This window comes from Alloalcanivorax balearicus MACL04 (genome assembly GCF_025532145.1).
GTDB lineage: Bacteria > Pseudomonadota > Gammaproteobacteria > Pseudomonadales > Alcanivoracaceae > Alloalcanivorax > Alloalcanivorax balearicus.
Genome location: NZ_ARXS01000018.1, coordinates 55,365 through 104,798 on the forward strand (window position 1 = coordinate 55,365; position 49,434 = coordinate 104,798).

The 49,434-nt window shown below is 62.7% G+C and carries 43 protein-coding genes (1 of these 43 cut by a window edge); 32 read left to right on the forward strand and 11 right to left on the reverse strand.

The window, feature by feature from the left end:
* Positions 1-590 carry the 3' portion of a cyclic nucleotide-binding domain-containing protein gene (locus MA04_RS14960; RefSeq protein ID WP_163121145.1) on the forward strand. The gene continues 73 nt to the left of window position 1, outside the view, so only the last 590 of its 663 coding nucleotides appear in the window; its start codon lies off the left edge, out of view; its stop codon occupies positions 588-590.
* Positions 591-661: 71 nt separating this feature from the next.
* Here the strand turns inward: MA04_RS14960 and MA04_RS14965 are convergent, their stop codons facing one another.
* The gene (locus MA04_RS14965; protein WP_022994439.1) at positions 662-1,120 is read right to left on the reverse strand and encodes a universal stress protein; all 459 of its coding nucleotides are present in this window, start codon (positions 1,118-1,120) and stop codon (positions 662-664) included.
* Between the two features lie 307 nt (positions 1,121-1,427).
* On the opposite strand from MA04_RS14965, the gene topA reads away from it, so the two are divergent.
* The 12 genes from topA (at position 1,428) to MA04_RS15025 (ending at position 13,850) form a co-directional block, all read left to right on the forward strand.
* Positions 1,428-4,154 (forward strand): type I DNA topoisomerase, encoded by a 2,727-nt coding sequence (gene topA, locus MA04_RS14970; protein WP_163121143.1) that lies wholly within the window; start codon positions 1,428-1,430, stop codon positions 4,152-4,154.
* Between the two features lie 100 nt (positions 4,155-4,254).
* Positions 4,255-4,782: a hypothetical protein gene (locus MA04_RS14975; protein WP_163121141.1), complete on the forward strand. Its 528-nt coding sequence runs from the start codon at positions 4,255-4,257 to the stop codon at positions 4,780-4,782.
* 12 nt (positions 4,783-4,794) lie between these two features.
* Complete coding sequence (locus MA04_RS14980) at positions 4,795-5,820, forward strand: CNNM domain-containing protein (protein ID WP_262461283.1); 1,026 nt, start codon at positions 4,795-4,797, stop codon at positions 5,818-5,820.
* Between the two features lie 71 nt (positions 5,821-5,891).
* Positions 5,892-6,518, forward strand: coding sequence for a TetR/AcrR family transcriptional regulator (locus MA04_RS14985; protein WP_163121137.1), 627 nt, complete (start codon positions 5,892-5,894; stop codon positions 6,516-6,518).
* Positions 6,519-6,698: 180 nt separating this feature from the next.
* Positions 6,699-7,175, forward strand: a complete 477-nt coding sequence (locus MA04_RS14990; RefSeq protein ID WP_262461286.1) for a L,D-transpeptidase — start codon at positions 6,699-6,701, stop codon at positions 7,173-7,175.
* A 4-nt stretch (positions 7,176-7,179) separates the two neighbouring features.
* Complete coding sequence (gene nagZ / locus MA04_RS14995) at positions 7,180-8,202, forward strand: beta-N-acetylhexosaminidase (protein WP_262461288.1); 1,023 nt, start codon at positions 7,180-7,182, stop codon at positions 8,200-8,202.
* On the forward strand, positions 8,199-9,359 hold the full coding sequence (locus tag MA04_RS15000; RefSeq protein ID WP_262461290.1) for a mechanosensitive ion channel family protein: 1,161 nt from the start codon (positions 8,199-8,201) through the stop codon (positions 9,357-9,359). The genes nagZ and MA04_RS15000 overlap by 4 nt, the downstream gene beginning before the upstream one ends.
* Positions 9,343-9,906: a hypoxanthine-guanine phosphoribosyltransferase gene (locus MA04_RS15005; protein WP_262461292.1), complete on the forward strand. Its 564-nt coding sequence runs from the start codon at positions 9,343-9,345 to the stop codon at positions 9,904-9,906. The genes MA04_RS15000 and MA04_RS15005 overlap by 17 nt, the downstream gene beginning before the upstream one ends.
* Positions 9,907-9,915: 9 nt before the next feature.
* Entirely contained in the window at positions 9,916-10,650 is a 735-nt protein-coding gene (locus MA04_RS15010; protein WP_262461294.1) for an S-methyl-5'-thioinosine phosphorylase, read from the forward strand.
* Between the two features lie 158 nt (positions 10,651-10,808).
* Positions 10,809-11,516 (forward strand): hypothetical protein, encoded by a 708-nt coding sequence (locus MA04_RS15015; protein WP_262461296.1) that lies wholly within the window; start codon positions 10,809-10,811, stop codon positions 11,514-11,516.
* A 53-nt stretch (positions 11,517-11,569) separates the two neighbouring features.
* On the forward strand, positions 11,570-12,574 hold the full coding sequence (locus tag MA04_RS15020) for a DUF72 domain-containing protein (protein ID WP_262461298.1): 1,005 nt from the start codon (positions 11,570-11,572) through the stop codon (positions 12,572-12,574).
* A gap of 91 nt (positions 12,575-12,665) precedes the next feature.
* The gene (locus MA04_RS15025; RefSeq protein ID WP_262461300.1) at positions 12,666-13,850 is read left to right on the forward strand and encodes a hypothetical protein; all 1,185 of its coding nucleotides are present in this window, start codon (positions 12,666-12,668) and stop codon (positions 13,848-13,850) included.
* 21 nt (positions 13,851-13,871) lie between these two features.
* Here the strand turns inward: MA04_RS15025 and MA04_RS15030 are convergent, their stop codons facing one another.
* The 7 genes from MA04_RS15030 to MA04_RS15060 all read right to left on the reverse strand — a co-directional run bounded on the left by MA04_RS15030 (position 13,872) and on the right by MA04_RS15060 (position 22,607).
* Positions 13,872-14,690 carry a DMP19 family protein gene (locus tag MA04_RS15030; RefSeq protein ID WP_262461302.1) on the reverse strand — a complete coding sequence of 273 codons (819 nt, stop codon included), beginning with the start codon at positions 14,688-14,690 and terminating at the stop codon, positions 13,872-13,874.
* A 14-nt stretch (positions 14,691-14,704) separates the two neighbouring features.
* A complete protein-coding gene (locus MA04_RS15035; RefSeq protein ID WP_262461304.1) occupies positions 14,705-15,757 on the reverse strand; it encodes a YwqG family protein in 1,053 nt (350 codons plus the stop codon).
* Entirely contained in the window at positions 15,757-18,231 is a 2,475-nt protein-coding gene (locus MA04_RS15040) for a DUF1963 domain-containing protein (RefSeq protein ID WP_262461305.1), read from the reverse strand. The genes MA04_RS15035 and MA04_RS15040 overlap by 1 nt, the downstream gene beginning before the upstream one ends.
* 42 nt (positions 18,232-18,273) lie before the next feature.
* A complete protein-coding gene (locus MA04_RS15045; protein ID WP_262461306.1) occupies positions 18,274-19,371 on the reverse strand; it encodes a dihydrolipoamide acetyltransferase family protein in 1,098 nt (365 codons plus the stop codon).
* 175 nt (positions 19,372-19,546) lie between these two features.
* On the reverse strand, positions 19,547-20,554 hold the full coding sequence (locus tag MA04_RS15050) for an alpha-ketoacid dehydrogenase subunit beta (RefSeq protein ID WP_262461308.1): 1,008 nt from the start codon (positions 20,552-20,554) through the stop codon (positions 19,547-19,549).
* Positions 20,547-21,560, reverse strand: coding sequence for a pyruvate dehydrogenase (acetyl-transferring) E1 component subunit alpha (pdhA, locus tag MA04_RS15055; RefSeq protein ID WP_262461310.1), 1,014 nt, complete (start codon positions 21,558-21,560; stop codon positions 20,547-20,549). Before pdhA ends, MA04_RS15050 begins: the two co-directional genes overlap by 8 nt.
* A 9-nt stretch (positions 21,561-21,569) precedes the next feature.
* Complete coding sequence (locus tag MA04_RS15060) at positions 21,570-22,607, reverse strand: Leu/Phe/Val dehydrogenase (RefSeq protein WP_262461311.1); 1,038 nt, start codon at positions 22,605-22,607, stop codon at positions 21,570-21,572.
* Positions 22,608-22,970: 363 nt separating this feature from the next.
* Here MA04_RS15060 and MA04_RS15065 point away from each other — a divergent pair, with 363 nt between their 5' ends.
* The gene (locus tag MA04_RS15065) at positions 22,971-24,188 is read left to right on the forward strand and encodes a BaiN/RdsA family NAD(P)/FAD-dependent oxidoreductase (protein WP_262461313.1); all 1,218 of its coding nucleotides are present in this window, start codon (positions 22,971-22,973) and stop codon (positions 24,186-24,188) included.
* A 149-nt stretch (positions 24,189-24,337) separates the two neighbouring features.
* Entirely contained in the window at positions 24,338-25,096 is a 759-nt protein-coding gene (locus tag MA04_RS15070; protein WP_262461314.1) for a transporter, read from the forward strand.
* Between the two features lie 216 nt (positions 25,097-25,312).
* Here the strand turns inward: MA04_RS15070 and mfd are convergent, their stop codons facing one another.
* On the reverse strand, positions 25,313-28,780 hold the full coding sequence (gene mfd, locus MA04_RS15075) for a transcription-repair coupling factor (RefSeq protein WP_262461315.1): 3,468 nt from the start codon (positions 28,778-28,780) through the stop codon (positions 25,313-25,315).
* 226 nt (positions 28,781-29,006) lie between these two features.
* Here mfd and MA04_RS15080 point away from each other — a divergent pair, with 226 nt between their 5' ends.
* The 10 genes from MA04_RS15080 (at position 29,007) to nqrM (ending at position 39,233) form a co-directional block, all read left to right on the forward strand.
* Complete coding sequence (locus tag MA04_RS15080; protein WP_163121101.1) at positions 29,007-29,882, forward strand: acyl-CoA thioesterase; 876 nt, start codon at positions 29,007-29,009, stop codon at positions 29,880-29,882.
* Between the two features lie 93 nt (positions 29,883-29,975).
* Entirely contained in the window at positions 29,976-31,427 is a 1,452-nt protein-coding gene (locus MA04_RS15085; RefSeq protein WP_163121099.1) for a glyceraldehyde-3-phosphate dehydrogenase, read from the forward strand.
* A 318-nt stretch (positions 31,428-31,745) separates the two neighbouring features.
* Positions 31,746-33,092: a Na(+)-translocating NADH-quinone reductase subunit A gene (locus MA04_RS15090; RefSeq protein ID WP_163121097.1), complete on the forward strand. Its 1,347-nt coding sequence runs from the start codon at positions 31,746-31,748 to the stop codon at positions 33,090-33,092.
* A gap of 1 nt (position 33,093) precedes the next feature.
* Complete coding sequence (locus MA04_RS15095; RefSeq protein ID WP_163121095.1) at positions 33,094-34,347, forward strand: NADH:ubiquinone reductase (Na(+)-transporting) subunit B; 1,254 nt, start codon at positions 33,094-33,096, stop codon at positions 34,345-34,347.
* Positions 34,347-35,165, forward strand: coding sequence for a Na(+)-translocating NADH-quinone reductase subunit C (locus MA04_RS15100; RefSeq protein WP_262461319.1), 819 nt, complete (start codon positions 34,347-34,349; stop codon positions 35,163-35,165). Before MA04_RS15095 ends, MA04_RS15100 begins: the two co-directional genes overlap by 1 nt.
* Complete coding sequence (locus tag MA04_RS15105) at positions 35,165-35,830, forward strand: NADH:ubiquinone reductase (Na(+)-transporting) subunit D (protein WP_014994190.1); 666 nt, start codon at positions 35,165-35,167, stop codon at positions 35,828-35,830. Before MA04_RS15100 ends, MA04_RS15105 begins: the two co-directional genes overlap by 1 nt.
* Before the next feature lie 13 nt (positions 35,831-35,843).
* The gene (nqrE, locus tag MA04_RS15110; RefSeq protein WP_022994462.1) at positions 35,844-36,464 is read left to right on the forward strand and encodes an NADH:ubiquinone reductase (Na(+)-transporting) subunit E; all 621 of its coding nucleotides are present in this window, start codon (positions 35,844-35,846) and stop codon (positions 36,462-36,464) included.
* A 21-nt stretch (positions 36,465-36,485) separates the two neighbouring features.
* Complete coding sequence (gene nqrF, locus MA04_RS15115; RefSeq protein WP_163121091.1) at positions 36,486-37,715, forward strand: NADH:ubiquinone reductase (Na(+)-transporting) subunit F; 1,230 nt, start codon at positions 36,486-36,488, stop codon at positions 37,713-37,715.
* Positions 37,716-37,966: 251 nt separating this feature from the next.
* Entirely contained in the window at positions 37,967-38,995 is a 1,029-nt protein-coding gene (locus MA04_RS15120; protein WP_262461322.1) for an FAD:protein FMN transferase, read from the forward strand.
* 1 nt (position 38,996) lies between these two features.
* Positions 38,997-39,233, forward strand: coding sequence for a (Na+)-NQR maturation NqrM (gene nqrM / locus MA04_RS15125; RefSeq protein ID WP_262461323.1), 237 nt, complete (start codon positions 38,997-38,999; stop codon positions 39,231-39,233).
* A 191-nt stretch (positions 39,234-39,424) separates the two neighbouring features.
* On the opposite strand, the gene MA04_RS15130 is transcribed toward nqrM, so the two are convergent.
* On the reverse strand, positions 39,425-40,522 hold the full coding sequence (locus tag MA04_RS15130) for a GNAT family N-acetyltransferase/peptidase C39 family protein (protein WP_262461324.1): 1,098 nt from the start codon (positions 40,520-40,522) through the stop codon (positions 39,425-39,427).
* Between the two features lie 131 nt (positions 40,523-40,653).
* Between MA04_RS15130 and MA04_RS15135 the strand changes: the two genes are divergently transcribed.
* A complete protein-coding gene (locus MA04_RS15135) occupies positions 40,654-41,796 on the forward strand; it encodes a patatin-like phospholipase family protein (protein ID WP_163121083.1) in 1,143 nt (380 codons plus the stop codon).
* Here MA04_RS15135 and MA04_RS15140 read toward each other — a convergent pair.
* Positions 41,783-42,583 (reverse strand): glycerophosphodiester phosphodiesterase, encoded by an 801-nt coding sequence (locus MA04_RS15140; RefSeq protein ID WP_163121081.1) that lies wholly within the window; start codon positions 42,581-42,583, stop codon positions 41,783-41,785. The genes MA04_RS15135 and MA04_RS15140 overlap by 14 nt on opposite strands.
* Here MA04_RS15140 and MA04_RS15145 point away from each other — a divergent pair.
* From MA04_RS15145 to MA04_RS15170, 6 genes are all read left to right on the forward strand, one after another.
* A complete protein-coding gene (locus MA04_RS15145; protein ID WP_262461326.1) occupies positions 42,582-42,725 on the forward strand; it encodes a hypothetical protein in 144 nt (47 codons plus the stop codon). The genes MA04_RS15140 and MA04_RS15145 overlap by 2 nt on opposite strands.
* A 36-nt stretch (positions 42,726-42,761) precedes the next feature.
* Positions 42,762-43,928: a sulfotransferase family protein gene (locus MA04_RS15150; RefSeq protein ID WP_262461328.1), complete on the forward strand. Its 1,167-nt coding sequence runs from the start codon at positions 42,762-42,764 to the stop codon at positions 43,926-43,928.
* Between the two features lie 118 nt (positions 43,929-44,046).
* Positions 44,047-45,222 carry a glycosyltransferase gene (locus tag MA04_RS15155; RefSeq protein ID WP_262461329.1) on the forward strand — a complete coding sequence of 392 codons (1,176 nt, stop codon included), beginning with the start codon at positions 44,047-44,049 and terminating at the stop codon, positions 45,220-45,222.
* Positions 45,222-45,926 carry a polysaccharide deacetylase family protein gene (locus MA04_RS15160; RefSeq protein ID WP_163121077.1) on the forward strand — a complete coding sequence of 235 codons (705 nt, stop codon included), beginning with the start codon at positions 45,222-45,224 and terminating at the stop codon, positions 45,924-45,926. Before MA04_RS15155 ends, MA04_RS15160 begins: the two co-directional genes overlap by 1 nt.
* Positions 45,927-46,497: 571 nt before the next feature.
* Complete coding sequence (locus MA04_RS15165) at positions 46,498-47,628, forward strand: CehA/McbA family metallohydrolase (RefSeq protein ID WP_262461331.1); 1,131 nt, start codon at positions 46,498-46,500, stop codon at positions 47,626-47,628.
* A gap of 7 nt (positions 47,629-47,635) precedes the next feature.
* Entirely contained in the window at positions 47,636-49,177 is a 1,542-nt protein-coding gene (locus MA04_RS15170) for a sialidase family protein (protein WP_262461333.1), read from the forward strand.
* Positions 49,178-49,434: the final 257 nt, after the last annotated feature.

Genomic DNA, 49,434 nt, shown 5'->3' on the forward strand with positions numbered 1-49,434 from the left:
ATGAAGTATCCCGTGACGATGCCGACCAGCGAGCCTTGTTGCTGGCCGGGACCCGGATTCTTGAAGCCGCGCCGGGCGAGGTGGTGATTCGGGCCGGTGCCGAGGCCAGCGGGCTCTATTTTCTGCTGCGTGGAGAGCTGTGGGTGCTTGGCGAGGGCACACCGCCGCCAGTGGTGTACCGGGTGTCTCCGGGGGAGGTGTTTGGCGCTTTGTCCCTGCTGCAGGCGACGCCGCGCAGCGCCACCTTGAAGGTGGCGGAAAAAGTGGCGGAGGGAGACCGGGCGAAACCGGCGGTGCTGGCGCGCTTGTCGTTCGCCGATTTCGATGAGCCGCGGGTGGCGTTATTCAGTCTTGCAACCCGCCTGGCGCTGTTTCACATGCTGGTGCATCAGATTCGCTGGGCGGTGGAGGTGCAGCGCCTGGCGGCGCCGGACGCGGAACTGGAGGCGGCCCTGCGCAAGATCCCGGTTTATCAGGGCGAGAAGGAAACCGCACAGGAACTGGCGGCGCTGCGTGAACAGGCGCGGGAGCTGGCGGCACTGTTATGCCGCTGGAACGACCATCCCCGTGCCGGGCCGGCAATGACGTGACGGATTAACCCGGCCAGGCTGGTGGCCAGGCTATCGCATGATTCGCGGGCTGGTGAGGCTGGCCGGAGCCGTCAGTCCGCTTTCTTGTCCTTGCGCTGGACTTTCACCGCCAGCACATCGCAATGGGCTCCGGGCACCAGGCCGCGGGCAGTGGAGCCCAGCAGCAGAGCCAGGCCGCTACGGGTGTGGCTGCCCACCACGATCAGATCCACGCCCAGCGCATCGGCCTTGTCGACGATGGTCTTTTCGATGGAACCCAGCTCCACGTGGATGCGATCCTCGCCGATCTGGTACTGACGGGCGTATTCCAGGGCGGTTTCGCGGGCCTGCTTGACCAGACCGCTTTGCAGGTCGGTGACGTCCATGGGCACGTCCGCCCCATAGGCCAGGGCCAGCGGCTCGATCACATGAATCAGGTGCAACTCGCCGGTGGCGTTACCTTCCAGCACCCCGGCGGCACGGCACAGGATGTCGGCGGACTCGTCACTGCAATCGATGGCGACAAGAATTCTTTGATACGGAGCAGTCACGGCGATCTCCCTCGAACGCTTTTCACCGAGTATAGCCCGCTCCCGGGAAGCGGTCGATTGATGCTGATCAAGGCCCGCCCGGCGGGTGATCCGGCCCGGGCGGGAGCGGTTCGCCGAAAGCCATGGACAGCCCCCCTGGGAGGCGCAAAAAAAGGATTGTACCACCCCGAAGCTTGACCGGACGTTAGCGCCGCTGTCTAAATAGGCGCCCCTGAGGGCCCCCGAAACGGGGCCTGGACATCGTATCCGGCCGGGGAAGGCCGGATCGACCGACTTCTCGGTAATTCAGTTGTGGGTGACGAACGTAATGGGTAAGTCCCTGGTAATTGTGGAGTCGCCGGCCAAGGCGAAAACCATTAACCGCTATTTGGGCGATGACTTCATCGTCAAGTCCAGTGTGGGCCACGTGCGCGATCTGCCGGTCAGCGGCGGTGGCAAGAAGTCCACGCCCCAGGAACGGGCCAAGGAGGCGGCCTATACCCGTTCGCTGCCAAAGGAAGAGCGCGAGGCCTATAAAAAGAAGAAAGCGCAGTCTCAGCTGATCAACCGCATGGGGGTGGACCCGGAGCACGGTTGGAAGGCGCACTACGAGATCCTGCCCGGCAAGGAAAAGGTCATTGACGAACTCAAGCGCCTGGCCGTCAACGCCGAGCGCATCTATCTGGCCACTGACTTGGACCGCGAAGGGGAGGCCATTGCCTGGCACCTGCGTGAGGTGATCGGCGGCGACGATGAGCGTTTCGACCGGGTGGTGTTCAACGAGATCACCAAGAAGGCGATCCAGGCCGCGTTCCAGGAACCGGGCAAGCTGGATATGAGCCGGGTGGAAGCCCAGCAGGCACGCCGTTTCCTCGATCGGGTGGTGGGGTTCATGATCTCACCGCTGCTGTGGGAAAAGATCGCCCGCGGCCTGTCCGCCGGCCGGGTTCAGTCGGTGGCGGTGGAACTGGTGGTGGAGCGCGAACGGGAAATCCGTGCGTTCACCCCGGAGGAATTCTGGGAGCTGCACGCCGACACTCACGACAGCAAGCAGAAAGCGGATGAGCTGCGTCTGCAGGTGGCTCGCCACCAGGGCGAAAACTTCCGCCCGAACAACGGCGAGGATGCGGAGCGCCACCGCGAGGCCCTGCGCCGCGCTGGCCAGCTGACCATTTCCCAGCGCGAGGAGCGGCCGACCCGCTCCAAACCCTCGGCGCCGTTTATTACCTCCACTCTGCAGCAGGCGGCGAGTACCCGTCTGGGTTTCGGGGTGAAGAAAACCATGATGATGGCCCAGCGTCTCTACGAAGCCGGCCATATCACCTACATGCGTACCGATTCCACCAACCTGAGCGCGGACGCGGTGACGGCGTGCCGGGCCTGGATCGACGACAAGCTGGGCGAGAAATATCTGCCGGCGAAACCGCTGTCCTATTCCAGCAAGGAAGGCGCCCAGGAGGCCCACGAAGCGATCCGGCCTTCCGATGTCAATCGCACCTCCGAGTCGCTCAAGGACATGGAACGCGACGCCCAGCGCCTCTACGAATTGATCCGCCGCCAGTTCATCGCCTGCCAGATGCCGCCGGCGGAATACCTGAGCACCACGCTGACCGCCGAGGCGGACGGCTACGAACTCAAGGCCAAGGGCCGCATCATGAAGTTCGACGGCTGGACCCGGATCCTGCCGCCAGCGGCGCGCAAGGGGCAGGAAGACACGGTACTGCCGGACCTCAAGCAGGGCGACGTGCTGGTCATCGATCAGGTGGATGCGACCCAGCATTTCACCAAGCCGCCGGCCCGTTACACCGAGGCCAGTCTGGTCAAGGAACTGGAAAAACGCGGCATTGGCCGGCCTTCCACCTACGCCTCGATCATTTCCACGATCCAGGATCGCGGTTATGTGCGGCAGGAAAGCCGCCGTTTTTACGCGGAGAAAATGGGCGACATCGTCACCGATCGCCTGGTGGAAAGTTTCCCCAATCTGATGGATTACAACTTCACCGCGCGAATGGAGGAAACCCTCGACGAGATCGCCGAGGGCAAACGTCACTGGCGCGATGTGCTCAACGATTTTTACCAGGATTTCCAGGCCAAGCTGGATGCCGCCCAAGGCGAAGGCAGCGGCAAGCAGGCCAAGGGCGGCATGCGCGCCAATCTGCCCACGGACACCGACATCGCCTGTCCCACCTGTGGCCGTCCGATGCAGATCCGTACCGGCTCCACCGGGGTCTTCCTGGGGTGCTCCGGTTACAGCCTGCCGCCCAAGGAACGCTGCACCGCCACGCTCAATCTGCTTCCCGGCGAGGAGGCGGTGCGGGCCGACGATGACGAGGCGGAAACCCAGGAACTGCGCCGCAAAAAGCGCTGCCCGAAATGCGGCACGGCGATGGAATCCTTCCTCATCGACGAGAAACGCAAGCTGCACGTCTGCGGTAACAACCCGGATTGCGACGGCTATGTAGTAGAGCAGGGCGAGTTCCGTATCAAGGGCTACGACGGTCCGACCCTGGAGTGTGAAAAGTGCGGCAGTGAGATGCAGCTGCGCACCGGCCGGTTCGGCAAATTCTTCAAATGCACCAATGATGACTGTGGCAACACCCGCAAGCTGCTGAAGAACGGCGAACCGGCACCACCCCGCGCCGATCCGATCCCCATGCCGCATCTCAAGTGCGAGAAAGTGGACGATCACTACCTGCTGCGCGACGGTGCTTCCGGCCTGTTCCTGGCCGCCAGCAAGTTCCCCAAGAACCGGGAAACGCGGGCGCCGCTGGTGGAGGAAATCCAGTCCGTGGCGGAGCAACTGGATCCCAAACACCGTTATCTCGCGCAAGCGCCCGGCGAGGACGCCGAGGGCCGCAAGGCGATACTGCGCTACAGCCGCAAGGCGAAGGAGCAGTATGTGATGACCGAGGAAGAGGGCAAGCCCACCGGCTGGTATGCCTTCTATCGGGACGGCAAGTGGGAAGTGGAAGAGAAGAAAGCCGCACCGAAGAAGAAGGCGGCGGCGAAGAAGAAAACCGCCGCCAGGAAGAAGGCCGCCGCTCGCAGATCATGAAACAGCGCGGCCCTCTTCGCCAGCAAGCTGGCTTCCCACAGCGGCTTCGTCGTTCTCTTTGTGGGAAGCTGGCTTTAGCAGCGAATAGCCGGAGATAACCATGTCCCGAATGGTGCGGGAAAACGAAATCAGCGGCCTGCGTGAGCGGCTGTTCTTCGCCCGCGACTTGCTCAAGACACTGCGGGCCGAGGCCGGCAGTCCGATGGGGCACCGTCTGGCGCTGCGCGGTGCGGTGGTGTTTCATCTCTATTCGGTGCTGGTGGGCATGGCGCGGCAGTCCGCCAAGTCTTACCAGGTGCCCGGTTACGACGACCTGATCAGTCTCGCCGCCCTGGAGCGGGCCTTCGCCGATAGCGACGTCCACGCCCCGGAAATGCAACTGCTGATCCAGGCCCGGCAGGATCGCTCCGATCCGGTATGCTGGCTGGATCTGGAGCTGCGTGCCGCGGTGGGTGCCGCCGGTCTGGCCCGCCGGGCCACACCTCCCGGTGAAACCAATGCCCTGGCTTTACGCGCCGAGGATCCTTATGCGCCCTTGGCCGATGGTGATCTGGAGCGTTTGCAAAAGGCGGCCGACCGGGTGGAGGAACTGCTCGGTTTGTTCGGTACTTATATGGACGAATGGTAAGCGGGGAGCGCCATGCTGTTACTGATCATCTTCGCCGCCGTCGCTTTGGGGTTCTCGTTCCTCTGCTCGATTCTGGAAGCCGCTCTGCTGTCCATTACGCCCAGCTATATCGCCGGTCTCAAGGACGACAACCCCAAGCTGTTTGAACGCCTGCGGCACCTCAAGGACGATATTGACGACCCGCTGGCGGCCATTCTCACGCTCAATACCATCGCCCATACCGCCGGCGCCACCGGGGTCGGCGCCCAGGTGGCGGTGCTGTTCGGGGAAACCTGGCTGGGCGTGGCCTCGGCGGTCATGACCCTGGCCATCCTGATCGTCTCCGAGATTATTCCGAAGACCATCGGCGCCAAATTCTGGCGCGCCCTGGCGCCGCTGCTGCCGCCGGTGCTCAATGTCATGATCTGGGTGCTCAAGCCGTTCGTGTGGTTATCGAAAATGATCACCCGGCGGATCGGCGACGGCGAGCCGGATACCGACATCAGGGCGGAGTTGAAGGCGATGGCGTCCATCGGCCACGAACAGCAGGCGTTGGATGAGGGCGAGCGCCGGGTCATCGCCAATATTCTCAGCCTCCATGAAATCAGGGTCGACAAGGTGATGACCCCGCGCACGGTGGTGGAATCGCTGCGCCCGGAACAGACCGTGGCGGAAGTGCGCCATCACCTGGTGTCGACGCCTTTTTCCCGCTATCCGGTGCTGAATGACAAGGATGAAGCACTCGGCTATGTGCACAAAAGCGATCTGCTGGAAGTGGAGGACGAGCGCACCGTGGGTGAGCTGGCCCGTGCCATGGCCTTGTTCCGCACCGACACCAATATCGAGGCGGTGTTCGGTGAGATGCTGCGTGACCGGCAACACCTGGGTCTGGTCTACGATGACCTGGGAACCTGGGTGGGCCTGGTCACCATGGAAGACATCATTGAAACCATCCTCGGCCAGGAAATCATGGATGAAACCGACAATGTGGCCAATCTGCGCCACTATGCCCGCCAGCGCTGGAGCCGCAAACTCAAACGCAAGGGCGCCCCGGAATAGCGCCTCTGCTTGACGCTGATCGCCGCCAAACGTATGTTTCAAACGTTTGCTTCGATCCCGGCAGGTTCCCCATGTCCCAATCCGATACCGTTCGCCGCATCCTTGATACGGCGGAAGTGCTGTTTGCCCAGAAGGGGTTCGCGGAAACCAGCCTGCGCGCCATCACCGGCAAGGCCGGTGTCAATCTGGCGGCGGTGAACTACCATTTCGGCTCCAAGGAAGCACTGATTCAGGCGGTGTTCGAGCGTTATCTGACGCCGTTCTGCCAGGCGCTGTCAGTCAAATTGCGGGAACTGGAGCTGGACGATGACCCGCTCAGTCTGGAACGGCTGTTGACCGTGGCGTCGCGACTGGCGCTGGGCTCCGGCACCGAGGAGCCGCGCCGCGCCATGATCTTCTTCCGCCTCGCCGGCCAGGCCTACAGCCAGCCCCAGGATCACCTGCGGGCCTATCTGCGCAAGCACTACGGCGATGTCTTCAACCAGTTCACCACCTTGCTGCGCCGCACCGCGCCGGATGTGCCCCCGGTGGAACTGTTCTGGCGTGTGCACTTCAGCCTGGGAGCAGTGATCTTCACGCTCTCCGGCATGGAGTCCCTGCAGACAATCAGCAAGAAGGACTTCAATCGCTCGGTGTCCGCCAGCGACATCGCCCAGCACCTGCTGCCCTTCGTGGTGGGCGGGATAAAAGGCAGCTGAAAAGACAGTTGATAGTTGACAGTTGATAGTTGACAGTTAAAACCGAAAAGATAAAGCAGCCTGATCTCTAGCCGCTGTGGGGGCTTGCAAGCAAGCTCCCACAGCGGCTGAAGATCACCGGTTTTTGTTTTTCGTCTTTCGCTGTCCACTATCAACTGTCAACTTTCCCTTGTTGGTCCTATGCACATCACTATTTCCCTCTCTGCTCAAACCCTGACCCTGGATGTGGATGGCGCCGGCCAGCGTCGTTATTCGGTCTCCACCGCCGCGGTTGGTGCCGATGAGCGCAACGGCAGTAACGGCACGCCCCGCGGAGAACATCTGGTGCGTGCCCGTATTGGCGAGGGGCTTCCCGCTGGCGCGGTGTTTCGCGGGCGCCGCTTCACCGGCGAAATTCTGACGCCGGAACAGGCCGCGGCGGAACCGGAACGGGACTGGATACTCAGCCGGATCCTCTGGCTCGGTGGTCTGGAGGCGGGTAAAAACCAGGGCGGTGACGTGGATAGTTTCCGGCGCTTTATTTATATTCATGGCACGCCGGACCACGAGCCCATGGGGCAGCCCGCCTCCCTCGGTTGTATCCGCATGCGTAACGCCGACGTCATCGATTTGTTCGACCGCGTGCCATTGGGGTGCGCGGTCTCCATCACCGAGTAATCACATGAATCAGGCCAATAACACCCAGCCTCTGCTGATGCTGGATCTGGAAGGCGTCGCGCTCACCAGTGAGGAGCGCGATTTACTCGTTCATCCCGCCGTCGGCGGGGTGATTTTATTCAGCCGTAATTATCAGGACCCGCTACAAGTACGCGATCTGGTGGCATCCATGCGGGCGCTGCGGCCGGAATTGCTGATCGCCGTGGATCAGGAAGGCGGGCGAGTGCAGCGCCTGCGCGAGGGTTTTACCCGGCTGCCGCCAATGGCCAGTCTCGGCCGTTTGTACCGGCAAAATGCCGAGGAGGGCCGTCAGGCGGCGGAGCTGTTGGGCGAATTGATGGCCGACGAAGTGCGCGCCGTGGATATCGACATCAGCTTCGCTCCGGTGCTGGATCTGGACTATCAGCGCAATTCAATGATCGGCGATCGTTGCTTCAGCAATGATGTGGACACCCTGATCACCCTGGCGGACGCCTTCCTGGACGGTATGCAGAGGTCGGGTATGTGTGCCACCGGCAAGCATTTCCCCGGTCACGGTCATGTACAGGCGGACTCTCACCTGGAATTACCGGAAGACCCGCGCACGCTGTCCGAGATGAGCGCCGATCTGGCGCCGTTCCGGGCCCTGGCGCCACGCCTGGACGGCATCATGCCGGGCCATGTGCGCTATCCGGCCATGGATGCCCAGCCCGCCGGATTTTCCCACTATTGGTTGCAGCAGGTGCTGCGCGAGGAGCTGGGCTTCCGCGGCGTGATCTTCTCTGATGATCTGACCATGGCTGGTGCCGCCGCCGCCGGTGATTACGCACAGCGGGCGGAGGTGGCACTGAACGCCGGTTGCGACATGGTGCTGGTGTGCAACGATCGAGCCGGTGCCCTGGCGGTGCTGTCCTGGTTGGAGCAGCAATCGCTGCCGAAAGTGGTACCGGCCAGTGCCCTGCGGGCGCGCCCGCGCCGGCCAATGAATCCGGTCCGCCGCCAACGGGCCTGTGACCTTGCCGAACAATTGTCAGGAGAAAGCGCATGAATTGGGAGGCCCTGCTGAACTGGAACCTGTTGCTCCAGTGGCCCGGCCCGGATACACAGACGATCATCTGGCTGACGCAGGTGTTCGTGGTGGTATTTTGCACCGTATCGCTGAACTTCATGATGATGCGGGTGCTGGACATCCTCACCGTGCTGGGCAAGAAAACCGCCAGCACATGGGACGATGTGCTGATCGAGGCCTTGCGCCTGCCGTTACGGCTGGTGACCTGGGTCGTTGGCTTGTCGGTGGCGGCGGAGATGCTTTATGACGTTTCCGAAAGCGCTTTGTTCGAGCATGTGGGCATGGTCCGCCGGGTGGCGTTCATCGCCATCATCGCCATGTTTTTCAATCGCCTGATCTCCGGCGTCGAGCACAACCTGACCGATCCCGGACGGATGAAGAAACCCATGGACACCACCACCGCGGCGGCGGTGTCCAAGCTGCTGCGGGTGTCGGTGATCATCACCTCGGTGCTGATCATCTTGCAGGCGCTGGGCTACAGCGTATCCGGGGTGCTCGCCTTCGGCGGTATCGGCGGCATGGCGGTGGCCTTCGCCGCCAAGGATCTGCTCGCCAACTTTTTCGGCGGCATGATGATTTACATGGACAAGCCCTTCAAAGTGGGGGAGTGGGTACGCTCGCCGGACCGGACCATCGAAGGGACGGTGGAACACATCGGTTGGCGGCTGACCCGCATCCGCACCTTCGATCAGCGGCCGCTGTATATTCCCAACTCGTTGTTCACCACCATCGTGCTGGAGAACCCGGCGCGCATGTTCAACCGGCGGATCAACGAGAAGATCGGTATCCGCTATCAGGACTGGCGGAAAATGCCGGCGATTGTCGCCGAGGTCCGGCAAATGCTGATCGATCACGATGACATCGAAACCGACGCCCGTACTCTGATCGTCAATTTCGATACCTATGGCGCTTCGCACATCGAATTCTTTATCTACACCTTCACCAAAACCACCAACTGGGTGCGCTTCCATGAGATCAAGCAGGATGTGCTGATGAAGATCATGGAGATTGTCGAGCAGCATGGCGCCGAGTTCGCCTTCCCGACCCGTACCCTGCATATGGTCAGCGATGACGATCAACAGGACACCCCGTCGGCGCCGGCTGCCGAGGAGGCACAACATGCCCATCGCGGATGAGGTAAAGCAGGAGTTGATGCAGGTGCGCCGCGATGCGCGCCAGCTCTACTCCCAGGATCAGGTGGAAGCGGCCATCGCCAAACTGGCGATTCAGCTGACCGGGGACTACAGCGAGCGTTTCCCGTTGTTGGTCACCATCATGAACGGCGGCATGATTTTCGCCGGGCATTTGCTCACGCGCCTGGATTTTCCGCTGGAAATGGACTATCTGCACGCCTCCCGTTATCTGGGAGACACCCAGGGCGGGGAAGTGGAATGGATCGTCACTCCGGGCGCCAGTCTGTCCGGCCGCGATGTGATCATCCTCGACGATATTCTCGATGTCGGCTCCACGTTGTTGGCGATCGTCGATGCCTGTTACGCCCAGGGGGCCAATAATGTGAAAACCTGCGTGCTGGTGGACAAGGTGCATGACCGCAAGGCGCGGCCGGGTCTGAAAGCCGATTACACCGCCCTGGACGCCGAGGATTTTTACCTGTTCGGCATGGGCATGGACTACAAAGGCTATTGGCGTAACGCCCCCGGCATCTTCGCCGTGGAAGAATAAGGAACAGTGATGCTGGCATTCATTGGCGGTACCGGCCTTACGCGCATGAACAACCTGCGCATCACCGGCAGCCAGACCCTGAGCACCCGTTTCGGTGAACCTTCGGCGCCGGTGGTGGAAGGGCAGCTCAACGGTCGTCAGGTGCTGTTCCTGGCCCGTCACGGGGATCCCCATGTGCTGCTGCCGCACCAGGTCAACTATAGGGCCAATATGGTGGCGCTGAAGGAAGCCGGCGCCAGCGCCATCATCGCCGTCAATGCAGTGGGCGGAATCACTGGCCAAGCGCCCACCGGTGCACTGGTACTGGCGGATCAGATCATCGATTACACCTACGGCCGTGACATGACGCTGTTCGATGATCCGGACGAGCCGCTGGTGCACGTGGATTTCAGCTGGCCCTTTGATGCCGCCCTGCGCGCCGCGCTCAAGGAACGGCTCGCCGTCAGCGGCCTGGCCTGGACGGACGGCGGTTGCTACGGCGCCACCCAGGGGCCGAGGTTGGAAACCGCGGCGGAGATTCTGCGTATGGAGCGCGACGGCTGTGACGTGGTCGGCATGACCGGCATGCCGGAAGCCGTTCTGGCCCGGGAACTGGATATTCCCTATGCCATGCTGTCCCTGGTGGTGAACCCCGGTGCCGGCAAATCCGACCGGGAGATCACCATGGCCGAGATCGAAGCAGTGATCCACGATGGCATGGCTGGCGTATGCCGGGTGCTGGCGGATCTGGCCGGGCATTGGTAAGGAGCGGCCGCCGTCCTGCCAGCATCATCCTTGGCTGCTACGAAGCCGCTGTGGGAGCTTGCCTGCAAGCGAATATCGCAAACACCTGAGCCTATCCCATTCGCTTGCAGGCAAGCTCCCACAGTAGGTCCACGGATCGTGATGTCCGAGTTTCTAACATGCATTACTGGAACCAGAGCAATTTCGAGGGACTGAAGTCGATCGGCGAGCAGTACGCTGATCGGAGCGGGTTCGCCGCCTTCAGCCGTTATTGTCTGCTTGCCGAAAAAGGGCTCAGAAAACCGGCGCTGGCGGCCGCCCGGGAGTTCATCATCGGGATGGAAGCTCTGCCGGTGACACAACAGCGTGCTTGCGCCGAGGAACTGACCGCATTGTCGTACCGACATGCCGAGGTGCACCGGTTGCTGCCGCACCCACTGCGAATGTCCTTGAAAGTCATATTGCAGCAATGGACGGACGCCGAACCGGACAATCCGGTACCGTGGAAATGGCTGGGCTATCTGGTAAAGGACCTGGAGGCATCGCGCCGGGCCCATGATCTGGATCCCGGGGATGAAATCAGCCTCGGCGCGCTTTTTGGCGAACAACTCAACCAAGTGGATTTCCAGACCCACCATCTCTGTGAATCCTGCTTCCTCGGCGAAGAAAGCGAGGCCGAGCAGGCCCTGGACCGGGCCGAGTCCTTGTTGGCGTATCTTGAGGACAAGGACAAGCGCGCCGCCTGTCAAAAGGAAGTGGATTATTTCCGCGATTTGCTCGCGGCCTGGCGCGATTACGCAGCCGTTGAGTGTGAGGAAACGTTTCCGCAATGGTGTGAGAAACAGGGCAGTTCGTTCCGTTTCTGGTCGATTTTTTATTATCGGTAAGCCGCGGGACGGGGCTCGCCGGCAGGCGTTATATCCGGAGGAATGAGGGCGTCATGCAAAGTGCACTTTTCTCAGATGACGGTGGCACCGCTTCCGAAGTACGGCCGGCCACGCCGGAGCCATCGCTGATCCCGCTGGCGGCGGATTTGCCGGAGACGCTCCGAATGGGCACCTCGTCCTGGCACTATCCGGGCTGGGCCGGGCTGGTCTGGGACAAGCTCTACAGCGAAGAGCAGCTGTCCCGTCGTGGGCTGGACGCCTACGCCAGACATCCGTTATTTCGTGCCGTTGGCCTGGACCGCGGCTTTTATCGGCCGCTGACCGTGGACCAGTACATCGATCACGCGGACCAGGTGCCCGACGATTTCCGCTTCGTGGTCAAGGCACCGAGCCGGGTGACCGATCCTCTGTTGCGTGGCGCCGGCGGCAAGGGGCAGAAGATCAACCCTGATTTTCTGGATTCGGCGGCCGCCCGAGCCGAATTCATCGAACCGGCCGGCATCGGGCTCGGTTCGAAGCTGGGGGCGCTGGTGTTTCAAATCAGTCCGTTGCCTTCTCACTGGCTCAATGAAATGGAACGGCTGATCGAAGGGCTGCATACGCTGTTGCGGAACACCTCCGAGCTCAAGGCCCGTTGCCCGGATGCGGTAGTGGCGGTGGAGGTGCGCGATCGGCAATGGCTCACCCCGGCGTTTGTTGACGCTCTGAAAGACACCGGGACCACTTATTGCCTCGGACTCCACGGCAAGATGCCGCCCATTGCCGAACAACTGCCCATCCTGCGCGCGCTCTGGCCGGGACCCCTGGTGTGCCGCTGGAACCTCAATTTGAAGCACGGCGCCTACGGTTATGAGAAAGCGCGGGATCAGTACTCGCCATTCGACCGGCTGGTGGACCCGGACCCGGAGACCCGCAACGCTCTGGCAAAGGTGATCGCCGGCACCGTGGGCGCGGGCCAACCGGCTTACGTGACGCTCAGTAATAAAGCAGAAGGCTGTTCGCCATTGTCAGTGGCGGCGCTGGCGGAGGCGGTACAAGCCCGGATCGGGCCGGCTTGATGCAATGGTGACAGGGCCGGTGTCGGGGAATTCGCCTACGGTTCTGCTAAGGTTCCGTGCGAAGGACGTTTACAAAGGGATGTGACCCAAAATGAGTGGATCGGATATCGAAGCCCTGTGCCGGGCGTTTATAGCGGATGAAGATGAGGCGTTGGAGCAGAAGCGGCAGGGTCTTTTCTGGCCGCGAAATCATCATTTATTGAGACCTCATGCCGCCAAACTGCCGGCGGCTCTGACGCTGGACCAAAGAACCCGTTTCTATTTTCATTATCTGCGCGTGGCCGGGGGTATCCCGGCGGTCTCCAACAAGGAACTGCCGTTATTGCATGAGGCTTACCGGCAAGTGCTGCCGCTGCAGGATCAGGGCCACCCGATCAATAGCAGCACTCGGCATATCAACCTGTTGGTATTCGGCTTCGATGACAACGGGCCCTTGCCGATGGGCGCAACGTCCTCGGCGAAGGAGCTCAAAGCCCGCCTGAAGCTGGTGACCCAGCTTGGCAAGTACACCACGTTACCCAATCAGCGGGAAAAAAAATCGAAGTTTCTTCCTTTTGCCAATGAGGGCGAGCGAATTCTGCAAGTGTTGCGTCATTTACGCTATCGCCATGACCGCCGTTACGGCGATGATCTTTACAATACCGTGAATCTGCGATTCTGGGCCATGGTGTTGACCGCATTGCTGAGTCCGGAAGTGCGTGCTGATCTGGTCGGCGACATGCTCGATGGCAATATGGCGTTTCCCAACCGGGAGACTCATATGGACATATTGCACAAAACGGTTCAGGCAGTGCTGGAGTATTGCACGCCGGAGGAAGAGGACTTTCGCCGATTGGCCGGGCGGCTTGCCGACCTGTACCGGACCCGCCGGGAAGCCACCGAGAGCGCGACGCTGGCACGCTCTTTGAATTTGCCGTTTGATCCCGACGAGGACTGGCAGGTCAGCATACGGCTTGCACAGGAAGGCACCGACGGTTTGAGCTGGCGACCACCGAATCTGGCATTGACCCTGATGCCGGAGCCGGACCTGGATTGGGATATTCGTATTATCGACGCCAAAGGCCGTCATTTCAGTGAGCGGTGCAAAGGGATACTGCGCAATGACATGGACATGGACGGGCTCGGCGCGGGAAACCTGGCGCGCTTTCCGGATTGGTTGCGGGCGTTACGGGAGCGGCACGGCATTGCTTACGATATCACTCAGGCGGATGTCCGTGCGGGCCGCAAGCGCTCCGCCGGCCGCCTGATCCAGGGTTGGTTGAAAGGGGACGGATGAAGGCGGCCTCCGGCGGAACGCTCAGTACGGGATTTCCGCCACTTTGGTGCCGGAAGTACCGTCAAACATCATCGCTTTACCATCGGCTTCCACCATGAAATGGTGCCCGCGATCCGTGAGGAAATGCCAGGCCAGCACGGTGTGTCCCTGATATTCGTGTGAGGGGTCTCCAGCGGTAACCTGCTCCAGTGCCTGGCCCGCTTCGGCGCACAGGGCTCTTATCCGTTTCATGTAGTCCGGTTCGTTGTTGAGAGCCTGGGCTATACGTTCGGCCCGATTGGGAATCGCTTCGGCGCGGCGGGTGATTTCCCGTTCCAGATCCGGGTCGGATAACGCCAGCAGTTTGGGGTGAGCCTTGAGCCAGTCCGCGTTCAACCGGGACAGATTTTCAGTCTCCTGCGCCGCGTAAAAAGGATCGGAAAGCGCTTCGAATCGATCGCGGATCGGATTGTCACCGAAATAATCACTCTCGAAGAATGTCTGCAGTTGATCTGGCCCCAACTCGGCCACCAGAGCAACACCTTGTTCGAACAGGGATTGGTGTCGCCGCGCTCCCATGGCGTCCAGTCCGCCGCGAACCCGCTCGACAATGTCGTCGGCCCAGCCGCTGTTGTAAACGAATTGCGAAAAACCGCCGTTGTTGATCTGGGCCAGATAATAATCGACGTAATAGCTGACCAGCGCCTCACGGGAGACTTCATCAATCCCCAGATACTCTGAAAACAGCGCGTTCAACACATCGATATTGGCGCCGATGATATCGTCCGGATCATCACTGCCCAGCACATCGACGGGGATCAGAATGGCGTCTTCGGGAGTGAGTAAAGTGTCGGTTTGCATAGCAGAAGGCCCGCTCAGGTTTGTTGGTAGACCGCCATCACCCCATCAAAGCGATGTGCGGCCAGATCGTCCTGGTGAATAAGAAAATAAACCGTGCCCTCGGTGAGAGAGTCCTGCATCCAGTCCGACAGATCCACTTGCAATAACAGGCGCCATTGGCGGGCCAGGGATCCAATACGAGCACGATGCTGGTCCCAGTCGGCTCGGTCCAGGAACGGCTTTTCGAAGTGAGTGATCAACACCGCATCGTAGCGTGGGTCGCTCTGTTCCGGTTGCGGGCTGCCCAGCAATTGATGACGCCGCCAGCCCGGCTCGGGATAGTTGAGTCCCAGTTCTTCCAGTGCCTGGTCATAGGCGTCCGCCAATTCGGCGGTGTCATCATCCGCCGTTTCGCCGTGGTAGAAGGCATACAGATGCGGCAGGGTATCCATCTCCAAGGCCGCCGGCAGCGGCAGTCTCAATGTCCCCTGCAATTGGATCGTTCGTGCCTCCGCGTGGTAATTGGTGCCGCCGGGCGCGCCGACGGATGGTGAGCCGAATTGCGCCTGAATCGCTTGCCGTTCGTGCCGTTCCCGTTGTGCGGCCTCGGCCAGATCATCCGGCATGGGTAAAGGGCGCAACCGATCCCGGGGGCTGTCGTCCCAGATCACCCGCGCCACCCGGGTGCCGGATTCCCAGGGGCCCACCGCCATATCGTAGAAAAACAGCAAACGGCCTTGTTGTGGAAGTGACGTCGCCGCGGGACAAGCGGCGGCCTGCTCCAGATCGATCTGGGCGATGAAGGCGTAGGGCAGGGCGGCCTTGAAATGAGCGCGCATTTCGGCGGCGGCATCGTCGTTACCGCGCCGGGCGATGGCTTCCGGATCCTCCGGAGCGGACGGCCGTGGCCAGTCGCTGCCGGCCGGCAGGTCGGGCACGCCGCCAAGGCGGCTTTCACCAGGCCGCGACGTCGTGGCGAGCGGCTGCAATTGGATGGCGGGGATCAGCGCCTGTGTCACCGCTGCCGTTTCCTCGGGCCCCAGATACGGCTCCAGGGCTTCAACGGCCTCTTCGGTGGAATCGAACATCAGCTGCTCTCCAGTCCGCAATAGACGTTGGAAAAATCCGCTTTGGCCAGATCGCTCTTGTGAATCACGAAATAAATTTCTCCGGCATCCCAGAAGCAGAATCCGGGGTTGTTGTCGGAGGAGACCCGCAATAGCACCATGAAGTCGTCCTGTTCGCCGCCCAGAGCCAGGGCGGCTTCGATTTCCGGGGTGTCGTGCTGCTTGAACACGAAACTGTTGACGGCGTGTACCGGCGGGGCGGCGGCGGTCTCGGTGAGCGCGTTCTTCAATGTTTCGGTCAATGTTTCGGTCAATTCGAACTGGTCTTCCAGTGGCGCCAGGGAGGGCGCGTCGCGATAGTAGTCCTGATCGGAATAGAAGTGCGGCAGGCTGACGCTCAGGCCAGCCCGGGCCCGGAATGGGGAGTAGAGACCGTGGTCATCGCCGATATCATCGTCGCTCAGGTTCAGGCCGGCGGCGGAACGCAACGTTGAAACGGGGCCGGACTGATAGCGCACCAGCGCCCGGGGATCTTCCTGATCACTGATGAAGAAATACAGCAGGCCGCTACGGGGCAAGTAGTCCTGATACGGGGCCAGTTCCGCGCAATGGAGTTGAGCGATGAACTGGTAGCCGGGGCTGTCGTTGCCGTGCAACCTTGGGTAGGACTCGCCCGCGGGCAGGTCCGGCAGCCCGCCGAAGCGGGTATTGCCCACCTCGCTATAATCATCCGCCTCGGTGGTGGCCAGCGCCACGGTCCGGCGGGCCAGTTTGATCAGGTCGTGTCGATACGGCGCCCATTGCTCGTCGCGCAAAGCCTGTGCCAATAGCGTGTTGAGGGCTTCGTCGTGGCGGGCCAGGAAAACACCGTCATCGAATGGCACGGTACCGAGTCCGTCGGCGCCCGGGTAGCGATAGTCGAACAGCGTCTGCCTTTTTTCCAGCTCCAGTTTCAGGCCGGGCAGATCCCGCAGGTCTTGTGGCAAGGCGGTCAAAGGGTTGCCCTGAAGATCCAGGTGACGCAATTCGGGCAGCGCGGCCAGGGCGGCGGGTATCGTGGTGAGCTTGTTGCGTGCCAGAGACAGGCTGCGCAGGCTGGGCGAGAAGGTGCCGGGAAGCCGTTGCAATTGGTTGCCGTCGAGCAGACAGGTGTTCAGTTTCGGTAAATCCAGGATCCCACCGGCTATGGCGGTGATACCACTGCCGCTGATCATAAGACGCTCCAGCTCGGGCAAGGTCGCCAGCGCCGGAGGCAGGCTGTCGAGAGCCCGCGCATTGCTCAAATACAGGGTGTGCAGATGGCGCAGCCGGGCGATGTCGTCGGCCAATACACGCAAACCATCGGCGCTCCGATCCGCCGGGTTGTATTGCACGGTGAGCGATTCCAGCGAGGTATAGCCGAACAGGTCCGGGGGCAAGTCCACGCCGGTGAGGTTGCTCAGCGACACATGACGGGGCAGGGTTTTCGGCGCTTGCCGTAATTCCGCCATGGCGGTGAATCGGTAGTGATGCCAGTCCAACTGTTCCAGTGGCAGGCGCTTGGCGATCCTTAACCGATGGCTTCGTTTTTCAAAGTCGTCACGGAGGTAGCCCTCGAAGCCCACCCAGCCGTTGATCAGAGTCAGCTCGCCGTACAGCTCGACGCTGTAATGGAAGCCCTCTTTCCACAGGTAAGCGGCGCCGGCGGTATCCCGATCCGCCTCGAAGCTAATCCGGCCTTGTGGCGAATCAGGGTGATAGACGCCATTCAGGGAAAAGCGCAGGGCGATCTCACCGTCGTCATAGTCGTTGAGAAAGGCGCCATGAACGGCGTCGTCATGGTCTCGCGCCCGGGCCTTTAGGTCGATCATCAGATCGCCGCCGGTGTGGCCGTGGGCGCTGATGTAATATTCGCTTTCCGGCAGAAAGTCGAAGCCGTGATCATCGATATCGAAGTACTCGCGGTGATCCGCGGGCACGTTGAATGGCGGTGGATCGGGGGTGGCCTCTTCGCGCGTTTTGGACTGAGGTCGGGCGAGCAGGGCCTCCACGCCTTGTCTCTGGTCGGCGAGCGCGGCGGCGGGATCACCGAAAAGTTGGACACTCATCAGCGTCTGCTCGAACAATGGGAACCAGATCCTTTCCTCTGTAACCAGGCAATCACCGGTCAGTTCGAAGTGATGGCCAGCGTCCATCTCGATACCGGTGAAGTAAAACGCATCCCCCTGACCGTTCCGCGCGGTGATCACCTGGGCGGCGCGGCCGTGCACGGTAAGCGCGTATTCGGCGGTGATCTCCACCTGGCCCCGCCGGGATAGACAGTATTCCCGGAATCGCGTGGCGAAATGGTCGCCGTGATGTTGCCGCAGTAGATGGTCATCGTCGACGCCGGCATTGATCATCACCATGTCGTCATCGGTTTCATATTCCGCCCGCACACTTTCCCATAGTGGGCGGACGAACCCGAACTGGCCGGGGATATCGATTGAGAAAGTGCGGGTCTCGACGTGCTCCATGTTCCTTAAACACCTCTCCCTGGTTGATGCGGCGATATTGCGCTAGTTTGCCAGCGATTGCAGCAGGGCCGCGAGAAAGCGCGCCGCCTGGCCGCCGTTCAGGGCCCGGTGATCGAAGGTCAGCGATAGCGGCAGTTGTTTGTCCTCGAACACCTCGCCGTTGTTGAATCCGGGCTGGGTGAAGGCCTTGCCGGCACCGACAATGGCCACTTGTGGTGGCACTACCACGGGCGTGGCGAAACGGCCGCCGAGCGTGCCGAAGTTGCTCAGTGACAGCGTGGCGCCTTGCAGTTCCTTCGGCGGGATCTTGCGCTGTTCCACATCCCGGCGCAGGTGGTCTAGGCCTTCGCGCAGATCGTCGTCATCCCGGTTAGCGACGTCGCGCAGCACCGGCACGAACAGGCCGTCCGGGGTGTCCACTGCAATCCCGAGATCGATCTTTTCCACTTTGCGCATGCTCAGTTGATCGCCGTCAAACCAGGCGTTGGCCGCCGGTTCCGCCCGGCAGCCGGCGACGATGGCGCGGATCAGGCGCAGCATGATGTCGGTGCCGGCGGCCCAATGGCGAATGCTGACCTGGTCGAACAGACTGACCGGCACCACCTGCTGGCCGGCGCTGGCCATGGTTTTGGCCATGCTGCGGGCGACCCCTTTGAGCGGGGTGCTGTCACCGTGGCTTTGTTTCAGTCTGGCGTGCTGTTGCACATCGTTGAGCGTGATGGTGCCGCCCGGGCCGCTGCCCTTGAGGCGTTGCAGATCCACGCCGAGATGTTGGGCCAGGGCGCGGATCGCTGGCGCCGCGCCAGGGCCGCCCTGGCTGTCGGCGGCGGCGCCGATGATAAAGTCATCACGGTCGCCGTCCTGTTCACTGGCCAGCTCACCCACCACGCTCTGGCTGGTGTCCTCCTCGCCCTCGAAGGCCAGCAGCGGCTCTCCGGTGTGCACCAGATCGCCTTCGGCGACGAAGCGGCGGGCGACGACACCGGCCTTGGGCGCCGGAATATCGACGATGGCCTTGGCCGTCTCCACGCTCAGCAGCACCTGGTCCACGTTCACTTCATCGCCTTCCTTGACGTGCCATTCGATCACTTCCGCTTCCTGAAGGCCTTCGCCCAGGTCCGGCAGGGTGAAGTAGCTCATGGGGTGTGCTCCTTGGTCAGTTGCGCTTGCACGCAGCACGCTTGCACGCTATCACGCCATACTTGCCAGGCCGCGGGTCCATTCCTGGCGGGTTCGCTTGGAGAGCGGGGAGACGATCAGACTACCCGGTCTTTTAGCGTGTCAGCGTGTTGGCGTGCTGCGTGCAAGCACCTCATCAATACGCCAGCGTCCGTTTCGCCGCCGCCACGATCCGTTCCTCATCCGGCAGATAATGCGGCTCTAACTGGAAATAGGGCATCGGGCAATCATAGCCGGTGACCCGCTCCACCGGAGCGCGCAGGTGCAGCAGCGCCTGGTTGGCGAGGGTGGCGGCGATTTCAGCACCCATGCCGCCATGCCCGGGGGCTTCATGAACGATCACGGCACGGCCGGTGCGGCTCACCGATGCCACCAGGGTATCCCGGTCCAATGGGTTGAGACAGGCCACGTCGATCACTTCGGCGTTGATGCCTTCCGCCGCCAGTTGATCGGCGGCACCCAGGGTTTCGTGGATGGCCGCGCCCCAGCTGATCAGGGTGAGATCGTCGCCAGTGCGCAGGGTGAAACAGGTATCCAGCGGCAGGGGATCGCCGTCCGCTACCACCGGCAGCCGTTTCAGCCGGTACAGCCGCTTCGGTTCCAGGAAGATCACCGGGTCCGGACACTGGATGGCGGCCAACAGCAGGCCGTGGGCGCGGGCCGGGGAGGACGGCATCACCACACGCAGGCCGGGGATATGAGCAAATAACGCCTCGGTGCTTTCGCTGTGGTGCTCCGGCGCGTGAATGCCGCCACCGTAGGGGGCGCGTATCACCAGCGGGCAACTGAGCCGGCCACGGGTGCGGTTACGCAAGCGGGCGGCGTGGCTGAGGATCTGTTCCAGGGCGGCGTAGATGAAGCCCATGAACTGGATCTCCGCCACCGGTTTGAGCCCCTGGCTGGCCATGCCCACGGCCAGACCGGCGATCAGGTTCTCCGCCAGCGGCGTGTCCATCACCCGGCGGAAGCCGAATTGTTGCTTGAGTCCCTCGGTGGCGCGGAACACGCCGCCGTTGGTGCCGATGTCCTCGCCGAGCAGCACCACGCTGTCGTCCTCGGCCATGGCTCGGGCCAGGGCGCGGTTGACCGCTTCCAGCAGGTTCATCGGTACGGCGTGGGCGCTGTGGGTTTGCAGTTCAGCCATGACGCACCTCCTGATCCACCGCCGCCAGAGCGCTGCGCTGGTCGCGCAGGGCGGCGGGCAATTCCGCGTAAAGATAATCGAGCATGTCGGTGGCCGGGGCCGGGGGCAGATTCAGATAGGTATCGATGGCCTCTTCCACGGTGCGCTCGCACTGTTGCTGCCAGTCGGTTTCCCGCTGCGCATCCCACAGGCCGGCCTCGGCCAGGGTGTCGCGCAGGCGCCGCACCGGCTCGTTCTGCCAGGCCCGGTGCAGATCGCTGGCCTTGCGGTAGCGGCTGGCATCGTCGGCGGTGGTGTGATCGCTGAGCCGGTAGCTGATCGCTTCGATCAGGGTGGCGCCCTTGCCGGCACGGGCCCGCTCCAGGGCGTGGTCCAGTACTTCGATCAGGGCATCCAGGTCGTTGCCGTCCACCTGCACACCGGGAATGCCGGCGGCCATCGCTTTGTCGGCCAGACTGGCGCAGGCGGTCTGCAATCCCCGGGGCACGGAGATGGCCCACTGGTTGTTGTTGATCAGCACCACCAGCGGCAGTTGCCAGACGCCGGCCACGTTGAGCGCTTCGTAAAAATCACCCCGTGAGGTGGCGCCGTCGCCGCAGGTGGCGAGCACCGCGGCGTGTTCGTGGCGCAGCTTGGCGGCGCTGGCGATGCCGGCGGCCTGGGTCAGTTGGGTGGCGATGGGCACACAGTAGGGCAGGTCGCGGCGGGCGGCGCTGTCGGCGGGAAAGGCGTTGCCGCGTTCGTCGCCGCCCCAGTACTGCAGGATCTGATGCAGCGGCACGCCGCGCAGATAAAGCGTGGCGTGGTCGCGGTAGTAGGGCACGAAGTAATCATCCCGGGTCAGCGCCAGTCCGGCGGCGGTGCCGATCGCCTCGGCGCCCAGGCAGGAGGCGTAGGTGCCCAGCCGCCCGGTGCGTTGCAGGTTCACCGCTTTTTTATCGAAGTGACGGATCAACGCCATGGTCTTGTAGCCCGCCACCCGGCGGTCGTCATGGTCGGTTCTCATAGCACCTCCTCAGGCCACGTTGCGGTGGCCATTGAGCCGTTGTTCCGCCAGATCGTCGGCGGTGGCACTGGTGGACCAGCCGGCCTGTTCCGCCTCGCGAAAGATCTGCGTCAGGGTGGTGCCAATGGCAAGCACCTGCTGGCGGATGCGGGTCCGGCCAGCACCGGAGTGCCCCAGAGCCAGGGCGATCAGACCGCCGGCGTTGGTGACATAATCCGGGGCATAGAGGATGTCCCGCCGGCGCAGCCGTTCACCGTCCTCTTCCCCGGCCAATTGATTATTGGCGCTGCCCGCCACCAGCGGCGCGTGCAGCCGGGCGATGGTGCCGCGGTTGAGCACGGCGCCCAGGGCACAGGGCACGAAGCCGTCGCAGGGCACGTCGTAGATGGCGTCGGGGGGCACGATCCTGGCCCCCAGCCGGGCGGCCAGTTCGCCGGCCCGTTTGGCATCGGCGTCGGCCAGGGTGAGACGGGCGCCGGCCCGGGTCAGCAGCAGCGCCAGGCGGCTGCCCACGTGCCCCACGCCCTGCACGGCGAAGTGCAGGCCGCGCAGGCTGTCCCGGCCCAGCCGCTGGCGCACGCTGGCGTCGAGGGCGGCGAACACGCCCAGGGCGGTGAGCGGTGAAGGGTCCAGGCCGTCGCCGCTGTAGCCCCAGACATGACGGGTGGTACGGGCCACTTGGTCCAGATCCTCGAGGCGGGTGCCGGCGTCCACGGCGGTGGTGTAGCGGCCATTGAGGCTGTCCACGGCGCGGCCGAAGGCCCGGTACAGGGCACCCCGGTCATAGCCGTCCGGCGGTTCCAGAATCACCGCCTTGCCGCCACCCAGGGGCAGTCCGGCGAGGGCCGCTTTGTAGCTCATGCCCCGGGCCAGGCGGGTGACGTCTTGCAGAGCGGCGTCCTCGTCGTCGTAGCGCAGGCAGCGGCAGCCGCCGACGGCGGGACCCAGTTGGGTGGAGTGAATGGCGATAAGGGCACGCAGCCCGGAGTGCGGATCACGATGCAGGTGCAGCTCGGCAACGTTGGTCCGTTCGAGGTTAGCGAACATGGCAACGCTCTCCTTGTCGTCCCGGGGGCCGGTAAGCCCGCTGTGGGCGGTTCCGGGGCCGGATCACGGCCCCTTTGCTTAAACCATAGCGCGGGTTTGGAGAGGGTGCTTGGATCGATTGGTTATATGGCGGGGAGGGGTTAGCGGGGTTGGGTATTTCGCCAGCAGGCTGGCTCCCACGGATTGCGCCACGAAGCCGCTGTGGGAGCTTGCCCGCAAGCGAATGGGCTGCACCGATAAAATTCGCTTGCAGGGCAAGCTGCTACAGGCGCCTTGTCGTTACCTCCGTCCAGAACCCGCATCTGGCACCCCTGCCGGCATCCCGTTATGCTGCGCGGCTTCAGCGAATGAGGACGTAACGGCATGGCGGAACAGTACGACGTGGTGATCATCGGTGCCGGTGCCGCCGGGCTGATGTGCGCCGCCACCGCCGGCTATCGGGGCGCCTCGGTGCTGGTGCTGGATCACGCCAACAAGCCCGGCAAGAAGATTCTCATGTCCGGCGGCGGGCGCTGCAATTTCACCAATCTCAACACCACGCCGGCCCATTTCGTTTCCGCCAATCCGCACTTCTGCAAATCCGCGTTGAGCCGCTATACCCCCTGGCATTTCGTCGAGCTGGTGGAGCGGCATGGCATCAAGCATGTGGAAAAGGCGCCGGGGCAGCTGTTCTGTGCCGACTCCAGCAAAGCGATTGTCGAGATGCTGCTCACCGAGTGCGAATGGGCTGGCGCCAGGGTCCGGTTGAACACGACGGTAACGCACATCAACGATCAGCCGGTGGGCAAACCGGGATCAGGACGAACGGAAGGAGGCTTCACGCTGCGCACCAACGATGGCGTGGTGCGAGCCGGCAAACTGGTCATCGCCAGTGGCGGGCTCTCCATTCCCACCATGGGGGCGAGCCCGTTCGGCTATAAAGTGGCGGAACAGTTCGGTCTGAACGTGTTACCGACCCGCGCCGCGCTGGTGCCATTCACTCTGCAACCCGCGGACAAGGCGTGGCTGGCGGAACTCAGCGGTGTCAGCGCCGAGGTTCGCGCGGAAGCCGGGGGCCGGTCTTTCTCCGAGCCCATGTTGATCACGCACCGGGGCTTGTCCGGGCCGGCCATGCTGCAGGTGTCCGCGTTCTGGCAAGCGGGCGCCGACGTTACCGTGGACTGGTTGCCGATGCTGGCGGACCCGTACGCGGCTCTGCTGGAAGAGCGCAAGCAACATCCCAACGGCACCGTGGAGCGCTGGTTACGCTCGTTTTTTTCCCAGCGTCTGGCGGCGGCTCTGGTGGCGCGGTTCGATTGGCGAGGGCCCCTGCAGCACCACGCCAACGAACGCCTGGCCAGCATTGCCGCGGTGCTTAAAGGCTGGCGTTTCAAACCCTCCGGCACCGAAGGCTACCGCACCGCCGAAGTCACCCTAGGCGGTGTCGACACCGGCGCCGTCTCCTCCAAAACCTTCGAAGTCAAAACCGTTCCCGGCCTGTACTTCATCGGCGAAGTACTCGACGTCACCGGCCAGCTCGGTGGTTTCAACTTCCAGTGGGCCTGGGCGTCGGCCAACGCGTTGGCCGAAACGTTAAATTAGTGACGATTCGTTTCTGTCTTTTGATTGTCACAATCAATTCTGGGTAAATGTTCCCGAGGATCGACAGGCGATGCGGTTCAGGCACGGTAGTCCGTGTTCCAGTCGCTGATGGAGCGGGTTTGCCATAACAAGGAACTTTGGAGAAAAACATGAAGAAAACCACTGCCGCACTGCTGTTGACGGGCGTGGCGGGGAGCGCCTACGCGGCGCCCGCCTTCGACCGGCCCGGCGCCGGCTTCAACCCGGAAGTGCTCGCACCGGGCAGCATGATTTGGGAGCAGGGGTTGCCGGACGTGACGCGCAACAAGGAAGACGGCACCACCAGCACCCTTTACCAGTATGACTCACGTCTGCGTCTGGGCTTGACCGATCAACTGGAAGTGCAGTTTTTTGGCGACCCCTATCGGCGCATGACCACTTCCGGCGCGGGCGACGTGGACGGTCCGGGCAACGCGGGCATTGCCCTGAAGATGAACATACCGACCCGCAACGAACGCGCGTCCTTCGGTGTCATGACCAGTGTTGAATTCAATACCGGAAAAGCGGCGTTTCGTAACTACGGCAGCGACGGCAAGGAAGCCCGCAGTGTTTATCTCGGCGTCACCGGCGGTTGGGAGCTGAACGATCGCCAATCGGTGGCTGCCTACCTGGACGTCACCCGCACCGATGAGGATGACGTTTATACCTTTTCTCCCAGCTGGCAGACCACACTTGATGAAGACTGGGCACTTTATCTGGAATACAAGGTATCCTTCGGCGACCTCGACGATGAAGACCATCTGGCCGGCGGCGGCGTCACCTGGATGGTGACCGACAAACTGCAGCTGGATCTCTACAGCGATTTCGGCATCACTAGCGACAGCACGGATTATGAGTCCGGTTTTGGCGTGTCCTATCTAATAAGGTAGAAGGCAGTGAACAGTTAATAGTGAACAGTGACGCGAAATAGAGCGGAGTGATCGGAAGACAACGAGGCCGCGCTCAGGAGTTGGGTGCGGCCTCATCGTTTTTAAAGAAAGTAAGAGGGTGGAGGTCGGCGTTGCGAATTTGCAAAGCCTCTCTGCAAATCCGCAACGCCGTTTTTTTCACTATTCACTATTCACTGTTCCCTATTCCTTGCTTTCTCATGGTGCTTTCCCGTTCCCCGCCAGATGTTCCAACAGCTGCTCGACTAATTGAACGCGTTCATCGGCGGTTTCCGACGGCAGTTGGAAGCGCAGGGTGTGGGCGCCTTCCAGGCGGTAGCGGTTGGGGGCGTTTTGCATCAGTTTGACCACGGTGAGCGGGTCCACCGGGGTGCGCTCGGCGAACTCCAGTTTGCCGCCGGCGGCGTTGGCGTCCACCCGGGTGATGGCCAGCGCTTCCGCCTGTTGCCGCAGAGCGGTGACCTTGAACAGAGTCTTCACCGGTTCCGGCAGCAGGCCGAAACGGTCGATCATCTCCACCTGCAATTCCCGTAACTGGTCGCCGGTTTTGCAGCCGGCGATGCGCTTGTACAGGGTCAGGCGGGTGAACACGTCCGGCAGGTAGTCTTCCGGAATCAGGGCCGGAACCCGCAGGTTGACTTCCGGGCCGCCGGACAGCGGTTTGGCGGTGTCCGGTTGCTCACCGCGTTTGAGTGCTTCCACCGCCTGCTCCAGCATTTCCATATAGAGCGTGAAACCGATGGTTTCCATGTTGCCGTGCTGCTCTTCACCGAGCAGTTCGCCGGCACCACGGATTTCCAGGTCCTGGCTGGCGAGCACGAAGCCAGCGCCCAGGTCGGTGGCTTGTTCGATGGCTTCCAGCCGTTTCAGCGCGTCCTTGGTCATGGCCTTGGGGGAAGGGGTGACCAGGTAGGCGTAGGCCTGGTGGTGGCTGCGGCCGACCCGTCCCCGCAATTGGTGCAACTGAGCCAGGCCGAGCTTGTCGGCGCGCTCGATGATGATGGTGTTGGCGCTGGGTACGTCGATGCCGGTTTCAATGATGGTGGTGCACACCAGCACGTTGAAACGGCGATGGTAAAAGTCGCCCATCACCGCTTCCAGTTCCCGTTCGCGCATCTGGCCGTGGGCGATACCGACCCGCGCGTCTGGCACCAGCGATTGGATCTGCTCGGCGGCGCGGCTCATGGTGTCGATATCGTTGTGCAGGTAGTAGACCTGGCCGCCACGCAGCAGCTCCCGCAGAATGGCTTCCTTGAGGGAGGTGTCGTCCCGCTGCCGCACGAAGGTTTTCACCGACAGGCGCCGCTGCGGCGGCGTGGCGATGATGGAAATGTCGCGCATGCCGCTGAGCGCCATGTTCAGGGTGCGCGGAATCGGTGTGGCGGTGAGGGTGAGGATGTCGCACTCGGCGCGCATTTCCTTGAGCCGCTCTTTGTGGCGCACGCCGAAGCGGTGTTCCTCGTCAACGATGATCAGACCCAGGTCCTTGAAGCTGACATTCTCTTGCAGCAACTGGTGGGTGCCGACGACGATATCCACCTTGCCCTCGGCGAGCCGTGCCAGCACCTGGCTTTTGTCCTTGGCGCTGCGGAAGCGGGACAGCACTTCGATCTGCACCGGCCAGTCGGCGAAACGGTCGACGAAAGAATCGTAATGCTGCTGGGCGAGCAGGGTGGTGGGGACCAGCACCGCCACCTGGGTGCCGTTCTGGACCGCCACGAAAGCGGCGCGCATGGCCACCTCGGTTTTGCCGAAGCCGACGTCGCCACAGACCAGGCGGTCCATGGGTTTTTGCCGTTGCATGTCGGCGATCACCGCGTTGATGGCGTTTTCCTGGTCCGGGGTCTCCTCGAACGGGAAACCGCTGGCGAAGCGCTGGTAATCCTCTTGCTCCAGCGGGAAAGCCCGGCCTTCGCGGGCTTCGCGGCGGGCATAGGTGTTGAGCAGCTCCGCCGCCACATCGTTGATTTTTTCCGCCGCTTTTTGCCGCGCCTTGCTCCATTGCTCGCTGCCCAGACGATTCAATGGCGGATGTTCGCCGCCGCCGTAGCGGCTGATCAGGTGCAGCGAGGAGACCGGCACGTAGAGCTTGTCGCCGCCGGCGTATTCCAGCAGCAGGAATTCATGGGGCTGGTGATCCACGGTCATGTGTACCAGGCCCTGATAACGGCCGACGCCGTGGTCCAGGTGTACCACTGGAGCGCCGATGGTGAGCTCGCCCAGGGAGCGGACCGCCAGATCCTGGCCACTGTCCTCGCTGGTGCGCCGCCGCCGCCGCTGCATGATCCGCTCGCCGTACAGCTCGCTTTCGCTGACCACCAGCAGTTCGTGGTCCGGCGCGTAAAAGCCGGCGTCCAACTCGCCCCGGGTCAGATTCCAGTGCTCGGGGGCGTCGAGGAAGTCCCGCCAGCCTTCTTTCAAAGCCGGCTGGATCGAGACCTTTTGCATCAGTTCGAGCAGCGCCTCGCGGCGCCCGGCGGTTTCCGCGACCACCAGGATGCGGGTGTCCGGGTGAGCATCGGAGAAGGTATGCAAGGGCGCCAGTACATTGCCGCTGCGCGGGTCGGCGGCAAGCCGGGGTGAGGGCGCCAGGTTGAACGTCAGCGCCTGTTCGGAGTCGCGCACCCGGGCCCGGGGCAGGGTTTTCCAGGCGCCGGCCAACTCGTCCGGGCGCAGGAACAGGCTGTGCGGCGGCAGCACCGGCCGGCGGATGTCGTGGCGGCGGGATTCATAGCGCTGATTGACTTCGTCCCAGAAGTGGTTGGCGGCCTCTTCGCATTCGGCCAGTTCCACCACCCGGGCGTTGGCCGGCAGATAGTCGAACAAAGTGGCCAGTTGCTCGAAGAACAGCGGCAGGTAGTACTCCAGCCCCGGGCTGGCGATGCCTTCGGACACTTCTTCATAGAGCGGGACTTTTCTTGGCTCCACGTCGAAGGTTTCCCGGAAGGCACCGCGGAAATGGCGGATGCCGTCCTGGCTGAGCGGGTACTCCGCCGCTGGCAGCAGATTGATTTCCTGGACCTGGCCGGTGGAGCGCTGGGTCTCCGGGTCGAACAGACGCAGGGATTCAATGTCCTGGTCGAACAGTTCCACCCGGAACGGTTGCGTCGCGCCCATGGGGAAGATGTCCATGATGGCGCCACGCACGGCGAACTCGCCGTGTTCATAGACGTTGTCGCGCTGCCGGTAGCCACAGGCCACCAGTTGCTGACGGGTGGCTTCCATATCAAAAGTGTCGTTGACCTTGAGCTGGAAATGATTGCCATTGATATGGATCGGCGGCGCCAACCGCTGCATCAACGTATTCACCGGCACCACCAGAACGCCGCTGCGAGCCTGGCCGAGCCAGTGCAGCGCCTGGATACGGTCGCTGACAATGTCCTGGTGGGGACTGAACAGATCGTAGGGCAGGGTTTCCCAGTCCGGAAACAACCGCACCGGCACTTCTTTTCTATCCGATAGCCCGTCGCCCGCCAAATAGAAGGCCAGCGAGTCGGCCAACTGCTGGGCACGGTTGCTGGACGGCGCCGCTACCAGTAGCAGGCCCTCTTCGCGGCGGGCAAGCTCCGCCAGTACCGCCGCCAAGCCGCCGGCGCCGGGGTCGCGCCAGTCGCGGTAGTGTTCACGTCCGGTGGAAAACAGGGAAGAATCGGGTAACAGGGTCATCAAAGGTCTCCAGCGCGGGCGCATTGTAGCAGGGGCGAGGGATCGGACGAAGCCACTGTGGGAGCTTGCCTGCAAGCGAATCTTTTAGCCGGAAGCCGAATTCGCTTGCGGGCAAGCTCCCACAGTGGCTTCGTAGCCCATTCGGTGGGAGATCGATCAGCGTGCCAGCTTTTCACCATTGCGGTACCATTGCGCGCCTATGCGCGCACCACAGCTGGGGAGAGCTATGAGAGAGTCCGTCGCGGAACTAATGAACCGGTTTACCCTGGAACGGTTGGAGGACAACCTGTTCCGCGGCCAGACCGAGGCCAATGGCCAGCGCAGTATTTTCGGTGGCCTGGTGGCCGGCCAGGCGTTGCTGGCGGCGTCCATGACAGTGTCGGAGGACCGCCCGGCCCACTCCCTGCATGCCTATTTCCTGAGGCCCGGGGATATCCGCGTGCCGGTGATCTATGACGTGGACCGGATCCGTGACGGCAAGAGCTTCACCACCCGTCGGGTCAACGCGATCCAGCACGGCCGGCCGATCTTCAGCCTGTCCGCTTCGTTCCAGGTGGAGGAAGAGGGCGGCCGGCACCAGAATACCATTCCGGACGTGCCGGAGCCGGACAGCCTGGAAAGCGATGAAAGCGCCCGCATGCGGGTGGTGGAGCAGATTCCGGAGCAGTTCCGTGGCGCTTTCCTGCGTGAACGGCCGGTGGAGTTTCGGCCGGTGACCCCCAAGGACCTGTTCGCGCCGGAAAGCCGGGAGCCGCTCAAACGCTTCTGGTTCCGGGTCAGCGACAGGGTCACCGCCGATCGTATGACCCAACGGGCGCTGCTCGCCTATTGTTCTGATTTCGGTTTCATGGGCACGGCCATGCAGCCCCACGGCATGACCTTCTGGCAGAGCGATATCCAGTGCGCCAGCATCGACCATGCCATGTGGTTTTACGATGATTTCCAGGTGGACGAATGGCTGCTTTACGACTGCCAGAGTCCCGGCGCCGCCGGTGCCCGGGGGCTGACTTTCGGCGCCATCTACCGTCAGGACGGCACTCTGGTGGCATCGGTGGCCCAGGAAGGACTGATGCGGCTGCGGCCCAGCGCCAAGCCGGTGTAGAAAGCCGGGGGCGGAGGGCGTGGCGGGTGGATAAACCCCCGCGTTGGCGCTATTATGCGCGCCCCCAGGAACCCAATTGAGAGGGGCTCATCCGTGAACAAACTGGAAGACCACTTCGGACGATGGAAAAACCGTGAGGAAATCGCCGAGGCGATGATTCCGATGATCGGTCGGCTGTACCGGGAAAAGAACGTGACCACCACGGTCTATAGCCGTTCCCTGGTCAACAAATCCGTTATCCAGATCCTCAAGACCCACCGTTTTGTTAAGCAGATTGAAGACGGCCTGTCCGACAGCGGTCTGTCCGTGGTGGATTCGTTCCCCATTCTCCAGGAAGCGGTCAAGCTGGACCTGGGCCCCTGCCGTCTGGACATCGGCAAGCTGGCGGTTGAGTACAAAAACGACAATCGCGGCCTGTCGGTGGAAGACTTCGTCCGCGAAGCGCTTTCCGAAGCAGTGGAAAACAAGGCCAAACTGGCCGGTACCACCGATGTGGTGCTGTACGGCTTCGGCCGTATCGGCCGTATTCTCGCCCGCCTGCTGATCGAGAAAGCCGGTTCCGGCGATGGCCTGCGCCTGAAAGCGATCGTGGTGCGTGAGTCCGGCAAGGGCGACCTGCAGAAGCGCGCCAGCCTGCTGCGCCGTGACTCCGTGCACGGCCCGTTCGCCGGCACCATCGCCGTGGATGAGGAAGACAACGCGCTCATCGCCAACGGCAACTACATCAAGGTGATCTACTCCAACGATCCGGCGTCCGTCGACTACACCCAATACGGTATCGAAAACGCCGTGTTGATCGACAACACCGGTAAGTGGCGTGACGAGGAAGGCCTGTCCCAGCATCTGCAATGTCCGGGCATCGCCCGCGTGATGTTGACCGCGCCGGGTAAAGGCAACCTCAAGAACATCGTGCACGGCGTCAACAACGACATGATCGACGACAGCGACAAGATCATCTCCGCCGCCAGCTGCACCACCAACGCCATCGTGCCGCCGCTGAAGGCCATCGAGGACAAATTCGGCATCGAATACGGCCACGTGGAAACGGTGCACTCCTACACCAACGACCAGAACCTGCTGGATAATTTCCACAAAGGTCCCCGTCGTGGCCGCGCCGCGCCGCTGAACATGGTGCTGACCGAAACCGGTGCCGCCACCGCCGCGGCCAAGGCGCTGCCGTCCCTGAACGGCAAGCTGACCGGCAACTCCATCCGCGTTCCCACCCCGAACGTGTCCATGGCGATCCTGAACCTGACCCTGGAGAAGGAAACCAGCCTGGAGGAGATGAACGAATACCTGCGCTGGGTGAGCCTGCACTCTCCGTTGCAGCGCCAGGTGGATTTCGTCAGCAGCCCGGACGCGGTGTCCACCGACTTTGTCGGCTCCCGTCATGCCTCCGTCATCGACGCCGGGGCCACCATCGTCAACGGCCGCCACTGCGTGCTGTACGTGTGGTATGACAACGAGTTTGGCTACAGCTGCCAGGTGCTGCGGATTTTGCAGCAGATCTCCGGAGTGGAGTACCCGGTGTATCCGCCGGAGTAAGAGAAAAAAAGCCCGCCAAAGCGGGCTTTTTTTCGTCCGACTCCCCGGATCGGGCCGTCAGCGGCCGGAAATCGGGGGCGGGGAAGCGATCGGGAAGCGATACGGGACCATCGGAGGGGCTTGCCTCTCTGGCATACTTTTCATGTGGTCATTATAATGTCGCGCGCCGGCCGACGGGCCGGGCCCTTGAATCCTCATTCACGGGTGATCCTGACGCTATTACCGGTTATTGCGCGAATTCCCCCATCCGCTGCCTGTGCAGTGCTTCCGAGGAAGGCGCAGCCCGACATCAGCAACACGCAACGTGGGCGAGACACTATGATCAAAATCAAGAAGGGACTGGACCTGCCCATCGCCGGCGCGCCGCGCCAGGCGATCGAGGAAGGCCACCAAGTCCGTTCTGTCGCCGTGCTCGGCGGCGACTACGTGGGCATGAAACCCACTATGGAAGTCCGCGAAGGGGACCAAGTCAAGAAAGGTCAGTTGATCTTCACGGACAAAAAAACCGACGGCGTGAAATACACCGCGCCGGCCGGGGGCAAGGTGGTCGCCATCAATCGCGGTCACAAGCGCGTCCTGCAGTCCGTGGTCATCGAAGTGGCCGACCAGGAAGAAGAGGTGACCTTCACCGCTTATCAGCCGGATCAGCTGGCCTCCCTGGATCGCGAAGCCGTGGTGAGCCAACTGGTGGACTCCGGTGAGTGGACGTTGTTGCGTACTCGCCCCTTTGGCAAGGTGCCGGCACCGCAAAGCGTGCCGAATTCCATTTTCGTCACCGCCATCGACACCAATCCGCTGTGTCAGGATCCCTCCCTGGTGATCCAGGAGAACGAGCAGAGCTTCCGCCACGGCCTGACTGTGTTGTCCCGTCTCACCGAAGGGCCGGTGTGGGTGTGCAAGGCGGCCAAGTCCAAGCTGCCATCCTTCGCCCAGGGTCAGATCCGTGAAGAAAGCTTCGCCGGCAAGCACCCGGCCGGTAATCCCGGGACCCATATTCATTTTCTCGATCCGGTCAGCCTGAACAAACAGGTCTGGACCGTGGGCTATCAGGAAGTGATCGCCATCGGCAAGCTGTTCATCGAAGGCCGTATCAGCAGCGAGCGGGTGGTGGCTCTGGCGGGCCCACAGGTGAAAACGCCACGCCTGCTGCGCACCCGTGTGGGCGCACAGAGCGATGATTTCTGCCGTGGCGAGCTGAAGGAGGGCGAAAACCGGGTGATTTCCGGTTCCGTGTTCAATGGCCACCACGCCCGTGGCCCGGTGGCGCACCTGGGCCGTCTGTGCAACCAGGTGACCGTGCTGCGTGAAGGGCATGAGCGCGACCTGCTGGGCTACGTCTCCCCGGGCGCCAACCGCTTCTCGGTGATGAACATCTACCTCTCCAGGCTGATGCCGGGCAAGCGTTTCAACTTCACCACCACCACCAACGGCAGTGAGCGCGCCATGGTGCCGATCGGCGCCTACGAGGAAGTGATGCCGCTGGATATTCTGCCGACCCAACTGCTGCGCGCGCTGGCGGTGGGTGATACCGACAGCGCCTCCGCCCTGGGCGCGCTGGAACTGGTGGAAGAGGATCTGGCCCTGTGTACCTTCGTATGCCCCGGCAAATACGAGTATGGCCCGATCCTCCGCGACAACCTGACCACCATTGAAGTGGAGAGCTGATATGGGTCTGCGGAATTACCTTGATACCAAAATCGCCCCCCACTTCCACGAGGGTGGCAAGCTGCAGAAGTACTACGTCTTCTATGAGATGTTCGACACCATGCTGTACAGCCCGGACTCGGTGACCCGGTCCGCGGCCCACGTACGTGATGGTATCGATCTCAAGCGCATCATGATGACGGTCTGGTTCGCCACTTTTCCGGCGATCCTGTTCGGTCTGTACAACACCGGTTTTCAGGCCAACCTGCAAATTACCGAGTTCGGTTTCGATCCGATCCCGGGCTGGCGCACCGAGCTGGTGGCGGCGCTCACCGGCTTCAGCCAGGAGAACTTCTGGGCCAACATGGTCCATGGCCTAGCCTACTATGTGCCGATCCTGATCGCCGTCTACCTGACCGGTTTCTTCTGGGAAGCCCTGTTCGCCTGGAAACGCGGCCATGAAGTGAACGAAGGCTTCTTCGTCACCGGTATCCTGTTCACCCTGATCCTGCCGCCGGCGATTCCGCTCTGGCAGGTGGTACTGGGTGTATCCTTCGGCGTGGTCATCGGCAAGGAAGTGTTTGGCGGTACCGGCAAGAACTTCCTCAACCCGGCGCTGGTGGGCCGGGCGTTCCTGTACTTCGCCTATCCGGCGCAAATGTCCGGTGACGCCATCTGGACCGCGGTGGACAACTTCTCCGGCGCCACCCCGCTGTCGCTGGCGGCCAGCGGCAATCTGGACTTTTCCGCCGGTCTTGCCCAGAACGCCCTGATCGGCACCGATGCCGGCCAGAGCCTGAGCTGGATGAACACCTTCCTGGGCGGCATCCAGGGCAGCATCGGTGAGACTTCCCTGATTGCCATCGGTCTGGGCGCGCTCTTCCTGCTGTTCACCAAGATCGCCTCATGGCGGATCATGCTGGGCGTGCTGCTGGGCATGGTGGCGATGAGCACCGTGTTCAATATGATCGGCAGCGACACCAACCCGATGTTCGCCATGCCCTGGTACTGGCACCTGACGGTGGGCGGTCTTGCCTTCGGTCTGGTGTTCATGGCCACCGACCCGGTATCGGCCGCCATGACCAATACCGGCAAACTGATCTTTGGCATTGTCATCGGTGTGATGACCGTGCTGATCCGGGTGGTCAACCCGGCCTTCCCGGAAGGCATCATGTTGGCGATCCTGTTCGGCAACCTGTGCGCGCCGTTGATTGATTATTTCGTTACTCAGGCGAACGTGCGTCGTCGCCTGCGTCGGACCGGGGGAGTAGCGTAATGGCTGGAAATAGCGAAAGTGTCGGCAGAACGCTGCTGGTCGCCCTGTTGGTCTGTCTGGTGTGCGCGGTGGTGGTGTCCACCGCCGCCGTGTCACTGCGGCCGGTACAGCAGAAGAACCAGGTGCTCGACCGCCAGGTGAACATTCTCCAGGCCGCCGGGCTGTATCAGCCGGGCATGGACGTGCAGCAGGCGTTCGATACCATCGAGCGCAAATTCGTCGACCTGGAGACCGGCGAGTACGTGGACAAGCCGGAGTCCTATGATCCGCTGAAGGCGGCCAAGGATCCGGCGGAAAGCGAGCGTCTGAGCGCTGATCAGGACATCGCCAGCATCAAACGCCAGGAGAACGTGTCCGAGGTGTATCTGGCGCGGGATGATGATGGCAACCTGAGCCGCATCATTCTGCCGGTGCGCGGTTACGGCCTGTGGTCCACCCTGTACGGCTTCCTGGCTCTGGAAGCGGACGCCGAGACCGTCTCCGGCCTGGGCTTCTATCAGCATGGTGAAACCCCGGGCCTGGGCGGTGAAGTGGACAACCCCGCCTGGAAGGGGCTGTGGCCGGGCAAGAAACTGCATGACGACAGCGGTGACGTGGCCATTCAAGTGGTCAAAGGCACTGTCGATTCCGGCGCCGCCGGAGCCGAACACAAGGTGGACGGCCTCGCCGGTGCCACCCTGACCAGTAAAGGCGTCAACAATCTGGTGCGTTTCTGGGTAGGGGAAGACGGGTTCGGTCCGTATCTGGATCGCATGAAAGCGGCCAATGACGGCGCCGGTTCCGCCGCCGTCGAAGCCGACAACGGAGGAGAAGCGTAATGGCGGAGAAAACGAAGGACATTCTGTTTGGTCCGATTTTCGACAATAACCCCATCGCGCTGCAGATCCTGGGTATCTGCTCCGCCCTGGCGGTAACCAGTAACCTGAACACCACGCTGACCATGTGTATCGCACTGACGGCGGTGACGGCGTTCTCCAACTTTTTCGTCAGTTGCATCCGTAATCAGATTCCGGGCAGCATCCGCATGATCGTGCAGATGACCATCATCGCCTCGCTGGTGATCGTGGTGGATCAGTTCCTGCGCGCCTACGCCTACAGCATCTCCAAGCAGCTGTCGGTGTTCGTGGGGCTGATCATCACCAACTGTATCGTCATGGGCCGGGTGGAAGCGTTCGCCATGAAGAATCCGCCGATCCCGTCCTTCCTCGACGGTGTCGGCAATGGCCTGGGTTACTCCGTGATCCTGTTGGGTCTTGGTTTCACCCGTGAGCTGCTGGGTTCCGGCAGCCTGTTCGGCTACCAGATTCTGGAGCGCACCGTGGACGGCGGCTGGTACAACACCAACGGTCTGATGCTGCTGCCGCCGAGCGCCTTCTTCCTGATCGGCCTGTTCATCTGGGCGATCCGCGCCTGGAAGCCGGAGCAGGTGGAAGAGGACGTCTTCAAGATGAAGCCGCACACCCGCACCAGCGACGCGTTCTGAACGGAGAAGCCGCATGTTTGAACATTATCTGAGTCTGTTCGTCCGCGCTGTCTTCGTCGAGAACATGGCGCTGGCCTTCTTCCTGGGGATGTGTACCTTCATCGCCATCTCCAAGAAGATCTCCACCGCGATCGGTCTGGGCATCGCCGTGATCGTGGTGCTGACCATCACCGTGCCGGTGAACAACCTGATTCTGCATTACCTGCTCAATGAAGGGGCGCTGTCCTGGACCGGCATTCCCGCGTTGGCCACTCTGGATCTGCGGTTCCTGGGGCTGCTCAGCTACATCGGCGTGATCGCGGCGATCGTGCAGATCCTGGAAATGACCCTGGATAAATACGTACCGGCGCTTTACAACGCGTTGGGCGTGTTCCTGCCACTGATCACGGTGAACTGCGCCATCATGGGGGCCTCCCTGTTCATGGTGGAGCGGGACTACGCCTTCGGTGAGTCGCTGGTGTACGGCCTTGGCGCCGGTGCCGGCTGGGCGTTGGCGATCACACTGCTGGCGGGAATCCGGGAAAAGCTGAAGTACAGCGATGTACCCGACGGTCTGAAGGGGCTGGGTATTACCTTCATCACCGTGGGGCTGATGTCCCTGGGTTTCATGTCGTTCTCCGGCGTGCAGCTCTAAGGGAAAGGGGAGAGCCAGATTATGAGTTTTGAGATCATTCTTGGCGTCGCCATGTTCACCGCCATCGTATTGGCGCTGGTGGCGGTGATCCTGGTGGCGCGTTCCCGGCTGGTGGCCAGCGGGGACGTTCACATCGATATCAACGGTGATGCGGAAAAGGGCATTGATGCGCCCGCCGGCGGCAAGCTGTTGGGTACTCTGGCCAACCAGGGCATTTTCCTGTCCTCCGCCTGTGGTGGCGGCGGCACCTGCGCCCAGTGCAAGTGCCAGGTTCTCGATGGCGGCGGTGACATCCTGCCCACCGAGGAAGGCCACTTCACCAAGGGCCAGATCCGCGACGGCTGGCGCCTGAGCTGTCAGGTGAACGTCAAGCAGGACATGAAGATCAAGGTGCCGGAAGAGTTCTTTGGCGTGAAGAAGTGGGAGTGCGAGGTCATCGCCAACGACAACGTCGCCACCTTCATCAAGGAACTGACCCTGAAGCTGCCGGAAGGCGAGGAAGTGGCCTTCCGTGCCGGTGGCTATGTGCAGTTGGAAGCGCCGCCGTTCGAGGTGAACTTCTCCGATTTCGATATCGGTGAGGAGTATCGCGGCGACTGGGAGCACTTCAAGTTCTTCGATCTGAAGACCAAGAACACCGAAGAGGTGATCCGCGCCTACTCCATGGCCAACTATCCGGAAGAGAAGGGCATTCTCAAGTTCAACATCCGGATCGCCACGCCGCCTCCGGGCTCCTCCGGCATCCAGCCGGGGCTGATGAGCTCCTATGTGTTCAGCCTGAAGCCGGGTGACAAGATCACCGTGTTCGGACCCTTCGGTGAGTTCTTCGCCAAGGACACCGACGCGGAGATGGTGTTCATCGGCGGTGGCGCGGGCATGGCGCCGATGCGCAGCCATATCTTCGACCAGCTCAAGCGGTTGAACTCCAAACGCAAGATGAGCTTCTGGTACGGTGCGCGCAGCTGGCGTGAGACGTTCTACAACGATGAGTACGATAAGCTCGCCGAGGAAAACGACAACTTCCAATGGCACCTGGCGCTGTCCGATCCGCAGCCGGAAGACAACTGGACCGGCCTCACCGGCTTCATCCACAACGTGCTGTACGAACAGTACCTGAAGGATCACCCGGCGCCGGAGGACTGTGAGTACTACATGTGCGGTCCGCCGATGATGAACGCCGCGGTCATCAAGATGTTGGAAGATCTGGGCGTGGAGCCCGAGAATATCCTTCTCGATGACTTTGGTGGGTAAATCGTGACCGATATGCCAGTGGCATATCGCAGCACGATTTACGACCGGCCAGGGAAGGCCGGGCCGGGGGTTGGCGAAACTCCGGGTGTCGCGCCAGGGATGGCGACTCCGAGTCTGGTGGTATCCACCGCCGATATGCCAGTGGCATATCGCAGCACGATTTACGACCAGACGACAGCCCGGCCGGCCACGGCCGGGCTTTGTTTATCGATACAGCGTATTGGCGTTTGGGCCCCGACCCCGGAGCAGCCATGAAATCCCGTCTCTTACTGATTCCCTTCACGCTGTTGCTGCTGTTTGTGCTGAGCGCCTGCGACGACGCTCAACAACGGCTTTCGGCGCTGTCCGGACCGACCATGGGCACCACCTGGTCGGTGAAATTCACCGGTTCCCCACGTGACGGTATTCCGGCACTCAAAACCGAGCTGGAAGCGGCCCTGGAGCAAGTAAACCAGGAGATGAGCACCTATCGGCCGGATTCGGACCTGTCCAGGTTCAATCAGGCGGAGGCGGGGACCGTCCAGACCCTGCCGGAGGATTTCGCCAAAGTACTGGCGGCGGCACAGGTCTTGTCGCGGGACACCAACGGCGCCTATGACGTCACCGTGGGGCCTTTGGTGAACCTTTGGGGCTTTGGCCCGGACCCGGACCGCTTCGAACCGCCGGCGGACGAGGACGTCCAGGCGGCGCTGAAGCGTATCGGCTGGCAGCGGCTGACGCTGCAGGGCCGGGAAGCCACCCAGCCCGGCGGCCTGTATGTGGACCTGTCCTCCATCGCCAAGGGTTTTGGCGCGGACAAGCTGGCCGGAGTGCTCGAAGAGGCAGGCATCAGCAACTATCTGGTGGAAGTTGGCGGCGAACTGGTGGCGTCCGGCACCAAACCCTACGGCCAGCCCTGGCGCGTGGCCATCGAGCGCCCGGAAGTGGGCAAGCGGGAAGTGGAGAAAGTGCTGAAACTGCACGATATCGCCATTGCCACCAGCGGTGATTACCGCAATTTTTTTGAGGAGGACGGCAAGCTGTTCTCCCACACTATCGACCCCCGTACCGGTTACCCGGTCATTCATCATCTGGCATCGGTTACCGTGCTGCACGAGTCCTGTATGATGGCGGATGCCCTGGCTACCGCGCTGACCGTGCTGGGGCCGGAAGAGGGTGTCGCCTTCGCCCGTGAGCATGAACTGCCGGTGCTGTTCATTGTCAGAACCAATGAGGGGCCAAAAGAAATTCTGACCCCGGCTTTCCAGGCCGTTCTGGACAGCCAGAAACAGGAGAAGTGATATGTTTGCCACTCTGATTGCCGCCTTTGTCGTTATCGGCATCCTGTTCGCCGCCATGGCCGTTGGCGTGATCTTCTCCAACAAGCCGATCAAGGGTTCCTGTGGCGGCCTGGCAACGCTGGGCATGAAGGACGGCTGCGAAATCTGCGGCGGTGACCGCAGCGCCTGCGAGGAAAACACTCGCCAGGAAAACAGCAAACGCGCCGGAAGCCTGGGTAAGGACGTGCTGAAAACCTGAAAAAAAAGCAGTTAAGAGTTAATAGTGAATAGTTAACAGCGAAAGAAAAATCTCACCAATACGATTTCTGTGGGAGCTTGCCTGCAAGCGAATAGTGCTAAACGCCCGAGCGAATCCCATTCGCTTGCAGGCAAGCTCCCACAGCGGCTAAAGCTCCTCTGTTTGTATTTTTCGCTGTTAACTATTCACTATTAACTGTTACCTGCCTTAACAATTACTGCCGTACGCAGCCGTGACTGCCCATAGCGGGCCATCTTGTCGAAGCCGTCGCGGGCGATGGGGATGTATTGGCAGTCCAGGGGGATCTGATCCTCCGCCGGGTCCGGGTCGTGGATGTAGAAGCATTCCCGGTCGCCGCCGGCCACCACCACCCAGTGGGGCGCTTTGCGTCCGTCCAGCCGCCAGGTGCTGATCAGCACCATGGCCACTTCACCGTTTTCCAGCGCCTGATCCAGCCGTTCGCTGCTCAATTCCGCATAGTGCAGCGGAATGGCTTGCGCCTGTGCCTGTTCGACGAAGTGATGGTGGACCGTTTCCATCACCCTTTTCTTGTGCGCATCACGCACCGAATCAAGAAACAGAGGGCCACGCTGATTGCACCAGACCTCGGCGGCGAGTCCGCGTCGGCGGGCGGCCAGGGCCAGGCCGAGCGGGTGGCAGCCGCCGTGGCCGGCGGTCATGAAGATGGTGGTGGCTTCGCGCCAGAGCAGCAGTTCCTCGCTGTCGCTGGGCGGTTCGCCCTGTAGCGCGGCACGGGCCATCATCAGGCAGGCGGGGCCGCAGGAAAAGTCGGTGCTCTGCCGGATCCATGGCACCGCCAGCCGCTCGCCGCCGTCGGGCCGGTAATGCAGCCGTTTCTGGAAACGCAGGGCGTCCTGATGGTCCTCGTAGTAGTCAGCGGTCTGGCCGAACAGCCGGTAACCGCGCCGTTCATACAAGCGGATGGCGGCGGCGTTGTCCTTGCGGACTTCCAGGCGCAGGTAAAGCCGGCGATGACGGTGCGCGTAGTGCTCGGCGGCGTCGAGCAACTGCTCGCCGAGCCCTTGGCCGCGCTGGCCGGCGTCCACCGCGATGGAGTAGAGGCGCGCCAGGCGGGTGCCGTTGTACAGCATTACCAGTGCGTAACCGACCAGACCGTGCTCTTCTTGCTCCGCCACGATCAGACCGCAAGGGCTCTGCCGCAGCCAATGGCGGAAGCTGCGGCGGGATAACCGGTCGCTGCTGAAGCAGCGTTGCTCCAGGGCGCACAGGGCGTCCAGATCGTCGGCGCGGGCGGTGCGTAATGCCATTTTAGCGGGTGCTCGTCAGCGGCCGCGGAAGACGGCCACGACGGCAGCATAAGACAGCCGAAACAGTGACGCCAGCGGATGACGCTGAGGCGCGCCAAAGGCATACTGAGGCGCTTCGAGGAGAACCATTCATGGCATCACCAACGCCCCCGGTGCGGGGGTTGATATTGTCCGGTGGCGGCGCTCGCGCCGCCTATCAGGTCGGGGTATTGCGCGCGGTGGCGGAAATGCTGCCGGCGCAGTCGCCCAATCCGTTTCCGATCATTTGCGGCACCTCCGCCGGCGCCATCAACGCCGCCGGTCTGGCCGCCGGGGCTCACAACTACGCCACCGCGGTGCACAGCCTGGACCGGGTGTGGTCCAACATGACCGCCGAGCAGGTTTACCGCACCGATATTTTCGCGTTCACCAGCAGTCTGTTGCGCTGGATGTTTTCCGCCGCCACCGGTGGCCAGGCCAAGACCCGCAGCGCCTTGCTTGACAATACGCCGCTGAAACGGCTGCTGCGCTTGCTGATCAATTTCCAGCGTATTGGCGACAGCGTGGACAAGGGCCATTTGCGGGCGTTGTCGATCACCGCGTCCAGTTACGCCACCGGCGAATCGGTATCGTTTTTCCAGGGCGCCGATGATCTGCAGGAATGGACCCGGGCCCGCCGCCTCGGGCGCCGCTCCGTGATCGGTGTGCAGCACATGCTGGCCTCGGCGGCGATTCCGCTACTGTTTCCGGCGGAGCAGGTGGACGGCAGTTTTTACGGCGACGGCGCGGTACGCCAACTGGCCCCGGTGAGCCCGGCATTGCATCTGGGCGCCAACCGCCTGTTGGTGATCGGCGTGTCCGGCGGCAACAGTCCGGGACAGCAACAGGCGCTCAGCGGCTATCCCTCCCTGGCCCAGGTGCTCGGGCATGTGTTGAACAGCGTGTTCGTCGATACCCTGGAGGGGGACGTGGAACGGCTCGAACGCATCAATAACACCCTGGCCGTCACCGACGCTGGCCAGAGGCGTCAGCGCGGCATCCAACTGCGGCCCGTGGACGTTCTGAAGATCTATCCCTCCGAGCCCATCGACGAGATCGCGGGCCGGCATTCGCGCGAGTTGCCGCGCACTTTGCGGTTCTTCTTGCGCGGTTCCGGTGCAACCCGTTCGCCGGGTGCCGGCGCGCTTAGCTATTTGCTGTTCGAGCCCGGCTTTACCCGCGAACTGATCGAGCTGGGTTATCGGGACGCGATGGCCAGGGAGCAGGAAATCCGCGACTTCTTCAAGGATCCCTGAGACTCGGGTCCAGCTCGGCCTGGGCGGCGGGGGCCGCCGCGTGGTGTTGACCCTTGCCGCGAAAGTGGGCCAGGAAGCTGGTGGGAAAGTCGGTGATGATGCCGTCCACGCCCAGCCGCGCCAGCCGTTCCGCCTCATTGAGATCGTTGACGGTCCAGGTGGAGACCTTGAGTCCACGCCGGCGGGCGCTGCGCATCAGCCGCGGCGAGACCAGACTGTGGTGGGGCATCAGCCAGCGGCAGCCGAGCGCGGCGGCGCGCCGGGTGGGCTGTTGATAGCGGTATTCGCTGACATAGCCGCGATCAAGATGCGGGGCCATGGTGGCGACCATGCGCAGGAAGCCGGTATGGCTGGAGGTGATCACCACCCGCTCACGCAGACCGTCCTGGTCGATCATATGCGTCAACTGATGGGCCAATTGGTGCAGGATGGCACGGTCGGCACCCTTCACCTCGAACTGAAAGCGCATGGCCGGCCCACACAGAGCCACCACTTCGCGCAGCGAGGGCACACCCACGGTGCTGTGCCAACCGGGTGTGTTGACACGGGCGTCCATCAGATTGAGCTGGGCCAGGGTGAAATGCCGGGCGTGGCCTTTCTGGCCGGTGGTGCGCTTCAGGTCACTGTCGTGCAGAACGATCAGATGGCCATCGGCGGAAAGGCGCACATCCAGCTCGATCTCTCCGGCGCCCGCCGCCACCGCCACCTGAAAGCCCGCCAGGGTGTTCTCCGGCGCTTCGCCACGGGCGCCGCGATGGCCGACGATGGTGGGGAAGGGCTGGGACATGGCGGGTATCCTGTACGGCCTGATGAAAAAATTGCCCGGAGCAATAAAAAAGCTGGCGGCATTGTGCAGCGCGCTGGGGAACGCCGCAAGCGTCGGCGCGGGGGTTGCAAAACGTCATAAAACGGTCATTCTTGAACCCTAGGATCACCGCGAATGGCGTGAATCGGGAAACCTCCATATGTGGCATGTGGCCAAACTGTACGGGCGGTTGTTCCTGAAATCCTGGAACCCGGATTATCAGGGCAGGGTGAGTGGTTGGTCGCCGCGACGGCTACTGGCCATGGCGCTGTTCTGGCCCGCTTTCTTGCTGCTGCAGACAATCAACGGCCTGGCTTTGCTGCTGGATCGGGTGCTGTTTCCCCGTTATCGCCAGATCGCCGTGCGCGAGCCGCTGTTCGTGGTGGGTATTCCGCGCAGTGGCACCACTTTTTTGCATCGCCTGCTGGCCGGCGATGACCAGCGTTTCACCACCACCTCCCTGTGGGAACTGATTTTCGCGCCCTCCATCAGCCAGCGTTACCTGTTTCACGGCATCGGCCTCCTGGACCGCCGGCTCGGTCAGCCGCTGGGCCGGCTGCTGGCCTGGCTGGAGCGGCGGCTGCTCGGTGGTCTGGATGATATTCACAAGACCGGGCTGCGTGATCCGGAGGAGGATTACCTGGCGCTGCTACCGGTGCTGGGCTGTTTCCTGCTGGTGCTGGTGGTGCCGGACGAGCGCCTCTGGCGCCTGACGTTCGCCGACCGTGATCTGCCAGTGCGGGAAAAACGCCGGATCATGGCGGCCTACCGCCGGTTCGTGCAGCGGCACCTGTATTTCCATGGCGAGGACCGGGTGTTCCTGTCCAAGAACCCCTCGTTCACGCCCTGGATCCAGGCCTTGGCGGAGACCTTTCCGGATGCCCGTTTCATCGGCTGTCTGCGTAACCCCACTCAATCGGTACCCTCACAGATCAACTCCATCGTCGTCGGCGCCCGCCTTTTCGACGGCCGTGACACCGCCGCCTACTGGCGTGAGGGTTTCATGGCGATGCTCGATTACTACTACCGTCACCTGCTCGACAGCCTCGACGCGCTGCCGCAATCCCGTCAGGCGCTGTCGGTAATGGAGTCACTCGCCGCTGATCCGCGGGACACGGTGGAAGCGTTCTACCGGCGCTTCGGTTGGACGCCTTCGCAGGAGTACCAGAGCTATCTCACCGCCGAGTCGGAACGTGCCCGGCGTTATCGCAGCGGTCATCATTACGATGCCCGCGAACTGGGGCTGGAGGTGGAGCCGTTGCGGCGCACCTTTGGCTGGGTTTATCAGCGCTTTTCATTCCCGTTGCCGGAAGGAGAGAGTGGATGAAAGTGGATTGTCACAAAATCGACATCGGCTCTCACCATACTGTGCCCGCGAACACGCATCGCCCTGGTATCGTCACGATGATGTGCCAGCGCGATGCGTATTCACGAGGCAAAGTCCTATGGTGAAACAAAGCGATTTACGCGTGCTGTTCGTCGTCGACGCCATGAAGGGACGCAATGGGGTCGGTGCCTACTTCCAGGATCTGGTGGCGCATTTGCAGGATCGGGTGGCGCGGGTGGAACTGGTCTCGCCCAGCCTCGAGGATCCGCACCCCTGTCAGGGGGCGTCCATTCCCATTCCCGGCGATGCCACCCAGCGGCTTTTCTTTCCCAAAATGCGTGAGTTGACCGCGCTGATGTGGGAAATGAAGCCCCATGTGGTGGTGATCCCCGGTCCCGGGATCTTTTCCTTGGGGGCCTATTGGGCCGCCGGCAAGTTGGGGATTCCCGTCTGTGTCACCTTCCAGACCGATTACGACAAGCTGGTGCGGCTCTATTGGGGGCCGCGCCTGGCGCGTCTGGCCGGCGGTTTTCTGAACTGGCTGAATCGGACGTTGTTCCGTGGCAGCAGCGCGGTGGTGACTATCAGCGAGGACATGCTGGCCAAGGCGCGACAGGCAGGCGCCCGCCATCCGCAACTGGTGGGCACGCCGCTGGCGCCGGAATTCGTGCACACGCCGGTGACGCCGCTGGCCGACACGGTGTCCTCGGTGCTGTATGTAGGCCGGCTGGCGGCGGAGAAGAACATTGACCGCTTCCTGGAACTGGCGGCGGCCCGCCCGGAGATGACCTTCACCGTGGCCGGGGACGGCCCCCAGCGGGACAAAGTGGAGGCCGCCGCCGAACGCTATCCGAACCTGCGGTATCTGGGCTGGTGCGATCGCGCCACCGTGGTGCGGGCATTGGATGACGCCCAGGTGCTGATCCTGCCTTCCACGGTGGAAGCGTTCGGCACCGTGGCGCTGGAAGCGCTGGCCCGGGAGCGTCTGGTGATCACGGCGCCGGCCTGCGGTATCAATCAATGGCCGGCGCTGGGGGCCGCGCTGGTGGTGCAGGGCCGCGATCAGAGTCTGGCGCAGGCGTTGGCGGAGCTGGAGGCGAAAAGCGTCGGCAGCCGGACGCTGCGTGCCCGTAGCGGCCGTTCCGCCGCCGTGCTGATGAACGAACAGGCGGTGGGGCACTGGCTGCGGGTGCTGGAACAGTGCGCCGGCCAGGCCCAATCGTTGCCGAAGCCGTGGCCGTCGCCGACCCTGGCGCTGTTGCGGCGGCTTTCCACTCAGGCACGGGTGAGTTGATGGCTCCGGTTCTGGTTTCGGTGCATGACGTGATGCCAGAGACCCGCGCCGCGGTGTCGTCGCTGCTGGCCGTGCTGGACGGGCTGCCGGCGCAAGCGGTGACCCTGCTGGTGGTGCCGGGTCGGGACTGGAGCGATGACGACCTTTCCTGGCTGCGTGGTCTGGCGGCGCGCGGGTACCCGCTGGCCGGCCATGGCTGGCGCCATCGCTGCGATCCTCCCCGAAGTCTCTATCATCGTGCGCACAGCGCGCTGCTGTCGCGCGATGTGGCCGAGCATCTGTCCCTGGATGGCGAGGGCGTGGCCGCTCTGATCGGGGAGTGCCATGACTGGTTTGGGCGACACCGGGTTCCGGTCAGTGATCTGTACGTGCCGCCGGCCTGGGCGCTGGGTGCGCTGTCGCGGCGGCGGCGTGCACAGCTGCCATTCCGTTACCTTGAGACCCTGACCGGTATCCACGATCTGCGCGAGGATCGCTTCCGGCTGTTGCCGTTGCTGGGGTACGAAGCGGACACCCCTGGCCGTGCCCGTGTGTTGCGCCTGTGCAACGCGATTAATCGCGGTCTCGCCGCCGTTACCGGCACGCCGCTGCGTCTGTCTATTCACCCTTTTGATCTGGATTACCACCTGCGCAGCGATCTGCTTTCCGACATCGCCCGGGTCGAACGGCCGTTGGCCTATGACGCCTCGGTCTGGTCACGCTGAGGCCTCAGACGCCTTCTATTTGCTGTTGGTTCGTTTCCCTCCATCGGGGACAGCGGAGGCGCGTTACGCTTTCGCGGGAACGCCGTGAATACGTCCCTGTAGGCTCCCGGTCGAACGTCCCTGTTCGACAGGGTCCCGCAAAAGCGTAACGCGCCTCCGCTTCGAGGTAACCAGCGGGCCTGCGTGTCCTTCCAGCCGCTCCCGAAAACCACGATGCGCTGATAACGCGTTCTCTCCTTTCCCAAAAGGTTCATCGTTGTTCGGGCCCGGAACGTTGCAGTTCACTCGAAGCGGCTCTGTACGGAGGCCTTCCGGGACCCTGTTTGACAGGGACGTCAAACCGGGAGCCTACAGGGACGTATTCACGGCGATCCCGGAAGGCCTCCGTACAGAGCCGCGCCTCGATGGAGGTAATTATCTCCGTTATTTGGCGATGAACCTTACATTTTCACAACACAGTTGCCGGTTTCGATAACCCTGCTGTCATCGGGACAACATGGGGCGCACTTAAAGTGCCGCTGGTTTTAAACCTGGAACCATGGTGCCTGGGCAGGGCAAGGAGTAATCGGCGGTGGAACAAGGTAGCGGGATCAATCGATGGCTTGGCCTGGGGCTGTTGCTGCTGGCGCTTGCCGGTTGCGGAGGTGGAGGTGGTTCGGGGGGCGCCGGCCAGCCGGATGACGGTGGTGGTGACCCGGGCACGCCGCCGGGGCAGGGGAACCCGGACCCTGAGCCGGAACCTGAACCTGAACCAGAGCCTGAGCCGGTCTATTTTGACCCGGAGTGGCGTAACGAGCCGCTGCCCGCGGCGCCGCTGGAGGCGCCGCGGGGTCAGTGGCTGGCCACCGACACCCATGTCCATACCGATCATTCCTCGGACGGTTCCATGTGGCGTCAGGCCAGCGATGATGCCTTGCCCGGCAATGTGGCGGCGGCCGATCAGATCGGCCAGGCGGTACGACAGGACCTGGATTTCCTGGCTTTGACCGACCATCGCACCTATGACCAGCACTGGGACCCGCTGTGGACCTCCGGCGATTTGCTGTTAATCCCCGGAGAGGAGGCCAATGGCCGGCCCCACGCCAATGTTTTCGGCGCCGTGGATACCATCCTGGATGGCATGGATGGCGCTGAAGGCGCGGAGCACCGGCCTACCCAGCAGAGCCTTTGGGATGCTCACGGCCAGGGCGCGGTGTGGCAATCGAACCATCCGGATCGGGACTGGAGCGATGACGACGGCACGCCCAATGACCATGCCAGCCTGATCGGCGGTGACCTGATCGAGGTCTGGAACATCGCCCAGGACAAGGATGCCCAGCTGGCCTACGCCGAGAGCCGCTGGAATCTGGGTCTGGAAACCGGCGTCACCGCCAGTTCCGACAACCATTTTCGCGAGCTGTGGCTGGGATTCGGCCCGGGTACGGTGAAAACCCATGTGTTCGCTCCGGTGGTTACCGAGCGGGCGATTCTCGGGGCACTCCGGCGCGGCCATACCGTATTGAGCCAGGGCGGCGCTCTGGCCCCGTTTTTGACGCTCGAAGCGGACGCCCAGGGCGACGGCGTCTTCGAGGCGTTACCGGGCGATGCGGTGATGGCGCCGGCGGGCCAGCCGGCGGGGGCTGGCGCACCGTCTGCGGCTGTACGCGGCGCCGGGCAGGGACGCTGGGCCTTTGGCCACCTTCCGGCCTTCCTCCTCCGATGACACCTTCGTGACCACGGTGAGCCGGCCCGAGGGGGACACGCCTTATTGGGTTTATGCCGAGGTCACCGACTTGCTGGGTGTGCGCAAAGCGCTGACCTCGCCGGTATTCCTGCGTGCCTCCGACGCGGGCGGTGCACCTCAAGGGGAACGGGCGGTGCCGGCGTCCCTGGAATGGCAAGACGGCGCCGCGTTGGCGTTGGGGGAACGCGGCGTCTTCACCGGCTTTGCCGATGTAGCCGAAACGGCGGAGGGCGTGCCTCTGGTGGTGGCCGAACGCCACGACGCCGAGGGAACCGACATCCTGTTCCGGCGCGGTGATCAGGCCGAGCCGGTGGTGCTCAATGCGCTGGCGGGCGCCGCGCGCTTCCCCCGCATCGCCACCGGCGGCGGCCGGGTGTGGGTGATCTGGCAGGATGAGCGTCGTGGGCAGCAACCCCGTCGGCCGCAGATCATTCTGCGCGGTTCCGCCGACGGTGGTTTGACCTGGGAGCCGGAAGTGCATCTGCCCGCCGCTGAGGGCCGGGCGATCCGGCCGGCATTGGCGGTGCTTGCCGACGGGACGCCGGTGATGGCGTGGAGCGACAACGCCCGGCGTTGCTTTGACCTGATGGTGCGGATCGGTATTGACGGTGCCGTGGAGTCTCTCAGCGACGACAAAAGCTGTGACGGTGGCCATGCGCTGGACACCCGCAGTACCCGTGATCCCGCGTCTCTGCATCCGGCGCTGGCGGTGCTGGCGGACGATACCGTGGTGGTGGTGTTCCAGGACAATCGCTTCGACGTCAATCCGGGCTGGACCGGACAAACCGGTTTTTACGATGGACTGGAAGGGCTTGATCGTACCGATCCGGACAATTGGGAGATCGTCGCTCGCCGGCGCGACCCGGACAGTGGTGTCTGGTCGCCGCTGGTTCGGGTCTCCAACAACGGCAGCCCGGATGACGCCTTCATCGAAACCGCGCTGGCGGATCGCCACCCGAGTCTGGTCGCGGACGGCAATGGCCGCCTGATCGCCGCCTGGGACGCCAAGGTGCTGCGCAGCGCCGGGGTCAACAGCGCGATTCTGGCCAGTGTGTCCGAGGATCAGGGCTTGAGTTGGTCGGAACCGGTGCCGGTGGGCAGCAATGATCAAGCCATGAGCCAGAGGCCGACGCTGGCGGTTCGCGGCGACGGCGCGGTTCAGGCCATTTGGATGGACACTCGGGACAGTGACTGGCGCCATCGCTTATGGGGGAGTGCCTGGCATGCGGAGACCGGTTGGAGTAGCGCGCGGCGGCTGTCCGGTACGGGCAACGCGGTTTGGCCCCGGGCGGCCGGTGACCAGGTGGTGTTTGCGTCGGACCGGGGTGCCCTGGCGCAGCGGGATCCCACTTGGAGGGTGTTTTATCGCGTCGCCGACAGCGCGGTGGGCGAAACGCCCTCGCTGCTGACCGGAACCCGGAGCGCCGCCAGCGATACCCTGGCCGGCTGGCGTCAGCGCTGGCTGGATCGGGCCCGGGCGATGCCTTCGCCGGAGACGCTGGATCATGATCATCCTCATCCGCACTGAGAGGGAAGATAAGTCGTCGGGAGCCATTGGTGTTTGCTGGTACGCAACACGCTTACACGCAACACGCTGGCACGCTAAGCCATTCGCGGCTAAAGCCGCTCCCACAGACGGGACTTCGAGGCCACCTCTGAAGTCATGTCACCAAAACCCGCAAGCAGGCTCCGACTTTAGCGTGTTAGCGTGTTAGCGTGTCAGCGTGTTGCGTGTATGCGTGCCAGCAACGGCCCGGTCATAAAAAAGGTTCATCGCGGAATGAC

What these genes read in the sequence shown, in the direction of transcription:
- topA (WP_163121143.1), top strand. Translation starts at nt 1,428, where the DNA reads ATGGGTAAGTCCCTGGTAATTGTGGAGTCGCCGGCCAAGGCGAAAACC.
- MA04_RS14975 (WP_163121141.1), top strand. Translation starts at nt 4,255, where the DNA reads ATGTCCCGAATGGTGCGGGAAAACGAAATCAGCGGCCTGCGTGAGCGG.
- MA04_RS14980 (WP_262461283.1), top strand. Translation starts at nt 4,795, where the DNA reads ATGCTGTTACTGATCATCTTCGCCGCCGTCGCTTTGGGGTTCTCGTTC.
- MA04_RS14985 (WP_163121137.1), top strand. Translation starts at nt 5,892, where the DNA reads ATGTCCCAATCCGATACCGTTCGCCGCATCCTTGATACGGCGGAAGTG.
- MA04_RS14990 (WP_262461286.1), top strand. Translation starts at nt 6,699, where the DNA reads ATGCACATCACTATTTCCCTCTCTGCTCAAACCCTGACCCTGGATGTG.
- nagZ (WP_262461288.1), top strand. Translation starts at nt 7,180, where the DNA reads ATGAATCAGGCCAATAACACCCAGCCTCTGCTGATGCTGGATCTGGAA.
- MA04_RS15000 (WP_262461290.1), top strand. Translation starts at nt 8,199, where the DNA reads ATGAATTGGGAGGCCCTGCTGAACTGGAACCTGTTGCTCCAGTGGCCC.
- MA04_RS15005 (WP_262461292.1), top strand. Translation starts at nt 9,343, where the DNA reads ATGCCCATCGCGGATGAGGTAAAGCAGGAGTTGATGCAGGTGCGCCGC.
- MA04_RS15010 (WP_262461294.1), top strand. Translation starts at nt 9,916, where the DNA reads ATGCTGGCATTCATTGGCGGTACCGGCCTTACGCGCATGAACAACCTG.
- MA04_RS15015 (WP_262461296.1), top strand. Translation starts at nt 10,809, where the DNA reads ATGCATTACTGGAACCAGAGCAATTTCGAGGGACTGAAGTCGATCGGC.
- MA04_RS15020 (WP_262461298.1), top strand. Translation starts at nt 11,570, where the DNA reads ATGCAAAGTGCACTTTTCTCAGATGACGGTGGCACCGCTTCCGAAGTA.
- MA04_RS15025 (WP_262461300.1), top strand. Translation starts at nt 12,666, where the DNA reads ATGAGTGGATCGGATATCGAAGCCCTGTGCCGGGCGTTTATAGCGGAT.
- MA04_RS15030 (WP_262461302.1), bottom strand. Translation starts at nt 14,690, where the DNA reads ATGCAAACCGACACTTTACTCACTCCCGAAGACGCCATTCTGATCCCC.
- MA04_RS15035 (WP_262461304.1), bottom strand. Translation starts at nt 15,757, where the DNA reads ATGTTCGATTCCACCGAAGAGGCCGTTGAAGCCCTGGAGCCGTATCTG.
- MA04_RS15040 (WP_262461305.1), bottom strand. Translation starts at nt 18,231, where the DNA reads ATGGAGCACGTCGAGACCCGCACTTTCTCAATCGATATCCCCGGCCAG.
- MA04_RS15045 (WP_262461306.1), bottom strand. Translation starts at nt 19,371, where the DNA reads ATGAGCTACTTCACCCTGCCGGACCTGGGCGAAGGCCTTCAGGAAGCG.
- MA04_RS15050 (WP_262461308.1), bottom strand. Translation starts at nt 20,554, where the DNA reads ATGGCTGAACTGCAAACCCACAGCGCCCACGCCGTACCGATGAACCTG.
- pdhA (WP_262461310.1), bottom strand. Translation starts at nt 21,560, where the DNA reads ATGAGAACCGACCATGACGACCGCCGGGTGGCGGGCTACAAGACCATG.
- MA04_RS15060 (WP_262461311.1), bottom strand. Translation starts at nt 22,607, where the DNA reads ATGTTCGCTAACCTCGAACGGACCAACGTTGCCGAGCTGCACCTGCAT.
- MA04_RS15065 (WP_262461313.1), top strand. Translation starts at nt 22,971, where the DNA reads ATGGCGGAACAGTACGACGTGGTGATCATCGGTGCCGGTGCCGCCGGG.
- MA04_RS15070 (WP_262461314.1), top strand. Translation starts at nt 24,338, where the DNA reads ATGAAGAAAACCACTGCCGCACTGCTGTTGACGGGCGTGGCGGGGAGC.
- mfd (WP_262461315.1), bottom strand. Translation starts at nt 28,780, where the DNA reads ATGACCCTGTTACCCGATTCTTCCCTGTTTTCCACCGGACGTGAACAC.
- MA04_RS15080 (WP_163121101.1), top strand. Translation starts at nt 29,007, where the DNA reads ATGAGAGAGTCCGTCGCGGAACTAATGAACCGGTTTACCCTGGAACGG.
- MA04_RS15090 (WP_163121097.1), top strand. Translation starts at nt 31,746, where the DNA reads ATGATCAAAATCAAGAAGGGACTGGACCTGCCCATCGCCGGCGCGCCG.
- MA04_RS15095 (WP_163121095.1), top strand. Translation starts at nt 33,094, where the DNA reads ATGGGTCTGCGGAATTACCTTGATACCAAAATCGCCCCCCACTTCCAC.
- MA04_RS15100 (WP_262461319.1), top strand. Translation starts at nt 34,347, where the DNA reads ATGGCTGGAAATAGCGAAAGTGTCGGCAGAACGCTGCTGGTCGCCCTG.
- MA04_RS15105 (WP_014994190.1), top strand. Translation starts at nt 35,165, where the DNA reads ATGGCGGAGAAAACGAAGGACATTCTGTTTGGTCCGATTTTCGACAAT.
- nqrE (WP_022994462.1), top strand. Translation starts at nt 35,844, where the DNA reads ATGTTTGAACATTATCTGAGTCTGTTCGTCCGCGCTGTCTTCGTCGAG.
- nqrF (WP_163121091.1), top strand. Translation starts at nt 36,486, where the DNA reads ATGAGTTTTGAGATCATTCTTGGCGTCGCCATGTTCACCGCCATCGTA.
- MA04_RS15120 (WP_262461322.1), top strand. Translation starts at nt 37,967, where the DNA reads ATGAAATCCCGTCTCTTACTGATTCCCTTCACGCTGTTGCTGCTGTTT.
- nqrM (WP_262461323.1), top strand. Translation starts at nt 38,997, where the DNA reads ATGTTTGCCACTCTGATTGCCGCCTTTGTCGTTATCGGCATCCTGTTC.
- MA04_RS15130 (WP_262461324.1), bottom strand. Translation starts at nt 40,522, where the DNA reads ATGGCATTACGCACCGCCCGCGCCGACGATCTGGACGCCCTGTGCGCC.
- MA04_RS15135 (WP_163121083.1), top strand. Translation starts at nt 40,654, where the DNA reads ATGGCATCACCAACGCCCCCGGTGCGGGGGTTGATATTGTCCGGTGGC.
- MA04_RS15145 (WP_262461326.1), top strand. Translation starts at nt 42,582, where the DNA reads ATGGCGGGTATCCTGTACGGCCTGATGAAAAAATTGCCCGGAGCAATA.
- MA04_RS15140 (WP_163121081.1), bottom strand. Translation starts at nt 42,583, where the DNA reads ATGTCCCAGCCCTTCCCCACCATCGTCGGCCATCGCGGCGCCCGTGGC.
- MA04_RS15150 (WP_262461328.1), top strand. Translation starts at nt 42,762, where the DNA reads ATGTGGCATGTGGCCAAACTGTACGGGCGGTTGTTCCTGAAATCCTGG.
- MA04_RS15155 (WP_262461329.1), top strand. Translation starts at nt 44,047, where the DNA reads ATGGTGAAACAAAGCGATTTACGCGTGCTGTTCGTCGTCGACGCCATG.
- MA04_RS15160 (WP_163121077.1), top strand. Translation starts at nt 45,222, where the DNA reads ATGGCTCCGGTTCTGGTTTCGGTGCATGACGTGATGCCAGAGACCCGC.